A 50010-nucleotide genomic window follows, 5' to 3' on the forward strand; every position below is an offset into this window, starting at 1 on the left:
ATATTGACCTGCGCGGAATAGTAGCGTCTGTTTCTTGGGAGAGCCGGCGCTCCCAGCCAATCTCCCCACCTGTGGGGGAGATGCCCGGCAGGGCAGAGGGGGGCTGACACGGCCCGACCTCTCCCATTTCCCGCCTCACGCCCCGACCGCAACCGCCTCCCGCACATGCATCACCCGGATCTCCTTCGCCACCATCTCCTGCAACCGCCAGAGATTGCGGTCGCGGATGCCGAATTCGGCGAGATGCACGACGGTATTGTAGAGATATTCGGCACACGAGCCGCGATGCCCGCAGGCGCGCGCCAGAACCTTTGCGACCTCGTCGAGCGGCAGCAGCGGCCGGACGATGCGCTTGCTGGTGCCGCCGACCCAGAAGGTCAGCGCCCGTACGGTCTCGCCGGCCTGGGTGCGGACCGGCAGCCAGCGGAACGAGGTGAGGCTGTCGCGATGGCTGACCTCGCGGCGCAGTGCTTTTTCGATCTGGACGCGCTTGTCGTCGTCGGCCACCCGGTAGATCACCCCGTCGCAGCGGCCGCCGCGCGACAGCATCATCATCAGCCCCGGCTGTGCCGGCGAGCCGCGGCCGCGCTCGATTCTCAGCGAAAAGGAACGATGCCAGCCGAACGCTGCGGCCCGCTGGCAGGCGATGCTATCGAAGCCCGGCTTCCAGATCAGCGAGCCATAGGCAAACACCCAAAGCGGATCCTCGCCGATCTCAGCCGCCAGACGATCGGCGATCTCTATGAAATCGTCGTCGGTCAGCGGCTCCCACGTGGCCGGCTGCCCGGGATCGAGCTCCTCGCGAAAGCAAAGGTCGACCAGATCCTGCGTCAGCGACAATGTGGATGGTTTCGGCATGGCTTCGAACGGCTTTTCGGGCAGGACGACGAAAACGGGAAGGGTCGAGAGTGCAAGCCGAACCGGCCCGAGTCAACCATTTTGCTGCGTTGCGGCTACGCGCCGGGTGCGTCAAGCTGGAGAACCGCCGACGTCGCCGCGATGCGAAAAGTCGGCCTGGTGCCACGAAATGGTCACGGAACATTTCCAGCATGAACCTTTCTTGAAGGGCTGGCAGCCAAGGAGCGATGATCATGGACATGACCACCGAAGCCCCCCGGAAGAGGATGCGGGTAAAACACAAGTGGCTCGACCTCAACGGCATCAAGGTGTTTTACCGGGAGGCGGGCAGGGCCGGTGCACCCGTGCTTCTGCTGCCGCATGGCTATCCGTGCTCGTCCTATGAATTCCGCGAATTGATGCCCCGGCTTGCCGATCGCTGGCATCTGGTCGCGCCGGATTTTCCGGGCTCGGGCTATACCGACACGCCCTCCGGCTTTGCCTATGACTTCGATGGTTTCACCGGCTTCCTGGACGAGTTCACGCAAACGCTCGGTCTCGACCGGTTCGCGCTCTACCTCCATGATTTCGGGTCGCAGATCGGTCTGCGCCTGGCGATCCGGCACCCGGAGAAGATCGCCGCGCTGATCATCCAGAACGGCGATATCTATGAGGACGCGCTTGGTCCCAAATATGCCGCCCTGCAGGAATTCTGGCGCAACCCGACCGAGGAAGGCCGCCGCAAGATCGCCGGCGCCGTCAACGAGGAGGGTTTCAGGGAGGAGTTCCTCAACGAAGTGCGGCCGGAGATCGCCGAACGCATCTCGCCCGACCTCTGGAAACTGCATTGGGCCCTGATGGATGAGCAGCGGCGGCAGATCGCGGTCGATGTCATCGCCGGGCTGCGCGAGAACGTCGCCTGGTTTCCGCGTTATCAGCAATATCTGCGCGATCGCCAGCCGCCGACCCTGATCGTCTGGGGTCCCCAGGACGGCTACATGCCGGAAAAATCCGCCCGCGCGTTCCTGCGCGACCTGCCGAGGGCGGAACTTCATCTTCTCGATGGTGGTCATTGGCTGCTGGAAACCAATCTCGACGAGGTCGCCCCGCTCATCCGCGACTTCCTTGGCCGGGTACATTCCGGTTGAGGGCCGGGGGAGAGTTTTTGATGCGTTGGCTTTTTATCGCGGTGCTGATGATCCTGGTCGGTTGTGTCCTCAGCATCATCTGGATGAACGATTCCGGTGTCGGCCGGATGGAAGTCACGCAGCCCCAGGCGCAAAACCCGCTGGCCCCGCCTCCGGGCACCCCTTGAAGCCTTGGGGCACGCCTTGAAGCCGCCCTTCAGGCTTTCACTGCGACGATGAAGAACCGCGGGAAGCGCAACAGCACCCGCCCGTCGGCCATCGGCGGGTAGGCCTTGGCGATGCGGGCGGTATAGTCGGCCGCAAAGGCTTCGGCATGAGCAGGGCCGGCGGCGTCGAGATAGGGGCGGAGCCCGGTCGCCTTGACCCATTCGACGATCGCATGCGCATCGCCAAGCGGATGGTAATAGACCGTGTGCCAGACGTCGACGCGGGCGGATTTCGGCACCAGCCGGTCGAAATAGGCGGCCGGCTGATGCAGGACCGGGCGGCGCACCCTGCCGCCTTCGAAAGCGGCCTTCCACGGGCCGGCGGCACCGGTCTCTTCCATCAGCGTATGGCTCGGCTCGGAGAGGTTGTCCGGCATCTGTACCGCCAGCACGCCGCCGGGCGCCAGGTGGTCCATCAGCCGGGCGAGCACGGAAATATGGTCCGGCACCCATTGGAACACGGCGTTGGCATAAAGCAGGTCGGCCGGCTCTTCCGGCACCCAGGTCTTCAGATCGGCCTTGGTGAATTGCGTGTCGGGCAGGCGCTTGCGCGCCGCCGTCAGCATGTTGTCGTCGCTGTCGAGGCCGGTGACATTGGCGGCCCCGAAACGTGCCGCGATCAGCTCCGTCGAATTGCCCGGGCCGCAGCCGAGGTCATAGGCCCGGAACGCCGAGCCAAGCGGCACCTGCGCCAGAAGATCGCGCGCCGGCCGAGTCCGCTCGTCCTCGAATTTCACATATTGCTCCGCAGACCATGCCATTTCCGTCTTCCTTCGATCGTGTCTGGCTGGAACATGCCACTCCCGCACCCCGGTCTCCATGGGCAAAATTATCAATTTTTGTGATGATCCATTTCATATTATCGCTTGACCTCGGTGGCGGGGCCGGACTTCACTCACCCCGCAATTTTGAAGCGCATCATGCGAGTGACACCCAGAATGACCAAGGAGACCGCCATGCCCGTCAATACAGCCCCGCGTACCAACACCTGGACGTTCGTGGACGGCGAATGGCTGGAGGGCAATCCGAAGCTGATCGGACCGACCTCGCATGCCATGTGGCTCGGCTCCACCGTGTTCGACGGCGCCCGCTGGTTCGACGGCATTGCCCCGGATATCGACCAGCATTGCCAGCGCGTCAACCGCTCGGCCAGGAACATGGGCATGCAGCCGGTGATGCAGCCCGAGGAGATCGAGGCGCTCGCCTGGGAGGGCGTCAAGAAGTTCGACGGCAAGACGGCGATCTACATCAAGCCGATGTACTGGTCGGAACACGGCATGCCCTACAGCGTCGTCACCGCCGATCCGGAATCGACCCGTTTCGCGCTCTGCCTATTCGAGGCGCCGATGCAGACCGCCAAACCCTCGTCGCTCACCGTCTCACCCTATCGCCGCCCGAACCCGGAAGTGGCGATGACCGGCGCCAAGACCGGCAGCCTTTATCCCAATAGCGGCCGCATGATCATGGAAGCGCGCAACCGCGGCTTCGACAATGCGCTGGCACGCGACATGAACGGCAATGTCGCCGAAACCGCGTCCTCGAACATCTTCATGGTCAAGGACGGGGTGATCATGACCCCGGTCGCCAACGGCACCTTCCTTGCCGGCATCACCCGCTCGCGCGTCATCAACCTCCTGCGCCTCGGCGGTTTCGACGTGCGCGAGATGACGCTGACGGTCGAGGATTTCATGGATGCCGACGAGATCTTCACCTCCGGCAACTATTCCAAGATCGTGCCGGTCAACCGTTTCGAGGAACGCCAGCTCCAGGAAGGCCCGGTCGCCCGCAAGGCGCTGGAACTCTACATGGACTGGGCCCGCTCCCCCGGCGACGAGGCCTGAAACCTCCAGGCGGCGGCGTGTGAGGCAGGCGATAAGTTAGAATTCGTCGTCTTCGACGTCGTCCGCGCCGGTAAGGCTTTTGCCACCATAAAGAATACGAGCAATCGTGACGGTATTCTCATCCACGCGAAAGGCGATGGTTGCCTTTCGGCGATACCCCACGAGCCTCAAGCCCGGCTCTACGTCGTTGCGGAGGGTTCCCCGTTTGGGGAAAGTGCTGAAGCCATTGCAATGGTCAATGATCCTGCGGATATAAGCACGCGCGAAATCATCTCCGGTCTTGCCTGACAGGTAATCGAACAGATCGGCCAGATCCAGACGCGCTTCGAGGGAGAGGATGACTGAATATTTCATGCACCGATCGATCTTCGATCCCTGGTCTGCATGTATTCTTCAAGTTCTTTTCTCGTCTCTTCAATCGTGCGCCCCCTGCTGGGATCGGCATCATGCGCTCTCAGCGCCGGCACGACCTCGTCCCGCAGCCAGCTTTCTATTCCCGCATCATGATCCGCCAGATACCGCAATCCTTCGGCGACCACCTCGCTCTCGTTAGCAAATTCGCCGGACGCGACTTTCTTCTGGACGAGTTCGGCCATGTCTTCCGGCAGGGAGATGGTAATCGATCGGTTCGGGCGCATCTGTCGGTTCCTGTTCGCGGGCAAGCCTATCACAATCGGGCAAGGGACGCCATTTTCGCTGTCACACCTTGTCAGGCCATTCCTGGGCGCCATGCTGGACGAAAAGCACCTCCACCTGGTTTTCCGTCACACGATAGGCGACGACGTAAGGCGTGCTGACGATCACCAGCTCGCGCGTGCCGCTGATTTCACCGAGGCGCCCGATAAATGGATTGTCCGATAGCAGCCGAACGGTCTTCGAGTGGATCTCGTGCACGACGCGGGCTGCCGCGCGCGGGTTACGCTCGCCGATATAATCTCCGATGCTTGCTAATTCTCGTAGATAGCGCCGGGTGAAAACGATCCGCACGGGAAGCTTAAGCCGGCCCGTACTTGGTCAACACGGCAGCGATTTCCGCCTCCGTCGCGAAACTGCCGTTGTCTGCGTCGGCAAGCCCTGCCTCCACCCCAGCGATCCACTTTTCCTGCCAGGCGAGCGAGCGACCGTGAGCCAGCGCGTCTTCGATGATCTGCCCGCGCGTCAGCCTGGAGCGGGCCGCGAGCTGGTCGACACGGCGGCTGAGGTCCTCGGAGATTTCGGCGTCGTTCTTCATGAGATAAGTCTGCCATATTCCACGTGCGGCCGCCAGTCTGGCCGGTCGTATGTCCTCCCCTCACACAAGCCGGACCGCGGCCGTGCCGATGATGATCATCGAGACGGCGATCATCAGGGGTTTGACCGGCAGGTAGCGGACGATGAAGGCGCCGATCGGGGCGGCCAGGATGCCGCCGAGGATGAGGCCGAGGGCAGAAGATAGTTCCGACCAGCCGAGCGCCATGATGAAGGTTGCGGAAATCAGGGTGGTGACGGCGAATTCGGTGAGGTTGGTGGAGCCGATCACCTTCTTCGCGTCGTGGCCGCGGCCGAGCAGCGAACTGGTGACGATCGGCCCCCATCCGCCGCCGCCCATCGCATCGAGCAGTCCGCCAGCGCCGCCGACATAAGGCACGATCCAGTCGCGCACGTCGCGCGGAAACTTCGGCTGAAAGGCCTTGTAGAGGATGAACAGGCCGATGGCGATCAGGTAGACCGAGACGAAGGGCTCGATCGCCTTGCCGTCGATATTCGACAGAACATAGGCGCCGATCGCCCCGCCGATCATACCTGCCGGCGCAAGCCTTGCCACCAGCCGCCAATCGACGTTGCGGTTATAGAGATGCGACAGTCCCGAGGCGGCGGTGGTGAAACACTCCGTCACGTGGGTCATGGCGCTTGCAGCCGCAGGCGCGACGCCGATGGCAAGCAGACTGGTCGTCGTCAGCACCCCGAAAGCCATGCCGAGCGCCCCGTCGACAACCTGTGCGAAGAAGCCTATGGCAACGAAGATCAGGAAATCAGACGTCAGGAAGTCGAGCGACATGCAGCCTCCTCTTTGCCACGGGCGTTCGCTTTCAATCCGCAGGCGTGAAGAAAGGTTCCCGTTTTACCCGCGCGGGAAGGTCGCCAGACGAGCGGAAAAGTTGTCGGCCCATCGTCGTGGTCGCGCATCTGCGCCGCCTGATCCGGTGAGACTACTTCACCGTCAGCTTGTCTGCGGAGATTTGGCCGCCGATCTCGGCCTTGCGGGTCTTCTTGTCGAAGGCGCAGATCGTGCTGATCGTCACGTTGGCGCCGACCGCCTTGCCGGAGACGATGGCGAGCCCGTAGCTCTGGCTGCCGAAGGGATCGACCAGTGCCTTGCCGTTCTCGATCAGCCCCTTGGCGGCGGTCACGCACCCCTTGGCCACCTCCGAGCGGAAGTTGGACCAGGCGTCGTCCGAGGCGGCGTGCGTAACGGTGACGCCGGATGCGAGGAGGACGGCGGCAAGAGCAAAAGTGGTCTTCATCAAACGGGCTCCGAATCGTGATCTGGCCCGTTTCTTGTATCTCGAAATTTCAGCAAGTTCTTGACCCGATTGGCTTGATTTTTGGCAAAGTTACCGTTGCCTCTTGGGCCTTGCGCTCCTATGTTCCCGCACGACGCTTTACCCAGGTATCTGCCGAACCCAGGTAGCTATCGAACAAGGAGTAGACCAATGGCTTTCGAACTTCCCGAACTCCCCTACGACTACGAAGCCCTTTCGCCCTTCATGTCGAAAGAGACGCTCGAATTCCACCACGACAAGCATCACAAGGCTTATGTCGACAACGGCAACAAGCTCGCTGCCGAAGCCGGCATGGCTGATCTGTCGCTCGAGGAGGTCGTCAAGAAGTCCTTCGGCACCAACCAGGGCCTCTTCAACAACGCTGCCCAGCACTACAACCACGTCCATTTCTGGAAGTGGATGAAGAAGGGCGGCGGCGGCACCAAGCTGCCGGGCAAGCTCGAGGCGGCGGTCGCCTCCGATCTCGGCGGCTACGACAAGTTCAAGGCTGACCTGATCGCCGCCGGCACGACCCAGTTCGGCTCCGGCTGGGCCTGGCTTTCCGTAAAAGACGGCAAGCTCGTCATCTCCAAGACCCCGAACGGCGAAAACCCGCTGGTTCACGGTGCAGAGCCGATCCTCGGCGTCGACGTCTGGGAACATTCCTATTACATCGACTACCGCAACGCCCGCCCGAAATACCTCGAAGCCTTCGTCGACAGCCTGATCAACTGGGACTACGTCCTCGAGCGCTACGAAGCCGCCACGAAGTAATCGCGCGGCTTAATCGTCGGTCTTTTCGAGAACACCCGGTGTCGCAAGGCGCCGGGTGTTTTTTGTTTTTGAACTCCGTCATCGGGACGGAAAGCAGCAGGGGAGCAGGTTATGGATGAGCAATCGATAGAGATGGTCCTTGCGGAACTCGCCGCCCGCGAGCCGATCTTCGATGACCGTAAATTCGGCACCAGCCGGGAGGCACTGGAGGCGATGACCGAAGAGACGTTCTGGGAGATAGGCGCGAGCGGCAGGGTCTACGGCCGGGATTTCGTCATCGCTACTCTTCTTGAGCGATACCGTACACAGGAACAGCATAACTGGCCTTGCCGGGATTTCACCATCAGCCGCTTCGCCGACGATCTCTATCATCTGTCGTATACCCTGGAGGAGCCCGACCGCCTCAGCCGGCGCTCCACGTTCTGGAGGAACACTGCGACCGGCTGGAAGATCGTCTTTCACCAGGGAACGGTGATCGCTTGAAGGACGGGTTTCCGGATGGCGATGACTTTGGTCTGCTCCCACTTGGATTTTTTATTGGAAAGACCCAGAATGGCTTCTTGCAACAATTTTGGAGGCTGAATTGCCGGATGTCAGCTTGAAGAATGTCAAGGCGGGCCTTTCCGGCTTTGCCGATCAGGCGGATGCTGGCGAATTCGTAACAATGACCCAGCATGAAAAGCCGGCGGCGGTGATCGTCAGCCTCGAAGCCGCTGAGGTCGCCGGGAAAGCTGTGCCGGAGGATGGCTCCAATCTCGTCCGGTATCTCCGGAATTTTCACCTTGATGCCGACATCGATGACGATGTCTTTACCAGAAATTCCTCCCCGAGCCGTGAGCCCGATCTTTAACGGGTTTCCTTGTTGATACGAATGCCAGGGCGTCACACGCCTGTCACAGCCACCTATTACCTCCGCGAAATGCCCCACGAAAAACCGCTCCTCCGCTTCGGCGTGATTGCCGATCCGCAATATGCCGACCTACCGCCATGGCTGGAGATGGACCGTTATTACGCCAACAGTCTCGACAAGCTGCGCCAGGCGATCGATGTGCTGAACGGCGAGGATCTCTCCTTCGTGGTGACGCTTGGCGATCTCATCGACCGCGGCTGGGAGAGCTACGATCCGGTGCTTTCCGTCTATCGGGGCCTGCGCCACGAAAGCTTTCTGATGCCGGGCAATCACGATTTCTTCGTCGCGCCGGAGCAGCTCGATGATGTCCACAAACGGCTCGGCATGCCGGCCGCCTGGCACGACTTTGCCCGAAGCGGCGTCCGCTTCGTGGTGATCGACGGCAACGAGATCAGTCTGTTTTCCACCCCGGAAGGCCATCCGCGCCACACGCTTGCGCAGCAGCGGCTGGAAACGTTGCTGGCCGAGGGCGCGATCAACGCCAAGGAATGGAACGGCGGCATTAGCGACGAGCAGTTCGCCTGGCTGGAGGCGGTGCTTGCGCGCGCCAGTGCGGCGGACGAGAAGGTCGTGGTCATGGGCCACTATCCGCTCTACCCCGAAAACGAGCACAATCTCTGGGGTTGCGAGCGGCTGACCGATCTCTTCGCCCGCTCCGGCAACGTCATCGCCTATTTGAACGGCCATAACCACGTCGGCAATCTCGGCCGTGCCGGAAACACCTGGTACGTCAACTTCAAGGGCATGGTCGATACGCAGGCGGAAAACACCTTTGCCGTCGTCGAGATCTTTGCCGACCGCATCGAGATCATCGGCCACGGCCGCGAGGAAAGCCGCACCCTCGCTCTCTAGGCTCAGCCGCGCGCCGCCCAGGAAAGCCCGCGCCGCAGGATGCTGCGCATCTGCGGATGCTCGAACTCGGCCGCTACATGGCCAAGCGCCGAATAGAAGATCCGTCCCTTGCCGAAATGGCGCTTGAAGACGACGGGCATCGTCACGTTGCGCACCGCCTCGTCATATTCGCCGGTAAAGGTCGTCGTCGCGAGGATTTCGACCGACGGGTCGTAATGCAGGTAATACTGCTCCGACCGGTAGTCGAAATCCGCAATGCCCTGCATCACCGGGTCGTTGGGGCGAGTGACGTTGACGCGGTAGTCGATGATATTGCCGGGATGCGCCACCCAGGTGACCCCGGCAAGATAACGGAAGGCAGCACTCTCCTTGAAGGAGGTTGCAAGCGCCCCGTGGTGACCGCCAAGCCCAAGCCCGCCGCGCACCGCCTCGACGAGCGCATTGGCATCCACCCTTTCCAGCTTTTCGCCGGTAATGATCGGCACCAGCAGGTCGGCAGCGGCGATATTCTGGGAACCGAAGATGCCGAGATCGCCCGTAATCTCGACCGAAAACCCGTCCTCGCGAAGGATGTCGCCGGTAATGCCTGCGCATTCCTCCGGTTCATGGATCTTCAATCCGCCCCAGACGATGATGGCCTTGCGCATTCGATGTCTCCCATGCCCTGCTGATTCCTGACGAAGCGGGCGCACCATAGGGATAAAGCCGCCGGCTGTCAGGGGAGGGCGAAGGTCACGGGGCGGTCACATCGGCGGACTGCTCCAGCCCTGAACCCACAGCGACCGCAGTTTTTCGCCTTCGCCACGGAAGAAATCTTCCGCCAGTTCGCAATGCTCCACCCGGTCGGCGCGAAAATTGCGGATCGCCTGCCTCAGTTCGCACCAGGCGACGATATTGGCTGTCTGTGAATAATAGATCAGTGCCACCGGCCGGATCGTCCGTTCCGTGGCACGGCCATATTCGTCGCGGTAGTCGAGCGCCAGCTTCTGTTCGTCGCGGATCGCCCGGCGCACCATCGCCAGGTCAAGCGCGTCCGGCACCGGCGCGACCGAGCCCCAGGCATGCAGCGCATTGGCGGAAAACGTGCCGGCAAGCGGCGCCGGCACTACGGCGGCGATCTTGCGGTTCACCTGCTTGGCCGCCTGCCGCAGTTCCGTGTCGCCGGTCCGTTCCAGCAGCGCGAGCGCCAGCACGATCGCCTCCGTCTCCTCGATCGACAGCATCAGCGGCGGCAGCGTGAAACCGGGGCGCAGGATATAACCGATGCCGCGCCCGCCTTCGATCGGCACCCGCATCGCCTGAAGCGCCGCGATATCCCGGTAGATCGAGCGCACGGTGACTTCCAGCTGAACGGCGATCTCCGCCGCCGTCACCGGCTTTCTGGCAAGCCGGAGGATCTGGATGATCTCGAACAGGCGCGAGGCCTTGCGCATGTCGGGTTTCCTTGTGGGCAGACGATCGCTACTGACAACACGCTGTCAGTTGAGCTGCCGTATAGGAGCGCATATCCGATTGAAAAACAAGGCTTCGGCATTCGAAGCCGATGATCCAAGGCTCTGGAAACTGACATGACTTACACCGAAAACCTCTGGCTCTTTTTTACGCTTCTGTTCGGCATCATCGTCGTGCCGGGCATGGACATGATCTTCGTGCTCGCCAATTCGCTGACCCGCGGACGCACCGCGGGCATGGCTGCCACCGCCGGCATCATCGCCGGCGGGCTGGTGCACTCGCTTTATGGCGCGGTCGGCGTCGGCCTGCTCGCAAGCCTGATGCCGGTCCTGTTCAAGCCGCTTTTGATCGTCGGCGCGCTCTACATGGCCTGGATCGGAGTGAGCCTGATCCGCAGTTCGATCACCGTCGATCATGTCGGCCCGGCGGACACGCGGTCGAACTGGGAAGCGTTCCGGCGCGGCGCGGTCACCTGCCTCATCAATCCCAAGGCCTATCTGTTCATGCTCGCCGTCTATCCGCAGTTCTTGCGGCCGGATTTCGGCCCGCTTGCCCCACAGGCGACAATCATGGCGGCGATGACAGCCACGACCCAGTTCGCGATCTATGGCGGTCTCGCCGCCGCCGCCGGCCACGCGCGAAAATTCCTGGTCGGCAACGGCAATGCGACGATCTGGGTGGGACGGATCGCCGGCCTGCTGCTGCTTGCCGTGTCCATGCTGACGCTCTGGGAAGGGGTGATGGCCTGAAGGGCAGGCGACGGCCGTCCGGGCAACAGACACAGTTCCTTCATATTCCGTGCCCGACGGGCAACAGGCGGGCCGCTCGCGGCGTCATGACAGGAACGTTACTTTTTTCAAACGCATAAGCCGGCAATCATGATCCTCGCAAAACTGCGCCGGCGTGACCGGCTCAATGAGGAGAAGAATGGATGAAGTTTAAACTGATTGCCGCCGCCGCGGCCGTACTCTGTCTTGGATTTACGGCTGTGACCGCGCAGGAAACCCCAATTGCCAAGCGCCAGGCGCTGATGAAGGGTATTGGCGGCGCAGCCGGCGCTCTGGGTGGCATCGCCAAGGGCGAAAAACCCTATGACCAGGCAGCGGTCCGCACGGCGCTGACCACGATCAGCACCAATATCAAGGCTTTCCCCGATCAGTTCCCGGCAGGTTCCGAGACGGGCGACAAGACCAAGGCGGCACCGGCCATCTGGGAAAAGAACGCCGAATTCCGTGGGAACGCACAGAAGCTCGGCTCCGATGCGGAGGCTGTTCTGGCGTCCATGCCGGCAGATCAGGCCGCTGTCGGCAAGGCGCTGCAGACRCTCGGCGGCACCTGCAACACCTGCCATCAGAATTTTCGCCTGAAGTGATCGCGGCCCTTAGCATCGGGACGGCCGCAGTTTTCTGCGGCCGTCCTTGCATTGCAAAGTAACGCCAGAGGATGAAGGCAATGGCATCGATATGGTCAAGAATCTTGGCGGCTGGCGTCGTGGTGATCGCCGCCGGCACAGCCATGGCCTGGGCGCCGACCAAGCCCGATCCCTATCCAGATTCCTATTGGGCAGGTCTCGGCGCCCCCGATCTTGCCAAGGGGGAGCAGCTTTTCTGGGCCGGCGGCTGCGCGAGCTGTCATGCCGCGACCGGCGCCACCGGCGATGCACTCAAGGTTCTCTCCGGGGGCAGGGCGCTGCCGAGCCCGTTCGGCACGTTTCATATTCCCAATATCTCGCCCGACCCGAAAGCCGGCATCGGCAACTGGACGCTGGCGCAGTTCGGCAATGCCACCACCCGCGGCGTTGGGCCTGACGGCGAACACCTTTTTCCGTCTTTCCCCTACGGTTCCTATTCCAGGCTTTCGGCCAAGGATGTCAACGATCTCTTCGGGTACCTGAAGACCCTGCCGGCGAGCCCCAATGTCGCCCCGCCGCACGAGCTGCCGTTCCCCTACAATATCCGCCTGGCGGTCGGCGGCTGGAAATTGCTCTATTTCAACGACCAGCCGCGGGTTGAGCTCGCGTCGCTCGATGACAAGGTCAAGCGCGGCCAGTTCCTGGTCGAAGGGCCCGGCCATTGCGGCGAATGTCATACGCCGCGCGACGCGACGGGCGGTTTTTTCCCCGACCGCTGGCTTGCCGGCGGTCCCAATCCGGAAGGCAAGGGAACCATCCCCAACATCACGCCGGGCTCGAAGGATATCGGTTCCTGGAGCGAGAGCGACATCGCCGGTTATCTCGAAACCGGTTTTACCCCCGATTTCGACACCGTCGGCGGCTCGATGGTCGAGGTACAGCAGAACATCGCCCATCTGCCAAAAAGCGATCTGGAAGCGATTGCGGCCTACCTGAAGGCGGTGCCGGCGAGGTAGGTGGATTGCTTGCAAAATCTGCTAGCATGCATTAAAGTGCTAGCATGAACAGCAAGCAGCGCAAGACGCTTGTCGCCATATTTCGGGATTCGGTGTCGCCGTCCATCGATTGGAGCGACGTCGAAAATCTTTTGATCGCGGTTGGATGCCATCTGCTCGAGGGCAGTGGATCGCGAGTTCGTTTTGAAAAAGACGGATTGGTCGTGTTTTTCCATCGACCCCACCCGGATAAGGAAGCGAAGCGATATCAGATCAAGGATGCGCGGCTTTTTCTGTCTCAGTTAGGAATAGAGCCATGAATGTCTTGGAATATAAGGGATACTCGGCCCGCATCGAATTCGATGCCGAAGACGAGATTTTTGTCGGGCACATCGCCGGCATCGCCGATGTCGTCGGCTTTCACGCCGATTCCGTCGTCGATCTCAAGACCGCCTTCCACGAGGCGGTCGACGATTATCTGGAAACCTGTGAACGACTTGGAAAATCTCCGCACAAGCCCTATTCCGGCCGGGTGATGTTTCGCATCGACCCCGACGTTCACGCCCGTGCCGCAAAAGCAGCGGAACTGGCTGGAAAAAGCCTCAACGAATGGGCAGGCGAAATCCTGGCCAAGGCCGCCGGATAGGCCTCGGCCGCAGATTTCACGCCAGCGCCTGAGTGTAGCGCATGCCGGTGACCGGGCGCGGCTTGAAATCCATCTGTTCGTAGAAGCGGTGGGCGGCGAAATTGCCGGTGGCGGCGCTGACCGAAAGATAGTCGCAGCCGGCATTTTTGGCGATTTCGCGGGCGCGTGACACGAGATGCTGGCCGATGCCGTGGCCGCGATGGCCGTCGCGCACGAAGAGATGGTGCAGGTCCATGCCGCGGGTGCCTTCTTGCGCCCGGTAGAGTGGCACGAGGATAGCGTAGCCGATCAGATCCGAGCCGGTATCGGCAACAAGCGCGCTGATCCAGGGCATGGCGCCGAACAGGTCACGCTCGAGTTTTTCGGGGGTGATGGCGGCGGGGTCGTTGTGATGCGCGGCAARCAGCGCGATCATTTCGTTGAGTTCCGGCAGGTCGCGCGATTTCGCGTTGCGGATCGTCACGACCGGCGGGCGGGGCAGGGTGATATCGGTATCTTCCGTCATTTCCGGCATCCTTTTTCGGTCTTCTTGCCGTCAGGTGCCGTTTGAAACAACAAAGCCGCCTGACGGCGGCTTGTTGACATGGTGATCTGTCGAGCCGCCCTTTAAAGGAAGGCCCAAAAATACGAGCAGGCGGTGGTCGTGCGCGTGTTGATCATGGCGTCTAGATGCTCCCGATCTCAAATCTTGTCAAGCGCCATCCGCGAAACGGCTGGCGGCCGCCACGATCGCCTCCGCCATGCCCTGATCGGCGGTAGAATGGCCGGCATTCTCGATCATCACCAGCTCGCTTCCCGGCCAGGCTTTTGCCAGATTGAAGGCAGTCGCCGGCGGCCCCTGCAGGTCGAGCCGGCCCTGGATCAGCACGCCCGCTATCCCGGCAAGCCGATAAGCCTCGCGCAATAGCTGGCCATCCTCCAGCCAGGCACGGTTCTCGAAATAATGGACGCAGAGCCGCGCCCGGGCGAGCACGAAAGCCGGATCCTGCCAGCGGGCCGGCAGTCCGGCCTGCGGTTCCGCCGAGATCGAGCCTGCCTCCCAATGATGCCAATCGAAAGCGGCCTTCTGGCGGATAGCCGGGTCCGGGTCGTTGAGAAGCGCATGGTAGGAGGAAACAGGATGGCGGTCGCGCAAGGGCTCCGGAATGGCCGCGACGAACTTTTCCCAGGCCTCCGGCAGGAAGATCGACAGCCCGTCATAGAGCCAGCCGATCTCGGTAAAGCGCGTTGTTGTGACGCCGGCGAGGATGATCGCGCGGACGTGTTCGGGAAACGCCTGCGCATAGGCCAACGCCAGCGTCGCGCCCCAGGAGGAGCCGAATACCAGCCAGCATCCCACCTGCAGGTGCTTCCGCAAAGCCTCGATATCGCCGATCAGATGCTGTGTCGTGTTGTCGGCGAGATCGTTTCTGAAATCCCCGGCATTCGGCGTGCTGTTCCCGCAGCCGCGCTGATCGAACTGGATGATGCGCCACACCGCCTGATCGAAATGCCGCCTGGCGCTTTCCGACATGCCAGACCCCGGCCCACCATGCAGCAACAGCACCGGCTTGCCGCCTGGATTGCCGGAAAGGGCAAAGAAGATCCGGTTGCCGTCGGGCCTGTCGAGGAAGCCGGTCTGGTATGGGGCGAGGGCGGGGAAGAGGGTGGGCGGCGTGGTTGGCATCTGTTCGGTCATCTGCATTCCTTCCCGTTGCGTCTCCACCCCGCCCGTCCAATGCGCGGTTCCGATAGGCGCCTTCCTGCTTGCCGATTGCTCGTGATGGAGTATATTACATCAGGCATCACGAGGCCTCGAATGGCGAAAGCGACATTGGTTCAGAGGACGCGTAGCTATCTGCGGGAAGGCGTGTTCGTTGAAGTCGTGATCTGGCAGGTGCCGGCTTCGCTACGCGGAAGCGCTCATGAATTCAAGTACAGCATGGCGCTGGTGGCCGGAGGCGAGTGCGTGTTGCGATATGACAATGAAGCTGGAAAAGGCGATCACAGGCATTTCGGTACGCTGGAAACAGCCTATTTTTTCAAGGATATCGACCAGCTTCTGGCCGATTTCACTGCCGACGTGAGAGGATGGCTGCGTGACAACCCTTAAGGTGAAGATCGAAACGCTCGAACAGTCCATGGCGTCGGTTTCTGAAGCCGTAAAGGCGTCCAAAGTCGGTGAGCGCAGGCCCGCGACGAGTGTATTGTCATTTCCTTCCTGGGAGATGCTCCATCGTGTTCTGGCGCCGAAACGGCTGGAAATCGTGCAGGCGATGACGGGCCAGGGGCCTTTGAGCATTCGGGAGGTGGCCCGCAGGGTCGACCGGGATTTCAAGGGTGTGCACAGCGACGTGGACATGTTGCTGGTCAGTGGCGTGATCGATAAGGCCGAGGGCGGGGGGATCGTCTTTCCCTATGATCGTATCCACCTGGAATTCGACATCGAGGCTGCCGCTTAAGGCAAGCCGTCGCCGCCCGTCAATGCTCCCCCTCGCACAGCCCGTGGTCGGATAGCGCCCGGATCACATAACAGTCCTCGATCGAATGGCCGTCGCAGTGCGAGATGATCCGTTCGAGTTCGTGCTCCAGCTTCTTGAGCTTCTCGATCTTTTCGCGCACGGCGACCAGATGATCGGCGGCGATCCTGTCGGCGTTGACGCAAGGGAGGTCGGGGTGCTGGCTGAGCGCGATCAGTTCGCGGATCGCCGGGATGTCGAGCCCGAGGTCGCGGGCGTGTCGGATGAAGGCGAGCCGTTCGAGGTCGTTTCGCTCATAACGTCGCTGGTTGCCCTCCGAACGTTCCGCCGCTTCGATAAGACCCATCTGCTCGTAATAGCGGATGGTCGGCACCTTGACGCCGGTGCGTTTCGAAAGGTCGCCGATCGACAGCATGGCTGAAAATTCCTCTTGTAGCTCTAGTCACTAGAGGAATTATCTAGTCAGTCATCGGCATGAAGGCAAGCGGGGGACATGGCGCCGGTCGCCCAACGTAAAACGGCCACAGCCCTGGCTGACAAGGCTGCGGCCGCTGAAGGCTTTGTAACCTTACATGGAGAGCAGCGGATCGTCCTCGGTGCCGTTCTGCTGCTGCTGTTGTTGTTTCTGCGCGTTGCCCTGCGCCAGGGCCGCTGGATTGCCGCCCATGTCCATCGTCGCTTCCTGTTTCTGGCCGTTGACGCCCATGGCTTCGAGGATCGCCTTTCGGATATCCGCCTCGACCGCCTCGCGGTCTTTCGCCGACATGATCTTGAGATCGTGTTCAGTAATATCCTTGTCCTTGAGATATTGTTCGCGGATGCGCTCGGCGAAGGTCTTCTTGGCGAGACCCAGGAATTCGTCCTCGTCTTTCGTCGAGGGCGCTTCGCCAAGCCAGGTATCGCCGGGGTTCTGGTCGATGTCGACACCCTGGCTTTCCATCGTCCAGAGGCTGTCGGCCAGTTTCGCGCCGAACACCGTGTCGCTGCCGGTCATGCCGCCCGATACGGACTGCCGCGGCGCCGCGTAGTCATTGGCGCTGCCGCCCGAAGCATTCTTGTCGCCGCTGTTCTTGCCAAGGATACCGTAAAGAGATGCGTAATATGGGTTGGTGCTGCCAATTGTCGTCATCGCGACTCTCCTCGTGTGAGACCACTAGCGGCTTAGGTCCCGAAACCTGCGCGGAGCTTTCGGATTCCACTTGTGTCGGCTGTGCATGGAAAGATAGGGTACCCCCCTATATTACGTGGAGACGCTCGTGGCGCATACCATTCGGGAACAGGCAAAGCTTCTGGCGCGGGTGCGCCGGTTGAAGGGGCAGATGGAGGCGGTCGAGCGGGCGCTCGAGGCCGAGGCGCCTTGCGGCGAGGTGCTGCAACTGCTCGCCTCGATCCGCGGCGCGCTCGCCGGGCTGACCGGCGAGGTCATGGAAGATCACCTCCATGAGCATGTGCTGCATGCCGACAATGAAAAACAGAGGGCGCAGGCGGTGGACGAACTCGCCGAGGCGCTCCGCACCTATATCCGCTGATCGAGACGAAGGAGAAGACAATGGCCCATTCCATCGAGGAGCTGGAGCACGAGCACGTGTTTCTGGGCGCCGACCATGAGCGCAACGAGCGCAAGGTCTGGCTGGTGATCGCGCTGACCGCGACGATGATGGTGGCGGAAATCGTCGCCGGCTCGGTCTTCGGTTCGATGGCGCTGACGGCCGACGGCTGGCACATGTCCACTCATGCCGGCGCCATGCTGATTGCGGCGCTCGCTTATCTCTATGCCCGCCGCCAGGCCCGCAATCCGCGCTACACGTTCGGCACCGGCAAGCTTGGCGATCTCGCCGGCTTCGCCAGCGCCATCGTGCTCGCCCTGATCGCGCTGTTGATCGCCTGGGAGAGTTTTGCCCGCCTCGCCAATCCGGTTGCGATCGATTTCGACCAGGCGATCTTCGTGGCCGTAGCCGGGCTGGCGGTCAACCTGCTCAGCGCCTGGCTGCTGCGGGAGGATCATCATCCCCATGACGGCGGCCATGCCCATGACGGCGGTCATCATCATGGCGGCCATCACGGACACCACGGTCATCATGGCGCCCATGCGCACGGGGCTGCCAAGGATCACAATCTGCGCGCCGCCTACCTGCATGTTCTTGCCGATGCGCTGACCTCGGTGCTGGCGATCGTCGCGCTCGCTCTCGGCCGGTCCTACGGCTGGTCCTGGCTGGACCCGGTCATGGGTGTGGTCGGCGGCCTGGTGATCGCGCGCTGGTCTTGGGGGCTGATCCGGGTGACCGCGACGATATTGCTGGATGCGCAGCCGGATGACCAGGAACTGGCAGGCAAAATCCGCCGGAGCGTCGAGACGGAGGAGGACAGGATTTCCGACCTGCATGTCTGGCAGGTAGGGCCGGGGCACCATGCGGCAATCGTCGCGCTGGTCACGCCAAACCCCCAGGCGCCGTCCTTCTACAAGGATAAGCTCCGGAACATCCGGGATCTGTCGCATGTGACGGTGGAGGTCACGCCGGCTCAAGCAGCGTAGAAGGGCATTTTAGAATTCGACGAATTCCTGGTAACGGCCTTCGACCCAGTCCTGCTGGGCGGCCCGCACCTGCATGTCGACGTTTGCGGAACCCGCATCGTCGATTTCCATGACCCAGAGCGCGTTGGCAAGCGAAGGCGACAGCAACGTGCTGCTTCCCGTCAGGGCATTCGGAGAACGCTGGGCGGCGACAGTCTCGCGCTGGGGCGCTTCTTCGACTTTCCGGTCCATCTCTTGTGCCCGGTTGGGATAATAATAGCCGTTGAGGCCGCTATCGATCTTCATGGCGAAACGCCCGTGTTCAGAATGGTTAACAAATAGTTAACGCACGAAGCTTGCGCGAGGCTTGCGTCTGATGTTTCGGTTTGACGGCAGGGGCTTGACAAAAAAATGACAATGAACGGCTGTTCGGCGCGTTCCGCATCCGTTCTGGTTGCTGATAAACCTGTCGGATATCGCTCTGCGGGTCCCTAGCCGCTCAAGGTAAAGCCGCTCTGGCGGGCGAAATCCGAGCCACGCCCGGGACGTGAAAGATGACAGCATGGCAGACGATCGGAATGACGATGCCTGCCATCGGACGTTCAGCCTTCCATGACGCGGGCCATTTCGGCGAGCTTGCGCACGGTGTTGAGATTGCGCGACGTACCTGGTTTCAGCGCCGGCAGCTTCAGCTTCGATTTGCCCGAGCCGATCGGATAATGGACATAAATCTCGCGCCCGGCGACGACAGCCTCCTCGCCATCCGGCGCGACCATCTTGTCGAGTGCGTCGTTCGAGGCGTTTTCGGGCAGGAAATGCACGAGCAGGAAATTCGGCTTGGCCTCGGGGAAGGGCGCGTTTTCGGCAATCGCCTCCAGCTCTCCGGTGGAGCGCACCATCACGCCCGGCTTCCTGCCGAACTTCCGACCCAGCGCCTCGTCGAGCTTGTCGGCCACCTTTGCCTCCGCCTCATCTGACCGGAACAGCACATTGCCGCTCTGGATATAGGTCTTGACGTCGGCGAAGCCGAGATTTTCGCAGATCGCCTTGAGTTCCGTCATTTGAAGCACGGTTCCGGCGACATTCACTGCGCGAAGCAGGGCAATGTAGACAGTCATTTCTCACCTCACCAAGGGCAACCCGTTAGCGCGTTCCGGTGTCGCCGGACTTGCATTGAAGGGCATCGCGCATCCGCCCCCCTCTGGCCTGCCGGCCATCTCCCCCACGGGTGGGGAGATCACAAGCGGCGCGACCATCGCTTCCAAACAAGCGTCGTGCAGCGCGCAGGATGAGACGCTGAGTGTAGAGCGGTGAGCTAGCGCCCAGCCAATCTCCCCACCTGTGGGGGAGATGGCCGGCAGGCCAGAGGGGGGCGGACACGGCATACCCTCTCCGTTAGAATCGCCCTTACATCTTCCCCGCCACCTTGATCGCAAACGCATATTCGAACGCTATCTCCTCCAGCCGCTGGAAGCGACCCGACTTGCCGCCATGGCCGGCTGCCATGTTGGTCTTCAAAAGGATCGGCGCGGTTCCGGTCGAGAACTCGCGGACCTTGGCAACCCATTTGGTCGGCTCCCAGTAGGTAACGCGCGGGTCGGTCAGACCGGAAATGGCGAGGATCGGCGGATAGGGTTTCGCCTCGACATTGTCGTAAGGCGAGTAGGCGGCGATCCACTGGTATTCTTCGAGGCTGTCGATCGGGTTGCCCCATTCCGGCCATTCCGGCGGGGTGAGCGGCAGCGTATCGTCGAGCATGGTGTTGAGCACGTCGACGAAGGGAACGGCGGCGATGATGCCGGCGAATTTTTCCGGTGCCATGTTGGCGATGCCGCCCATCAGCATGCCGCCGGCCGAACCGCCTTCAGCGATGATGTTCGCGTAGGACGTGAACTTCTCTTGATTCAGATAATCAGCAGCGGCGATGAAGTCTTTGAACGTGTTCTGCTTGTGCTCCATCTTGCCGGTCTCGTACCAGGCAAAACCCTTGTCCTTGCCGCCGCGAATATGGGCGATGGCATAAACGAAGCCGCGATCGGCGAGCGACAGGTTGTTGGTCGAGAACCCGGCCGGAATGGTGATTCCGTAGGCGCCGTAGCCATAAAGCAGGCAGGGCGCCGAACCGTCGAGCGGCGTATCTTTCCGGTAGAGCAGCGAGACCGGCACCAGTTCGCCGTCATGCGCCGGCGCCATCACACGGCGGGTGACGTAGTCGTCGGGATTGTGGCCCGACGGCACTTCCTGGGTCTTCAGGAGAACCCGCTCGCGGGCGGTCATGTCGTAGTCGTAAAGCTGGCTCGGCGTCGTCATCGACGAATAGGAAAAGCGGATGACGTCGCTGTCGTATTCGGCAGCACCTTGTAGGCCGAGCGAATAGGCCTCTTCCGCAAAGGCGATCGCATGTTCCTCGCCGGTCGTCCGGTCGCGGATGATGATCTGCGGCAGCCCGTCCTTGCGCTGCAGCCACAGAAGATAACGGGCGAACGCCATGTGGCTGATGATCAGCCGGCCGGGCTCGTGCGGCACGACCTCGGTCCAGTTCTCTTTGCCCGGCGCGGTAACCGGCGTTTGGCAGATCTTGAAATCCTTGGCGTCGCCGTCATTAGTGAGGATGTAGAAGACGTCGCCGCCCTCGGTCATCGAATATTCGATGCCTTCCTCCCGCTCGGCGACCAGCGACGGTTCGGCCGTCAGATCCTTGGTCGAGAGCAGCCGGTATTCCGATGTCTCGTGGTCGTGGATGTCGATATAGATGAAGTCGTCGAGCAGCGATCCGCCGACGCCCATGAAGAAACCCGGATCCTCCTCCTCGTAGACCAGTCTGTCTTCCGATTGCGGCTGGCCGACGATGTGATGGAAGACTTTCGAGGGCCGGTGGTTCTCGTCCTGCAGCGTATAGAAGAAGCTCTTGCCGTCAGGCGCCCAGACCCCGCCGCCGCCGGTATTTTCGACCACGTCGGCAAGGTCTTCGCCCGTGGCAAGGTCGCGGATGCGCAGGGTGAAATATTCCGACCCCTTGTCGTCGTAACCCCAGATGCCGCGGGAATGGTCGCTCGTGTGGTCGATGCCGGAAAGCCGGAAATAGTCCTTGCCCACCGCTTCCTTGTCGCCGTCGAGCAGGAGGTGTTTTTCGCCGCCGTCGCGCGGGGTGCGGAAATAGTGCGGCTGTTCGCCGCCGGTCACGAACAGCGTGCCGTAGGCGAACGGCCCGTCCTTCATCGGCACGGAGCTGTCGTCTTCCTTGATGCGGCCGCGCATCTCGGCAAACAGCTTCTTCTGCAGCTCGGCCGTGTCGCCCATGGCCGCTTCCATATAGGCGTTCTCGGCCTCCAGATGTCTGCGGATTTCCGGATCGAGGAGCGACGGATCCTTGAACATCGCCTGCCAGTTGTCGGCCCGGAACCAGGCGTAGTCGTCGGTGCGGGTAATCCCGTGGCGGGTATCGGAAACCGGCTTCCTGGGCGCAACGGGAGCGGCGGGAAGATCGGTGAAGGGCGATATGCGGGAGGTGGCCAAGGAAGCACTCCGATTGTGATGCGAGGAGTGCCAGAGATAGGGGGCGCTTGGGCGCTAGGCAAGCGGGGTAAGGGTGGCGTGCTTACTTCTTCTTGGGCTTCTGGTTCGGCAGAACACCATCTCGCCAGCTTTGCCAGAAGACGAAAGCAACGACGAGTGCCAAACCAACCGCTGGCATCAGAAGCAGGATGAGTTGCTCGCGTGTCATTTGCTGAGTCCTCTTAAGATCCAACTACCCGCAAAATGTAATGCTGCACCGAATAAAAAGCAAACTGCCATGGTTCCGCCGATGGAGACCAAATCCCTTGATATCGCGGAAAGCTCGTACATTGCGCGAACAATCGGCGTGAATACGCCGATCAGAATGGCGCCGATCCCGATATTGTTCAGGAAGGTTGCGCGCAGTTTGATCTGTTCCTTCTTGGCATCCGAAAGCGCACCGTCCGTCATCCGGCCTCAATACCTCCACCCGATCACATCATCCTATTTCCCGTTCTGGTAGGTGGTCAATTGCGTGACCGTCTCATAGTTTCCGGCCGTCCGAGTCATATTGGATAGGAAATGACATGATAAAACCCTGGTCAGTCGCAGCATTGGCTCTTCTTTCCGCCCTGCCGGCGCATGCTCTCGATGCCCATATCGTCCGGCAGCTCGATGCGCTCGCCCCGGATGAACGGCGCGAACAGCGCTGCGATATCGAGGCGATGGATCGCATCAAAAAGGACAACAAGGGCGAGTTCAAACCGGATAAGGTGATCGCCTATACCTTTTCCCAGCCGGTCGAAGATGGCAACGCCATCCGGGCGCCGGGTGCTGTCTTCCGCAGTGCCGGCGACTGGTATCGGCTCAAATACAAGTGCGAGACCGGCGACAAGGGTCTGGAAGTGATGTCCTTCGACTACAAGATCGGTTCGAAAGTCCCGCGCGAAGAGTGGGAAAAGTATTACCTCTACGAGTGACATCATCCCGGCAGGTGCGGCACCGTCTTCCGGTCGGGGAAAAGCTCGTTCAGCACCGTCATCATGATGAGGGAAAGCGGCAGGGCGAGCATCGCCCCGACCGCACCCCACATCCAGGTCCAGAACAGGATGGCGATGAAGACGATGAAAGGGTTGATTTCCCACTGCCGGCCCATGATCGCCGGGAAGAGCAGGTTCTCCATCGCCAGGTGGACGGTGAAGAAGATTGCCGCCGGGATCAGGCCGAGGAAAAAAGCGTCATGGGTGAGAATGCCGGCGATCGCCACCGAAACAGTCATCAGCGTGATGCCGATGAACGGGATGAAGCTTGAGACGAAGGCGAACAGGCCCCACAGCACCGGCATCGAAAGCCCGCCGAAATAGGCGATCAGCGCCATCACCACCCCGAGCCCCAGATAGAGGAGGCTGGCGGTCGCGAAATAATAACCGAGCACCTCGTCGATCGAATTGAGCACCCGGATCGCCATCAGCCGCTGCCGGCGTGTGGGGAAGGCAAGAATGATCGTGCGCCGCAACCGCACCCGGCCATAGAGGAAAAGCAGCAGGGCCGCAAAGAAGATCATTCCCTGGACGATCGCAGGGGTCAGGTTGGCGGTGACGATGCCAAGGATATTGCCGGAATTCTCGATCAGCGACTGCATCGACATCGGCCCGGTCTCGAATGTCGCGGGCGAAACGTTGATCCAGTGCTGGCTTTCGAGGAACGGCTTGACGCGGTTGATGGTCCGCTCGATGAAATTAGGGCCTTCCTGGATCAGCTTCGCGACCGGTTCGGCAAGCGAATTGATGATCAGGAACAGGGCCGCGAAGACCAGCGTCGAGAGAATGAAGGCAATGCCGAAACGGGGCACGCCCGCCTTGCCGAGGCGATCTGCGACCAGCCCGAGGATCAGGCCGACGACGATGGCGAGCGTCACGGGGATCAGGATCAGCGACATGTAATGGACAAGCGAGAAGAACACGATCGCGAAAATGCCGATCACCGCCCATGCCATCGCCACGTCGAGCGCCTCGCGCCCAAGCGGCAGGTTCTCGGCGGCCTCGATATCTTCCGGACGTAGGACCGCCTCCTTGCGTTGCGCCGACATGTCCGTCAGGTGTTTCTTCAGCTTGCCATTGCCGCGCGCACTCATGATTGTCATGTCCAGAGGTCCCCGTGATCGCTCTCAACGCGAAAGCGGCGCTCCGGTTCCGGAACGCCGCTTGTCCGCAAACGGGGGTGGCTGCGCTCAGGCGGCGAGCGTCAGGCCGATGCCCCACGGGTCTTTCAGCGACCAGCCTTCAGCGGTTTTGGTGGCGGCGATCTCCTGGGCATCGAGCGCCGTCAGCGCCCTGTCGAGCGCCGCCTTGTCGTTGAACCGGACGGTGTAGTCCGAGAGCCCGGTCATATTGCCTTCGCGGGCCTGCGCACCGCGGCTGTTCCAGATATTGGCGGCGATATGGTGGTGGTAGTCGCCGGTTGCAAAGAAGCTCGCGCCCGGATACCGCGCCATCACCTTCAGGCCCAGCACGTCGCGATAGAAGGCGTCGGCCTGCGGAATATCGCCGACCTGCAGATGGATGTGACCAACGGCGGTGCCATCGGCCATGCCGTCAAAGGCCTGCTTCGGAGCGCTGTTGTAAAGTTCCTGCAGGTTCAGGCGTTCGGTCGCCATGGCGATCGTACCGTCCGGCTGATAGGTCCATTCCTGCGGGGTTCGGTCGCGGTAGATCTCGATTCCGTTGCCTTCAGGGTCGGATAGATAGATCGCCTCGCTGACGAGGTGATCGGAGGCACCCTCCAGCCGGATATTGTTGTCGGCGGAATGTGCCAGCCAGTGGGCTAGCTCCTGCCGGTTTGGCACCAGGAAAGCAGTGTGGAACAGGCCGGCGGCGTTGCGCGGCGCACGGGCGACGTTTTTGCCGGTCGAAAGCGTCAGGAGCGGTTGGCCGCTGACGCCCAGCACTTCGCCGCTCGGGTTCTTTTCGATGACCTGCAGGCCGATAATGTTCTGGTAGAAGCCGGAAACCAGGGCCAGGTCGCTGACGACCAGATGCGCGCCGCGGACATGGGCCGGGCGGGTCAGGGCGAAGGGTTGCATGACGTCGGACATATCGAAATCCTTTCGGGCATGGGGCGGGTGAACGCCTCGTTGCAACCTATATGGCCCATGCCCATCGTTCACGATAGAGCGCAAACTGGCGATGGATCGTCTCCAAATTATGGACAATGAGCGGGTTTGACCTCGGTCAAGGCGGTTTGGACCGTATGAAGCTACAATGGGCGAAAAACATGAAGGAGATCGCATGTACAAGAAGATCGTCGTTGCGGTGGATGTTTCCGCTCTGGAAAAGGGCGAGCGCATTCTGCGCACGGCAACGAACCTGCTCGACACGGGCGGCATGATCCTGATCGTCAACGTGGTCGAGGATATGCCCGCTTATCTTGTCTCCGAGCTGACCGTCGATCTGACAGTTGCGGCCCGTCAGGATGCCGAACGGCTGCTCGTCGAGCTTCGCGAAAAAGCCGGCATCGAGGCCGATATCGAAATCCGCCAGGGCGCGCCGGCGCGCGAAATCCTGGCCGCTTCGGAAGAGCAGGGCGCAGACCTGATCATCGTCGCCTCGCATATCCCCGACCTGTCGAACTACCTGATCGGTGCCACGGCCGACCGCGTCGTGCGCCACGCCACATGCTCGGTCCTCGTCGACCGCTGAGAAGGAACGGATCCATGGATACGTCAAGATATGGCAGCGTTCTAAGGGCGAGGAAGGCGGAGCTGGAAGGCCGCCTGAGCCGCATCGAACAGGATTTCGTCACGCCCCGCAATCCTGATGACGACGACCGCGCCGTCGAACGCAACAATGACGAGGTGCTGGAAGAACTCGGCGAAACCGGCGAACGGGAGCTTGCGGCAATCGATGCGGCACTTCACCGCATCGCCGCCGGCACGTTCGGCATCTGCGCCAGATGCGGCCAGCGGATCGCCGAGCAGCGACTGGATGCCGTGCCGCACACGCCCCTTTGCCAGGCCTGCGCCGCCGAGGTGTCGGAGGAAGTTTAACGCGGGAAACGGAATGTGAATCCTCCCTCTCTTGCCTTCCGCCGCGGTCATGCTCATTCTTAAGATCGAGGCAGGCGGAAGGTCGGATGAACGAGTTTTTCAATTTCGGGCGGAAATACGATTTCCACGAGATCGTCGCGGATGGCATCATCCACGGCGTCGGTATCGTGTTCGCGCTGGTCGGCGCCACCGCCCTGATCTTCTATGCGACCGTCTGGTCGAGCCATGGCGAGATCGCCGCCGCCTGGATCTACGGCCTCGGACTGATCATCTGCCTGTCGATCTCGTTCACCTACAATATCTGGCCTCGCTCGCGCACCAAATGGGTGCTGCGGCGGCTGGACCATTCGGCGATCTTCATCCTGATCGCCGCGACCTATACGCCGTTCCTGCAACGCGGCGCGCACGACCCCTGGATATTCGCCATGCTTCTGGCAATCTGGGCGACCGCGATCTTCGGTATCACGCTGAAATGTCTGTTTCCCGGCCGTTTCGACAAGCTGACGATCCTGCTCTATCTCGCCATGGGCTGGAGCGGCGTGATGGTGGCGGGGCCGATCTCGCAATATCTCCCGGCGGTCACCGTCTGGCTGATCGTCATCGGCGGCTTCATCTATTCGCTGGGCGTGATCTTCCACGTCTGGGAACGGCTGCGGTTCCAGAACGCCATCTGGCACGGCTTCGTCGTCGCCGCGGCCGCCGTCCACTACGGCGCGGTCATGACCTGCTTCAGCCTCTCCGGCGGTTTTTGATCCGAGATTCGGTTTGTCGCGGGCAACCGATTAGCTTCAGGCTCGCCCCTCCCTCATTAATTCCAATGAAGTTATCAAAGGAGTAGGCCAGCCAATCTGGACTCGCCGTTCCATCGTCTGATATAATGGACAAACGAGTATCATGATGGACGAAATCTAATGACCGAACCCCTTGTCCGCGACGCCACCGAAGCCGATCTCCCTGTGATCATGGAGATCTACAACGACGCGGTCGCCAACACGACGGCGATCTGGAACGAGGTCCTCGTCGACCTCCAGAACCGCAAGGAATGGTTCGCCGCTCGCAAGGCGCGCGGCTTTCCGGTGCTCGTGGCGGATGTCGGCGGCAAGGTCGCCGGTTACGCTTCCTATGGCGACTGGCGCGCCTTCGATGGTTTCCGCCACACGGTCGAGCATTCCGTCTATGTGCACCGCGATTTCCGCGGCGCCGGCATCGGCCGGCTGCTGATGCGGGACCTGATCACCCGCGCCGCCGAAAACGGCATCCACGTCATGGTCGCCTGCATCGAGGCCGGAAACACCGCCTCGATCGGCCTGCACAAAAAACTCGGCTTCCGCACCGCCGGCACGTTTTCCGAAGTCGGCACCAAGTTCGGCCGCTGGCTGGATCTGACCTGCATGGAGATGAGGGTCACGGGGTGAGATGGTGCAGCGTTGCTCCCTATGATAGTTTTGGTGTCGGAGGATCAACGCATGGAAGATGATGATCCGTTCGAAGCCTGGCTCAACCGCGCAGGGCCACCGGAAGAGAGAGCGAAGCGTTTGGCGGCGTTGGACGCCGCGCTTGCTCGTGGTCTTGCCGATGCAGAGGCAGGTCGGGTTAAGGCGGTTGAAGAAGTCCTCGTCTATTTCGAAGCCAAATATCGGAAGTTGTCGGAAGAACGTGCCAAGAGCGGCCAGACGGAGACGGACTGACTAACTCCGCTGCAGCGCCAGATGCGCGCCGAGCCCGACTAGCAGCGCCCCTCCGGCCCGCTGCATCAGCCGTTGTGCCCCGCTCGACCGTTTCAGCCGGGTGATGACAGCGCCGGCGAGGAAGACGCAGACGATATCGGCGGACGAGAACATCAGGTTGACGATCGTGCCGAGGATCGCGAACTGCAGCCAGATGGGGAAGGCGGCCGAGGCGTCGATGAACTGCGGCAGGAAGGCGAGGAAGAAGATCGCCGTCTTCGGGTTCAGCACTTCCACCGTAATGCTTTCGAAAAACGCCCGCCGGCCGGATTTCTCCGCGATCTCCGGAAGTTCGGCATCGCCCGCCGCCTTGGCGCGGAACAGCGAGATGCCGAGCCAGACGAGATAGGCCGCTCCGCCGAGCTTCACCACCATGTACAGGATCGGAACGGCATGAAAGAGCACCGAAAGCCCCGCGGCGGCGGTGAACACATGCGCGTAACCGCCGATATGGATGCCGAGCGAGGCCATCAGCCCCGACCACCGCCCGCGCGCCAGCGTCTGGGCCGCGGCATAAAGCATGGCCGGCCCGGGAATATAGGCGAACACCGCCGTGGTGGCGAGGAAGGCGAGAAACAGCTCGATCGAAGGCATATCTTGTTCCTTGAATGAACCCGCATCATTGCAACAGGCGGTGCCCGCCCGCAAGTGCAGCCGATCGGGCAGCGCAGCTTGAGAATACTTCGATCCGCACCGAAGCATCAGCCCTGCGTCTTCACCTAGAACATCCGCATCGAAATGCGAACAGGCCAGCTGACATCATGCCGAACACACCGAATATGACCAGGGAACTGGCGCTGCTTCTGGCGCTCTCCACGCTCTGGGGCGCCTCCTATACGTTCATCAAGATCGGCGTCTGGACCATCCCGCCGGTGACCCTGATCGCACTGCGTACGCTGATTGCCGGAACGATGCTGCTTGCCGTGATCCGCGGCCGCGGCCTGAAACTGCCGCGCGACGGCGGCACTTGGGCCCGCTTCCTGTTCCAGGCCTGCCTGAACAGCGCCATTCCCTTCACGCTGATCGCCTGGGCGGAACAATCGACCGATGCCGGGCTTGCGGCGATCCTCAATTCCACCACGCCGATCTTCGCCTTCCTGATCACCGCATTGATCACCCGCCACGAGCCGGTGACGGTGCGAAAACTATTCGGCGTCGGCGCGGGGCTGGTCGGCATCTGCATGGTGATCGGCGTCGAAGCGCTGTCGGGCCTCGGGGAGAGGCTGGTGCCGCAGCTGGCGATCGTGCTGGCGACGGTGTGTTATGCCGGCGCGGCGATCTTCGGCAAGAACTTCAAGGGCCTCGACCCGATCATGCCGGCGGCGGGCTCGCTCGTCTGCGGCGCCGCGCTGCTGGTCCCGGCGAGCCTGATCGTCGACAAGCCCTGGACGCTTGAGCCCTCTATGGACTCGATCCTGTCGCTGGTGGCGCTCTCGGTGTTTTCGACGGCGCTCGCCTTCGTCATCTATTTCAGGCTGATGCAGACGCTCGGCTCGGTCGGCGCGACGTCGCAGGCCTATCTGCGGGTCCCCGTCGGGGTGGCGATCGGCGTCGTTTTCCTCGGCGAAAGCCTGCATCCGGGCGCATGGGCCGGCCTCGTCTGCGTCGTCGCAGGAGTTGCCGCCATGACCTTGCCGGCACGTCGAAAGCTCGCTTCCGTCTGATCTTCGCTGGCGGTCAATCCTCCGTTGGCTCTGCCGGTCCCTGTCGTGAAAGATGGGCCTCGACGGCGAGGTTCAGTTCCCGCAGCAGGCCTGCAAGCTGCGCCTTCTTTTCCGGATCGAAGCCCGCGATCGCCGCTGCCTCGCTTGCCATGTCCTGCCGGAACGCGGCCTCCGCTCTGCCGATACCCTCGTCGGTCAACTGCACGGAAAGGCTTCGGCCGTCTCTGTCGGACGGGACGCGCTTGATCAGGCCGGCCTTTTCCAGCCGGCCCAGCCGGTGGGTGAGGCTGCCGGAGGCGATCATCAGCGACCGGTAGAGTTCCGTCGGCGTCAGCCGATGGGGCGGCCCGGAGCGCAGCAGCGTGCCCACGACATCGAACTCTCCTCGGTCCAGCTTGAACGATGCGAATGTCGCCTCGATCGATGGTGTGACCAGCCGCGACAGGCGGTAGACGCGGCCGAGAATTTCCATCGGGCCCGTGTCGAGATCCGGCAATTGTTTAGCCCACTGGGCCCGCGCCCGGTCGATGTGATCCTGCGTTTTTCGTGTCTGCGCCATTCCGATTCTCCGTCTCGACAAAACTATCTTGACATGAAGATAAATCGGGAGCAAATATCTTCACATGAAGATAAATAGTGAGGAGCCGACCATGCCTTCGATCGCCGCAAGGAAGTCCTTTGAAATTCCGCTGATCGTGCAGATGCTTGCCTGTTCCTTCCTGTGGGGAGGTGCTTTCATTCTCCTGAAGCTGGCCGGCACCGCGCTCTCTCCGCTCGCCCTGACGGCGGTGAGGGGGCTGATGGGCGGCAGCCTGATCGCCATCTGGATGATCGTCTCCGGCCACAACATTCTCCCGCGCGGGCGGGAAATGCGTGACTGGGTCGTCCTCGGTTTCCTGCAGGGCGTCGTCCCGAACAGCCTGACGGCCTATGCGCTGACGGAAATTTCGGCGGGCCTGACATCGATGATCCAGGCCTCCACCCCGCTCGTCGTCGCGGTTCTGGCGCAGGCGCTGTTTGCGAGCGAGCGGCTGACGCCGAAAGTGGCGCTCGGGCTTGCTATCGGCTTCGGCGGTATGGTCCTGCTGATCGGTCCGGCAGCGCTCGGTGCCGACAATGTCAGCCTTCGCGGCGTCGGCGCCGTGGCCATCGTCGCGGTCAGCTACGCGCTCGGCAATCTTTATGTGCGCGGTATCCCCGGTGCTCAGCCGGTCCGGCTGGCGCTGGGACAGCAGCTGTTTTCCGGCCTGCCGACCTTCTCGGTGATGATCTATCTCGGCGGTCTTTCGGCCTTTGCTCCGGCGCTCGACAACCTGCCGCTGCTTCTCGTCCTCGGCGTGTTCGGAACGGCCCTGCCGATCGTTCTCTACATGAACATCCTCAAGAAGGCAGGTCCGACCATCGGTTCGATGAACGGTTATTTCCTGCCGCCCTGGACGATTATCCTCGGTTTTGTCCTGCTGGGCGAACCCGTCAGCCTGAGAGAGATCATCGCCACCGCGATCGTGCTTGCCGGTGTCGCGATCGTGTCGCTGAAGACGGAAATTCTGTTGATCGCCTGCCGCCGGCTGGCTGCCATTCTTCGCCCGCGGCGCACCGGCAAGATCGCCTGAGCTGGAAGGTCGACGAAAGGCCCGGGATCCCGCAGCCCCTGGCTTAAATGTGGAATATGTCCTGTCGCGAAACTCTGACTTTCGCGACAGGAATTTCCTGAAAATCAGCGGCTCGTTTTTGCCGCAGAAGTCAGGAATTACGCAGCACGATAGCTACAGCCTCACCTTGCGGGAAGCTGATAACCTCCTCTGGTAAAGGCCAGTCCGCTAAAGCTTCCGGCTCGTCCTCGTCCTCGCCATCGATAGCGACGGTCCTGAGCCGTGAAGCGAGTTGGTCTAGCGTCGTCCTCGCCTGGTCCGACAACTCGGTTGAAACGGGGGAGAGGTCCTTTGATAGACCCCAGTAATCCCACGGTTTCAGTTCCAGTTTACGCAGGGCTGCGACTTCCCGAAGCAGGCTTCCCGCGACAAACCATTCCCCGCCGAGGCCGAGGCTCGACACGCCAAAACGGGAGGCAATCTCCGGTTCGTCTTTGATCCGAAACCATGCCTCGCCCGCCGTTAGAAAGCGGGCGCGCGGCACGTCTAAGGTGTCGAAGGAAACTCCCCCGACGGCTGCAAACTCCAAATCGAGCCGTTTCCAGCGCCCGCCGTCATGCCATTCGCAAAGCCAATCCGGGGTGCCGAGTTCGCGAAATCTACTAACCGCCAGTATAGCGAAATCCCGGCATACGCCGCCAACCTTAGGCTGTGCGCCGCCGCCTTCGAGCAAATTGCGCTCTACAACGATTGACAGAATCTCGGCCACGGAACGAAGCTCAAGATCGGCGGCCTGTTCGGGTGTGAAACCTCGTTCTTCGGATTCGGCCCCGCGAGGATGTTGCATGAATGAGCTAATCCACCGGGCAATTGAGTTTGGCTCGACGCCGCCGCGCATCAATGTTTCGCGATACGGCCCAGGTTCCGAGTAGATGCTTTGGGTGACGTAGAAGGATTTGCGCATTGCTGTCTCTTTCCTGTTGAGATTGAGACACGACAAGGAGGGCAAATTTTCGAAAATTGTCAACTGGCGCTTGTCACGATCAAGGGCTGACGGGATCCTGGGCCGTTTCTATTGTCCGGGCAGCACCGCTGCGACAAACGCTTCCAGGCTCCGGCGCACATGCGCGTCGACCGGCCCCGCAGGATCGAATCCCCACCAGAGAAGACAGCCCTGCCACTGAGAGGCCATCAGCATGCCGATATCGTCCGGCGTACCCGGCGTCGCCGCAAAACAGGCGGTGATCGCGGCGGACAGAACCTCGCCCCAGGCGCTGCCGCGGGCGCGCAGGCAAGAATCGCGAAAATCCTCGCGCAGCATCACCAGGCCCTCGGCGTAAGTCTCGATACCGCCATAGTCTCCGGACAGCGTAACGAGAATGTCCACGGCACCTTGAGGCGTTTTCGGCGCGGCGGCGATCGCCGCTTGGGTCCTTGCGTCGAGATTGTCCCAGGCAAACAGCAGGGCGGCGCGGGCAAGTTCTTCCTTGTTCCTGAAGCGCTGCACCAGCGTCGAGCCGGAAAGGCCGCAGGCTGTGGCGAGCGAGGCGAAGGTCAGCGCCTCCGGGCCTTTGTCGTGCATCACCTTCAGCGCTGCCGTCAGCACCTCGCTGTCTGGCATGGTTTTTGGTCGCGCCATCTTGCCTCTCGAATTATAAACGAATAAACGTTTATATATTGTCTCGATTTGGAAAGCCAGTTCTAACCGTACCGAACCGGAAGGGAAGGAGCCGTCATGTCGCACGTGTACAAAAAGCCGCTGAAGGGGAAAATCGCGCTGGTGGCAGGCGCCACGCGGGGTGCCGGGCGGGGTATCGCGGTCGAGCTCGGGGCGGCTGGCGCAACCGTTTATGTCACCGGCCGGACCACCCGGGAGAAGCAGTCGGAATACGGGCGGCCGGAGACGATCGAGGATACCGCCGAGCTGGTAACGCAGGCCGGAGGCACGGGCATCGCGGTGCCGCTCGATCACCTCGTCCCGGAGGATGTCGCAGCGCTCGTCGAGCGCATCCGCCGGGAGCAGGGCCGGCTGGATATCCTCGTCAACGACATCTGGGGCGGCGAGCATCTGTTCGAATGGGACAGGCCGGTCTGGGAGCACGACCTCGAAAAGGGCCTGCGCATGCTGCGGCTGGCGATCGACACCCACCTGATCACCGCCCATCATGCGCTGAAGCTGATGATCGAGACGCCGGGTGGCCTGCTGGTCGAGGTCACCGATGGCACGGCGGAATACAATGCCGAGCATTATCGCCTCTCGCCCTTCTACGACCTCGCCAAAACCGCGGTGACGCGCATGGCCTGGGCGCACGGCAAGGATCTCGAAAAGGTCGGCAGCACCTCGGTGTCGATCACGCCAGGCTGGCTGCGCTCCGAAATGATGCTGGATATCTACCAGGTGACCGAGGAGACCTGGCGGGATGCTCTCGTCGCCCAGCCGCATTTCTGCATTTCCGAAACCCCGCGCTTCATCGGCCGGGCGGTGGCAGCGCTTGCCGCCGATCCGGACCGGGCACGCTGGAACGGCCAGTCGCTGTCGAGCGGCGGCCTTGCCAGGGTCTATGAGTTCGACGATGTCGACGGCTCGCGACCGGATTGCTGGCGCTACCTGAAAGAGGTGCAGGAGCCCGGCAAACCGGCCGACGCCACCGGTTATCGCTGATCAGCCGCCCATCGCCGCCTTGCCCACCGCCATTCGCTCGGCCTCGTCGCGCAGGTCGAGCGTGATTTGGGTGCCGTCGCGTATGCCGCGTTTCAGCGCGTCCTTTCGCTCTGGCCCGACCCGAATCTCTCGCCTGTCGAAAAGCGCCTGCAGCCGGCTGCGCGATAGCTGAAGTTCCGCCGCCAGCAGCCGGTCGAGCCGCAGGCCGGTCGGGTAGGGCAGGGCGAGCGTGATTGTGATCCGCCGCCACTCCGCATCGTGGCGAAGCACCGCCTTGCGCATCTCGATGTCGTCGCTTTCCTCGATGCATCCAGCCTTGGCCTTCAGCGCCTGTGCGTCGAATTCGATGCGGGCGACGAAGTCCGGCGTGCTCGCCTGCATCGCGTCGAGCAGGGCGGGATCGATCGCCCGGATGGTCTGCCGCACGAAGATCGGCCGGTTCCAGGTGCCGTCGCAGGCGATGCATCGGTAGATGAGCCAGGCATCGAGCCTTTTGCCGTTGGCGTTGAGGCGGATGCGGCCGCTGGAGCGGAATGGTCTCGATAACCCGCAGCCGCTGCAGGCAAGGATTGGCCGGGGTGGAGTTTTAGGGGTTGCAGTCCATTCGAGATGGAGGATGTCGCACATGCCGTTTTGATCTTCCGGTCAGGAAGTTCATGCGGGAAACGGCACTCAAGAAGCCCTCTTCGGGCGCGCACGGTGTGGCGAAGGTCCGGACTGTGGGGAGCAAGCGTCGGAGGTCTTAGTCGGACGGTTCAGGGCAGCTTCAGGCCGCACTGGCACGATCAATGCCAAACCGGTCTCAAGCCGCCACCCCGATGAACAGTGTTCCCACGCGAGCAAGCGTCATCGCTCTTCCACGCATGGGAGGGTGAACCTGTCGAGACCGGGGATTACTTAGGCAAACTGAACCTCAAAGGCCGACGCTCTTCGACTGAAAGGCATAAACGTGCGAAAATCGAAGTCAAGAATTTTTGGACGTCGCGCCGCGCCCGTTGTGACCTATATGCCGTCCTGACCTATATGAAGCGAAACAGTCGTTCAGCGAGGATCGAACCATGGACATCAAGCGCAGCGGATCGCAGCCTTCGAAGGCACCGCCACAATATTTCACCGGCACCGTCCGGCTCGATCCGATCGTCGAAGCGCCGGAGCCGGCCCGGGTCCGCGCCCTTTCGGTCACCTTCGAGCCGGGTGCGCGCACCGACTGGCACACCCACCCGCTCGGACAGACGCTGTTCGTCACGGCCGGCGCGGGTCTCGCCCAGGTCTGGGGCGAGCCGGTCCGGGCCATCCGGCCCGGCGACGTGATCTGGTTCCCGCCCGGCGAAAAACACTGGCACGGTGCATCCCCGACCACCGCCATGACCCATATCGCCATCCAGGAAGCGCTGAACGGCAGCACCGCGGAATGGCTGGGCGCGGTGACGGACGATGAATATGCGGGCGAGGTCGCGAAGGACTGAGTCGAACTGGCTTGGCGTCGTTTGACGCTCGAAAAGACCGCACGCGTCATTGAACCGAAACCTCTGGCGCGCAAAGATGAGGGCATGATTGCGAACCGGAACCAGAAGGAGCCGCCATGTCCGACGTCACCCGCATCTCCAACCAATACCTGACCGTCGACATCTCCTCGCTCGGCTCCGAGATGCAGGCGCTGGCAGCCGCCGATGGCCGCTCGTTTCTCTGGAATGGTGATGCCGCCTTCTGGAACGGCCGCTCGCCGGTTCTCTTTCCGATGGTCGGCAAGGCGCCGGAAAACCGGATCAGCGTCGACGGCAAGCCTTACGAGATGGGCCAGCACGGTTTTGCCCGCCGCCGCGAATTTACGCTTGCCTCGTCGAGCGAAACCATGTGTCGTTACGAGCTCGCCGCCTCCGACGCGACACGCGCCGTCTATCCGTTCGAATTCCTGCTGGCGGTCGAGCATTCGCTGGATGGCCGGACGCTGACGGTCGCGGCCGAAGTCGAAAACCGCGATCAAAAGCCGATGCCCTTCGGCCTCGGGTTCCACCCGGCCTTCGCCTGGCCGATCCCCGGCGCGGCGGGCAGGGCCCACACCATCACCCTCGACAATGGCGCCGAACCGGCTTTGACGCGGCTGGAAGGCGGGCTGGTGAAGCCGGAAAAGCTGCCGTCGCCGTTCAAGGCCGGCAGCCTCACTCTCGACCATGCGATGTTCGAGGCGGATGCGATGATCTTTCCGGAAGGGGCGGGCGAGGGGCTGACCTATGCCGCCGAGGGCGGCCCCGCCCTCAAGTTTTCCTTCGAGAACCTGCCGAACCTGGCGCTCTGGCAGAAACCCGGAGCCCCCTTCATCTGCATCGAACCCTGGCACGGCACCGCGGCCGAACTCGGCGGTTCGGACGACTTGGCGAAACGCCCCTACGGCGTGGTTCTCCAGCCGGGCGAAAAGGCCCGCTTCGCGTTCATGGTGGAACTGCCGGTCTAGCGCACAGGGTATCGCTGCCCCTCACCCTAACCCTTGCCGGGGTTGAGCCACTCGTCTCAACCCGTCCTTCGGACCCCCGCAGGCGGGGAGAGGGAACGTGCCTTATTCATCGCCTGTTATTGGGGCACGCCAGCGCGACTTGCGTCCTTCTCCCCGTCAAGACGGGGAGAAGGTGCCGGCAGGCGGATGAGGGGCGTGCTAGGGCGCCTTCGCCGATCCGGGCTTCCCGGCGCCGCAGGATTCGGTCTATGATTGCCGCCGGCATTCCTGGGTGCAACTGCCGCCCGGGATCGTCGTCCACGACAAGGACCCGGCCTGACGTCAGGCGGTCCCGCGATTGCTGTTGGAGGAGAGCATGACCGCGTCGCTTCGCATAAACCACCTGTCCATCATGGTTCGTGATCTCACCCGCAGCGCCGAGTTCTATCATCGGGTCCTGCGCCTGCCGGAAATCGAGTGCAAGGCCCGCAAGCCGAACATCCGCTGGTTCGGCATCGGCGACGACCAGTCGATCCACCTGATCGAAGGCGATTTCGGCCAAACCTACGTCACCATGTCGACCCATCTCTGCATCGCCGTGACCGACCTCGACGCCACGGTCGCCCACATCGCCGCAACCGGCACGAAATACGGCGATCTGGCCAGAAACGAGGGCAGAATCTACAGCCGCGCCGACGGCGTTCGGTCGATCTACCTGCAGGATCCGGACGGCTATTGGCTCGAGATCAGCGAAGATTACTGAGAATTAAAAAAAGCGCCGGCGGATCGCCGACGCTTCGGGTGTTTTGCTTCACTTCATCGCCTCGAAATCCATTGCATGGCCGTTGATGCAGTAGCGCAGGCCGGTCGGCGGCGGGCCGTCGGGGAAGACGTGGCCGAGATGGCCGCCGCAATTGCTGCAGCGGACTTCGGTGCGCACCATGCCGTGCGACACGTCGCGGATTTCGGTGATCGCCTCCGGATTCACCGCCTCGAAATAGCTCGGCCAGCCGCAGCCGGAATCGAACTTGGTATCGGAGACGAACAGCGGCTCGTGGCAGGCGGCGCAGCTGTAGAGGCCCTTTTCATGGCTGTTCCAGAAGGGCCCGGTAAAGGCACGTTCGGTGCCGGCCTGGCGCAGGATGCGGTACTGCTCGGGCGTCAAGAGTTCGCGCCACTCCGCATCGGTCTTCTGGACTTTCGGGGTGATGACATCGGACATCGCAAGGTTCCTTTCGTTTTCCCCATAGATAGGCATCGAGGCGGCGAAGGAAAAGTCCGCGATTGGAGAGCGGATGTCGGCATTGTGAGGCTGACGCATTCTATTGAGACATCATCGGCGAGGCCCAGTATGTGGACCTGCGTAAGCAATGTGAATGTTTCGACTTCTAGGATCAAGAATGGCGACCCGACCATCAGCGTGAGTGACGAAGTACCCAGATTCTACGCGAGCGCGTCTAAAGGCGACGCAGTATGATCTGTCTTTCTCTCTGTAATCGGCACAGGTAGCTTCAAGTGAGGTTAGAACGGCCGCATTGATCCGGGACGTGCGCTTGAGCATTTCAAAGTCGAGCGGACTTTCGGACCAGTCGGAATAGCCGTCGTTCTGGCCCCTAAGACTTTTCAACTTTCTCAGATAATCCAATCCCAATATTTTGACTATAACGTCCAGGTTTTCCGCCAGCTCCAACGAATGTAAGCCAGCTGCTTTGTGCTCGGGGACCTTGATGTAAATGCCCAACCCAAAGTCGTGCGCCGTTCGGATGCCGTCCGGACGTATCGTTTCAACATCCACTTTGGGAGGACGATTCATGTAGGCAGAGTCGGTGTACCAGCCCTTCGCGAGAGTGAAGAGCGCTAATCCGGCCAACGCAAAGTATGCTCTTTTCGGTATGCCTATGGCTGTGCCCCCCTCATCGTTGTAGAGCCATCGGCCTTCGCCGCTCGATATACGATCTCCTTCGGCAGACGCAGGATGCGATTTGGGCTATTCCACCAACTGCCACCATCATCGAAAAAAGTCTCTGCAAGAGCTGGAAGTAGTTCATCAATATTGTCATCTGGGCTTCCCCAGGTATAGCTTTTGGCTTCCATCGCAACCAGCTTCACCGCTCCTGACTTCGAGAAATCGAACGGCCCCCAAACTGTTGGCCGATCAGCTGTATTGACGATGAAGCCCACGGCTTTGTTCGGCCAACGCCCCTGACAGATGCGCAAAACATCGACCTGCTGCACATCCATCAACACGTCTTCGGCAAGCGGGCATAAGAGCGTCGGAATGAGGAAGGCTCGACCATCTGAGGCCTTGAAGGCCAAAGTCCTGCCATGCGACTGCTGACATCCTCCACTGTTGATCGTGGAGACCCAGCGACGGGATTGGGAATGCTGGGTTCGTACGGAGGAGACGAGTATCTGTCCATCAACATGAAGAGACGCTGTCAGTTCATATTGCGTAGTATACGTGCAAAACGGACTTAGTGACCCAGGCGGGGCGGTGATCAAAACCCAGACTACAGCTATCCCGAACAAAGCGAGGATGACGATTTCGGCGAGCCTCATCATTGATCAACTGTCTGAACGGGCCGGAAGATAAGCATCGGGTTATGAAGGAAGCGGAATGTTATTGATAGCTATACAGGTTTCTGCCGGTCAGGCATCGTCTGAGATGCGTTATTGGTAAAGAAGTGCTAACAAGGCTACTACCATTACCTTCAATGGTGGCTGCTATTCAGGTCCCACTCCTCAAGGACATTCCCTTCGCGTTGGCTATTCGGCATCACGAACCTATGGCATCGAGGATGGTCTTATGTCCCTGTTAACGCATTGTTGCCCTAGCATCACGGGCCGTGATGCCGGTTTCCCCATGGCCTGCCTCGCGTGTCACATCTTCGAAAGCGAACGCGATGTTCCAATCTGTCGTCGCACATTGACGAAGGCATTTTTCACCACAATAAGGTCAAACCCAAAAAAATGTGGTACGCGCCACGCGAATAACAGCAGGAAAGTGGCAGTGACTGAACCGACCGTAGCAGATGCAACAGGCCGCATTTATGAATCGCTCCAGGCGAACAACGCCGACATCGACGTGCATATCGCGGCTCTCAAGGCGGCGATGGCCCGGGCGGGTTTGAAGGAAGCCGTATTCGACCCGGCTAAGCTCGTGCAGAACAACCGTTCCGGCAGAAAACTGATGCAGGCCTACTTTCGGCAGCGCGGCGTGACGGTGAAATTCTCGGCTGAGTGAAGCCTGAGGCATGACGCCGAACCGTTGCCTAAGCATAGGCCAGGCACCAGCCGGGAGCGCGAACCCAACATAGCTCGGCCGGCCGCAGAATTAGCAGTTTTGCGACGCCAGCAATGACGATCATGCCGCAAAGCCGCCGCCGCCAAGCATCGCCAGCCCTTGCTCAAATTCCCGAAAACTCGCGTTTCTGTGTGTTTCGTCCGGTTCTGCTTGAGGCGGGGACATGTTTCCCATAGAAAATCTCCTGCCTCCGAACGGTCGGGGGTATGGGATTTCTGAAGCGTGGAGATGACATGGCTGCCAATGCGCCGGCGTTGACGTTCTTCGCACTCTTCCTTCCCTTCCTCGCTTCGGTTCTGGCGCCCTTCCTCACCCGCCGTCTGGGCGATAGGGCCGCCTGGGTTCTGGCAGCGGCCCCGGCACTCGCGTTTGCGCATTTCTGCACCTTCCTGCCTGAAATCGCCGCCGGCGAAGTGGTGACCGGGGGCTATGCCTGGGCGCCGAGCTTCAACCTCTCCTTTTCCTGGTTCCTCGATGGCCTGTCGCTCACCTTCGCGCTTCTGATCACCGGCATCGGCACCCTGATCGTCGTTTATTCCGGCGGCTACATGAAGGGTCATGAGGGGCAGGGGCGCTTCATGGCCTTCATCCTCGCCTTCATGGGCGCCATGCTCGGCCTAGTCGTCTCCGACAGCTTTCTGATGCTGTTCGTCTATTGGGAACTGACCTCGATCACCTCGTTCCTGCTGATCGGCTTCGATCACGAGCGGGAGGCGGCGCGGCGTGCAGCACTTCAGGCGCTGGTGGTCACCGGCGGCGGCGGGCTCTGCCTGCTCGCCGGCCTGGTCTTCCTCTGGAACATCACCGGCGTCACCCAGCTTTCGCTGCTCGTGCATCTCGGCGAAGGGCTGCGCCAGAGCCCGTTCTATCTCGCAACCCTGCTGCTGGTGCTCGCCGGCGCCTTCACCAAGTCGGCGCAGTTTCCGTTCCATTTCTGGCTGCCGAACGCCATGGAAGCGCCGACGCCGGTCTCGGCCTATCTGCATTCGGCAACCATGGTGAAGGCTGGCGTCTACCTGCTGATGCGGTTGAACCCGGTCATGGGGCAAACGCCCGCCTGGATGATCCTGCTGCCCTTCTTCGGCGGTATCACGCTGATTGCCGGCACGTTTTTGGCCATTCGCCAGACGGACCTGAAGCTGATGCTCGCCTACACGACCATGGCCTCACTCGGTCTCCTGGTCATGCTGACCGGCTTCGGCTCGGCGCATGCGGTCGAGGCGGCGGTGCTCTATCTCGTCGCCCATTCGCTGTTCAAGGGCGCGCTGTTCATGGTCGCCGGCACGGTGGATCATGAGGCCGGCAGCCGCGACGTCACCAAGCTCGGGGGCCTGCGCGCCGCCATGCCGGTCACCTTCGGCGCGGCCCTGCTGGCGGCGCTCTCGATGGGCGGCCTGCCGCTGTTTTTCGGTTTCCTCGCCAAGGAGGAGATCTATGCGGCGCTTGCCGCCGGCAATCCGCGCGCCGTGTTTTTCACCGGCCTCGCCGTCATCGGCAATGCGCTGATGTTCGCTATCGGCTTCGCCGTGGCGCTGAAACCCTTCCTCGGCCCCGATGTCGAGACGCCGAAACATGCCCATGAAGGACCAATGACGCTCTGGCTCGGCCCGGTAGTTCTCTCGGTGCTCGGCCTGGCGGCCGCACTCTTTTCCGGCGTGGCGCATCGTTACATCTCCTCGCCAATGGCAAGCGCGATCACCGCCCAGAAGATCGTCATCGACATTTCGACCATGCCGCATCTCGGCGTGCCCCTGCTTCTGTCGGTGGTCACCGTATTGCTCGGCGCGCTCGCCTTCTGGCGGCTGACGGACCTGCGGGCCTTCATGGTGCGGGCGGTGGAAAGCCTTGGCCCCGGCCCGGACCGCGGTTTCGACCATTTCGTCTCCGGCCTGGTGCGGCTTTCGGGCGTCGTCACCCGCCTCGTCCAGCCGGGCCGGCTGGAAATCTACATCACCGCCACCTTCATCCTGCTGGCCGTGACGCTGCTCGTCCCGCCCTTCCTGTTCGGCGAACTGCCCGCCATGCCCGCCTGGCCGGAGCAATTGCTGGTCCAGGAAGCCGCGTTCTTTGCAATCGCGGTGATCGGCCTTATCGCCGCGCTGCGTGCAAAGGATCGGCTGACGGCGATCGTTTCGCTCGGCATCCAGGGTTTTGCCGTCGCCGTCATCTTCCTGCTGTTCGGCGCGCCGGACCTGTCGTTCACCCAGTTCATGGTCGAGACCCTGTCGGTCGTCATCCTGGCGCTGGTAATGACGCGGCTGCGGCTCTCGCCCCGCGACCACCGGCCTCTGGGGCAATCGCTCTTCGACGGGACGATCGCAGTCGCCTGCGGTCTCGGCTTCACGCTGCTGCTTTTGAAATCGACGCAGGCGCCGTTCGATACCCTGCTCACTGACTTCTTCAACGCCTATTCCAAGACCGTCGCCCACGGCGCCAACGTCGTCAACGTCATCATCGTCGACTTCCGCGGCACCGATACACTGGGCGAGATCGCGGTGGTGATGGTGACCGGGCTGGCGGTGCTGGCGCTGATCCGGGTGAGGGCGGGCAAAAAGGTTGCGGACGACAAAATGGAGACGCGGCGTTGACGGGTGTGGTTTACCCCCCTCTGCCCTGCCGGGCATCTCCCCCTCAAGGGGGGAGATCGGCTGGGAGGTTGCTCATCGCTTCCAGTTTGGTGTTGCCTTCCGCACGACGTTTTTGGATGAGCGGGGATCGTGCCGCTTGTGATCTCCCCACCCGAGGGGGAGATGCCCGGCAGGGCAGAGGGGGGCTCACCGGGTTCGACCTACGAAGGGAACGGAGCTTGTTCAACCTCCAAGAGGTGGTGGCAACCAACGTGCAAGGTGCTCATCCATGAACACCCTCATCCTGCGCACCGTCGCGCCCTTCCTCACCGCGTTGATGCTGCTGTTCTCCGTCTTCGTCCTGTTGCGTGGCCATAACGAACCCGGCGGCGGGTTCATCGGCGGGTTGATTGCGGCTTCGGCGCTGGCGATCTACGGCATCGCCTTCGGCGTGCCGGCGGTGCGCCGCGCGATCCGGTTCCACCCGATGGCGATTGCCGGCGCCGGGCTGTTGCTTGCGACGCTTTCCGGCCTGATCTCGATCGTGTTCGGCGTGCCGTTCATGACCGGGCTCTGGGTCTATCCCGTCGTCTTCGAGGTCGAGGTGCCGCTCGCCACCGTCATGTCCTTCGATATCGGCGTCTATCTGGTGGTCGTCGGGGCGATCACCTCGATCGCGCTGGCGCTCGAACAGGAGCCCGGTTCGGATGCGGAGGGAGGAGACTGATGGAAGCGCTGTTTTCGATCCTGATCGGCCTGTTCTTTGCCGCCGCGATCTACCTTCTGCTGTCGAAGCACACCGTGCGCATCCTGCTCGGCGTGGTGCTGCTCGGCAATGCCGTCAACCTCACGCTCTTCACCACCGGCAGGCTCACCCGCGAAGTGCCGCCGATCATCCCGGCCGGCATGGACACGCTGTCGTCGAACGCCGCCAATCCGCTGCCGCAGGCGCTGATCCTGACGGCGATCGTCATCTCGTTCTCCTTCTTCGCCTTCCTGCTGGTGCTGACCTATCGCGCCTACCAGGAACTCGGCACCGACGATACCGACGAGATGCGGCTGGCCGAACCGCGGGACGAGCAGCTTCCGCCGCTGGGGTATTGAGGGGATGGTGTTGGATTTTTCGCCGGATACTTGTTGTTACGCTATCGGTTCTCTCGCCCGCGGCACCCCCCTCTGCCCTACCGGGCATCTCCCCCTCAAGGGGGGAGATCGGCCAGACGCGGCGCCTCGGCCTTCATCAACGACGATGATCGAACCTTCTCTTATGGGACTGAGGCTGCTTGTGGCAGGTCGGTGCACCCATCCGATCTCCCTCCTTGAGGGGGAGATGCCCGGCAGGGCAGAGGGGGGTATCCCGACTTCGACGATAGCCGTCCGGGAGGGTCAAGCTACCGCGGCGATATTTGCCGACAGCCCACCCGGAGGCATCCACTGATGGCCTCTCCTTCCGTCGACCTCTCCGCAGCCCTCGTCCTCGCCGCTCCGCCGCTTGCCGACTGGCTGGTTGTTCTCCCGGTCGCCCTGATGATCGGCTTCGGTGCTGTCTTGATGATGGTGCGCAAGTCCGTCCGCCTGCATGGCGGCATCGCGATTGCCGGCCTGGCTCTCCTCGTCCTCCTCGACGCCGGCCTGCTCTGGCGCGTCTGGACCCATGGCCCGGTCACCATGGTGATGGGCCGCTGGCTGCCGCCTTTCGGCATTGCGTTCACCGCCGACCTTTTTGGCGCGGTCATGGCGCTCGCCGCGGCGATCGTTGCCCTTGCCGGCGGCATATTCGCATTGCGCGATATCGACGCGAGCGGCCGGCGCTACGGTTTCTACCCGTTCCTGATGCTGCTGATGGCCGGCGTCACGGGCGCCTTCCTGACCGGCGACATCTTCAACCTCTATGTCTGGTTCGAGGTGCTGCTGATCTCGTCCTTCGGCCTTTTGATCCTCGGCTCCGAGCCGGAGCAGATCGACGGCGCGTTGAAATACGCCATCCTCAACCTGATCGGCACGACCCTGTTCCTGATCGCGGTCGGTTATCTCTATGCGGTCTTCGGCACGCTCAACATGGCCGATATCGCCCGCAAGGCGGCGGGCCTGCGCGGCACCGCGCCGCTGACGACGCTGACGGCGCTGTTCATCCTAGCCTTCGCCATGAAGGCCGCCGCCTTTCCGGTCAATTTCTGGCTGCCGGCCTCCTATCACACGCCGCGGGTGGTGGTGTCGGCGCTGTTCGGCGGGCTGCTTACCAAGATCGGCATCTATTCGCTGATCCGCGTCACCATCATGCTCTTTCCCGTCGAGCGCGAGGAATTGAGCCTCGTCGTTGCCATATCGGCGGCGCTCACCATGCTGGTCGGCGCGCTCGGCGCACTGGCGCAGAACGATATCCGCCGGCTCGTGGGTTACGTGGTCATCGCCGGCATCGGCAACATGATGGCGGGCGTGGCGATCGGCACGCCCGCGGCCGTCAGCGGCGCCATCCTCTATGCGCTGCATTCGGTGGTGACGATGACCGCGCTTTATCTGGTGTCGGGAGAAACCGGCCGGCTCGGCGGCACCTGGGCGCTCTCCGGCCTCGGCGGGCTTTACCGGAGGGCGCCGTGGTTTTCGGGCGCCGCCTTCCTGCTGTTTCTGGCCGCTTCCGGCCTGCCGCCGCTGTCGGGCCTGTGGCCCAAGGTGGCGCTGTTGAAAGCCTCGCTCGATATCGGCGCCTGGTGGCTGGCCGCGGCGATCCTCGTCTCCGCCTTCCTCGTCACGCTGGCGCTCGCCCGCGTCTTCCTGCTTGCCTTCTGGCGGCCGCAGCCCGAACCTGTTCCGGAGGCCGCCGCCCCGGCGGATTGGCGCATCGCCCTGCCGCTCGGCTGCCTCACGGCGCTCGTCGTCCTTTTCGGCCTGCTGCCGGAGCCGCTGCTCGATCTGGCCCAGACGGCGGCGGAGGGGCTCGGCGAACCGGCGGCCTATATCCATTCGGTCTTCCCGGGAGGGACAGCACGATGATCACCTATATCCTGTCTCTGGTATTTGCCGTCGTCTGGGTCACTGTAACCGGCAGCGCGACGCTGCAAAACCTGATCTTCGGTTTTGTGCTGTCGACGCTGGCGCTCTGGATCGTCCGCGACGAGATGGGCGCCCGCGGCTATTGGCGGCGGCTCGGCCGCATCCTGTCGCTGCTCGCCCTGTTCCTGAAGGAGCTGGCGCTGTCTGCCTGGAAAGTGGCGGTGCTGGTGATGAGCCCGCGCATGGACCTCAAGCCCGGCATCTTCGCCTTTCCGCTGACCGTCACCCGCGATTTCGAGATCACCCTGCTTGCCAACCTCATCACGCTGACGCCGGGCACGCTGTCGGTCGACGTCTCCGAGGACCGCAAGACGCTGTTCGTCCACGCGATCGACTGTTCCGATATCGAGGCCACGAAACGGGATATCGCCAACGGCTTCGAGCGCAAGATCATGGAGGCGTTCCGATGACGACGGCTGAAATGATCCTCTCCTATGCGGTCTGGCTGGCGCTCGTGGTGCTCTGCGTCTCCTTCCTGCTTACGGTCTGGCGGGTGATCAGGGGGCCGACGCTTCCAGACCGGGTCGTGGCGCTGGATATGCTGACCGGCATCGTCATCGGCTTCATCGCCCTGATCGCCATCCGCACTGGCTTCACGCTCTATATCGATATCGCCATCTCGCTTGGCCTCGTCGGGTTCCTGGCGACCGTCGCCTTCGCGCGCTTTATCCTGTCGCGCGGCGGTCGGGAAACACCGAGGCCGGACATGATGAAGACGTTCACGGCATCGGTGCCCGAACCGCGCCGTAAATCTGCAACAAGGCGCCCGCCCGGCACCGGACCGGCCGTCAGGCGGAAGGCAAAGAAATGATGGATATCCTGCTGGCCACGATAACCGCCCTTCTGATGCTTGGCGGCGCCGGGTTCGCACTGGTGGCGGCAATCGGCCTCAACCGGTTGCCGGATCTCTATACCCGGATGCACGCGGCATCGAAGGCCGGCACGGTTGGCTCCGGGCTGCTGCTGCTGGCGGTCGGCGTCCATGCGGGCGATCTGCCGACATTTGCAAGAGCCCTTGCAGGCTTCTTCTTCTTCGTGCTGACCGCGCCAATTTCGGCGCATCTACTCGCTATGGCAGCACATAAGATCGGATATCCACTTTACGCTGAGTCAGTCCGGGATGAAATGAAGGATTACGATAAGCGAATATAATCCCGTCGAGGACGAGTTATAACCCTGTCTTGACTGAGCAAATGCTCATCTATTCATCAGTAAAGCTGACGTGGGAGCGATATAGGCCGCAGAAAGGCTGGTAACTCGCGAAAATCGCACTTGGAGATAAAGCGAAGCAGTGGTACTTCGTTACAAGTAGAGTGCAGATGTTGTTTCAGATTAGGCGTTCCCTCGTCAATTCGGTGAAGTCGACAAGTTCTTTGGATTGAGGAACGATAAACGTCGATCACGGACCTGGGCAAGCTTTAATCGAACGCAATATCCGGTGCGAACCGTTTTCTTTTCCGCATGGAGCTTAGGGGTAGGCTTCGGTCGCAAGACGGCGGTCGGGCAATGGTTTCGCTCCGAGAAGCTCTACGAACGGGCAGGTGTCGCGGAGGTCGCGGGGCCAGCCAGTCACTTAAACAGGAGACAGGAAATGACAGACATCGCATTGGGCAAAAGCCCCGATCTGCTGGTGGAGTTGACCGCAGATATTGTGGCGGCCTATGTGAGCAACCATGTGGTGCCCGTCAGCGATCTTTCGAACTTGATCGCAGACGTGCATACGGCGTTGAGCAACACCTCTTCGCCGGCACCGGTTGTAGCGGCCATTGAAAAGCCGAAGCCTCCGGTTCCGATCAAGAAATCGATCGAAGACGACTATCTCATCTGCTTGGAGGACGGGCAGAAGTTCAAGTCGCTGAAGCGGCATCTGATGACCCATTACAACATGACGCCGGAAGAATATCGCGAGAAGTGGGGCCTGCCGGCCGACTATCCGATGGTGGCGCCCGCCTATGCGGAAGCTCGTTCCAGGCTCGCCAAGGAAATGGGTCTCGGCCAGCGCCGCAAGCGCGGCAAGGTCTGAGCCGGGCCAACGCCCGGCAAAGACACCGGGAGGATTTGAGACCATCCCGATGAGGACCGATCGCGCCAGCGACCGGCGGGTGATTTCGGCATCAAACACAGATGCGGATAAAGAGCCGGGCGACCGTACGCCCGGTTTTTCCTTTTTAGCGACCTGGCCACGGGCAAGGTGTGAGGAAAAAAATCCCATTATCTTTCCATAACTTGCGGAAATCATCAACGATTTCAGCTGATAATTGCGGAGGGGCGGTTTTCAGCGTCCCCGCTTTTGCTCTAGGGTGTATGAATTAATTCCTATTTATTGAGGAGTTGTCATGCCTTTCGAGCGATATTCCGAGCCTTCCGCCCCGCCGTCCTCGGCGCGATTTTCCCCGCCAGTGCCAATGGATGCGACTGCCGGTACGCCGCGGCTTCCCGCCAGCCTGCCGCTCAGGAGCGTCTGCCGCATCGTCCGTCAGATGGTCTGCGAACTGGTCCAGCTCTTCGGCGACCGGGTGATGCTGCGCCGCGACCGGCGCCGGCTATCCTGCCATGTGCGCCAGATCGCCATGTATGTCTGCCATGTAGCGCTCCAGATTTCGATGAGCGACATCGGCGAAGCGTTCGGCCGCGACCGCACCACCGTCGGCCATGCCTGCCACGTGGTGGAAGATCGCCGCGACGACCTGGCCTTCGACGAGTTCATCTCGGCGGTCGAACGCATCGTCACCACCGTTTTCGGCCTGTCGGAGGTGGTAGCCCATGACTGATGCGATCGGAAAGCCCGTGCCCGGCAAGGCGGATATTCCAGACCTCAAACGGCATCTCCTGCGCCTGATCCGCCAGCTTGCCCGCGGCGAATGCACGATCGAGACCGGGGAGGGTGCCGAAGTCCGCCTCACCGGAGCCGAGGAGCGGCTTTATCCGCAGGCGGTAATCGCCAGAGCCCGTTCGCTCGGGCTGGTGCAGCTTTCCGAAAGCGGCCGTATCACCGCAAGTGTCGAGGCGTCCAGCTTCCTGCGCCGGGCGCTGGTGACGGGCGAGGAGGCCTTTGTCGAGCAGCACGGCGAGATCGTCGTGACCTCCGCCGAGATCGACGGCGCCCGCCAGCCGGTGCGCCGCAACCTGGCCGAATCACCACTCGGCACGATCGCCCGGATGAAGGACCGCGACGGAAAACCCTTCCTGCCAGCCGAAGCGTTGGAGGCGGGAGAACGACTGCTCGCCGATTTTACCCGGGGGCAGCTCCAGCCGCGCGTCACCGCCTCCTGGGAGCCGCGGCTCGCCACCCGCGCCAAGGGCTCCGCCGGTGGCCAGGCCGACATCGCCGACAGCGCGATATCCGCCCGCAACCGTTTTTCGAGAGCGGTGGACGCGATGGGACCGGAACTTTCCGGCGTCGCGATGGATGTCTGCTGCTTTGCCAAGGGGCTGGAGACGGTGGAACGCGAACGCCAATGGCCGGCGCGCTCGGCCAAACTCATGCTGCGCACCGCGCTGCTGGCGCTCGCCCGCCATTATGCCCCGCCGGCTCTGCCAAAACGCCGCCAGAGCCATCATTGGGGCGCGGAAGATTTCCGGCCGGCCTTGTGACGGAGAAGACTTGTGAGGCTGACGCTGCAATGCCGCTCGTGAGCGGCTCCAGAAGTACCAGCCTAACGCGCTGCCCGGTTCGCTGCATAAGCGGCGCGGGCGGCGTCGATCCTCGGGGAATTCGCATGGGTCCAATCGGCCAGTGCCTGCACTGGCTCCCAAAAATCCCGGCCGAGGTCCGTCAGGGCATACTCCACCTGCGGAGGCGTCGTCGGGGTGACTGTCCGCGTCACGAAACCATTCTCCTCAAGATCGCGAAGAGTGGAAGCCAGCATCTTCTGGCTGATCTCGCCGATCTCCCGCTTCAGTGCATTGAAGCGAAGAGGGCCGCTCCCCAGAACGCGCACGACCAGAAGCGTCCACTTGTCGCTGATCCGGGCCAGCATGCGGCTGATGGGCTCGCAGGACCTGGTATCCTCGCGGTTACCTGGTATCCGAAAAGTGCTGTCTTGATGAGGCATTCGATCCTCGGATAGATGGTTACGGACAGAAACCAACATACATGAGGATACTATGGTTCCGAAGCCCAAAATCGCGATCGTCATCGGCTCCACCCGCCCAACCCGCTTTGCCGACAGGCCTGCACAGTGGATGTTGAAGCAGGCGCAGGCGCGTGACGACATCGAGGTCGAACTGGTCGATCTGCGCGACCATCCGCTGCCGTTCTTTGACGAGATGGCCTCGAACATGTGGATGCCGAGCCAAAACCCGCAAGCTGTGCGCTGGCAGGAAACCGTCGGCCGCTTCGACGGCTACATCTTCGTGGTCGCGGAGTACAATCATTCGCTCACCGGCGTGCTCAAGAACGCCCTCGATCAGGCTTACAAGGAATGGAACCGGAAACCCTTTACCGCCATCGGTTACGGCGGCACGGGTGCGTCGCGCGCGGTGGAACACCTGCGCGGCATCGGGGTCGAGCTGCAGATGGTATCGACCCACGCCGCCGTCCATATCGGTGGCGGAGACTTCATGGCGGTCGCCCCGAGGGGCGGCAACAAGCCGATCGAGGAGATCGAGGCAAATCTGCTGCCTTCGGCCAAAACGGCGCTCGACGAACTGGTCTGGTGGGCAAAGGCCACAATGGCCGCCAAGGCAGCGGAAGCCTGACCCCTTGACGCGAGCGTCCCTGAGCTTCGTTCGAAGCTCAGGGACTTTTCGCTGGTGATCCGATCCGGATTGGATGTCGAAGCTCCCGGCTTCGTCACTCAGATTCCGAGGCCGCCGGCTACATTCACGGTCTCTCCGTTGATGTAGCCCGCATGCGGTCCGGCCAGGAAGCAGATGGTTTCGGCCACTTCCTCGAGCGTTGCGATGCGACGGATCGGATGCATGTCCAGGATGGCGTCACGGTTCGGAAGCTCGCCGGCAACGTC

At 61.9% G+C, this 50010-nt stretch carries 70 protein-coding genes (1 of these 70 only partly in view); 40 read left to right on the forward strand and 30 right to left on the reverse strand.

Features of this window, described 5'->3' with window-relative positions; all coding sequences use genetic code 11:
- Window positions 1-135 precede the first annotated feature (135 nt).
- Complete coding sequence (locus AC1D3C_RS22055) at window positions 136-858, reverse strand: gamma-glutamylcyclotransferase (protein ID WP_477484352.1); 723 nt, start codon at window positions 856-858, stop codon at window positions 136-138.
- Window positions 859-1097: 239 nt separating this feature from the next.
- On the opposite strand from AC1D3C_RS22055, the gene AC1D3C_RS22060 reads away from it, so the two are divergent.
- Window positions 1098-1985: an alpha/beta fold hydrolase gene (locus tag AC1D3C_RS22060; RefSeq protein ID WP_477484476.1), complete on the forward strand. Its 888-nt coding sequence runs from the start codon at window positions 1098-1100 to the stop codon at window positions 1983-1985.
- A 20-nt stretch (window positions 1986-2005) separates the two neighbouring features.
- Window positions 2006-2152, forward strand: coding sequence for a hypothetical protein (locus AC1D3C_RS22065; RefSeq protein WP_477484353.1), 147 nt, complete (start codon window positions 2006-2008; stop codon window positions 2150-2152).
- A gap of 29 nt (window positions 2153-2181) precedes the next feature.
- Here AC1D3C_RS22065 and tam read toward each other — a convergent pair whose 3' ends face one another.
- The gene (tam, locus tag AC1D3C_RS22070) at window positions 2182-2952 is read right to left on the reverse strand and encodes a trans-aconitate 2-methyltransferase (RefSeq protein WP_477484354.1); all 771 of its coding nucleotides are present in this window, start codon (window positions 2950-2952) and stop codon (window positions 2182-2184) included.
- A gap of 195 nt (window positions 2953-3147) precedes the next feature.
- On the opposite strand from tam, the gene AC1D3C_RS22075 reads away from it, so the two are divergent.
- Window positions 3148-4032, forward strand: a complete 885-nt coding sequence (locus tag AC1D3C_RS22075) for a branched-chain amino acid aminotransferase (RefSeq protein ID WP_477484355.1) — start codon at window positions 3148-3150, stop codon at window positions 4030-4032.
- A gap of 36 nt (window positions 4033-4068) precedes the next feature.
- Here the strand turns inward: AC1D3C_RS22075 and AC1D3C_RS22080 are convergent, their stop codons facing one another.
- The 6 genes from AC1D3C_RS22080 to AC1D3C_RS22105 form a co-directional block, all read right to left on the reverse strand.
- A complete protein-coding gene (locus AC1D3C_RS22080; protein ID WP_038540980.1) occupies window positions 4069-4386 on the reverse strand; it encodes a type II toxin-antitoxin system RelE/ParE family toxin in 318 nt (105 codons plus the stop codon).
- Complete coding sequence (locus AC1D3C_RS22085; protein ID WP_477484356.1) at window positions 4383-4628, reverse strand: ribbon-helix-helix domain-containing protein; 246 nt, start codon at window positions 4626-4628, stop codon at window positions 4383-4385. The genes AC1D3C_RS22080 and AC1D3C_RS22085 overlap by 4 nt, the downstream gene beginning before the upstream one ends.
- 103 nt (window positions 4629-4731) lie before the next feature.
- Entirely contained in the window at window positions 4732-5019 is a 288-nt protein-coding gene (locus AC1D3C_RS22090; protein WP_477484357.1) for a type II toxin-antitoxin system RelE/ParE family toxin, read from the reverse strand.
- A gap of 7 nt (window positions 5020-5026) precedes the next feature.
- A complete protein-coding gene (locus AC1D3C_RS22095) occupies window positions 5027-5263 on the reverse strand; it encodes a CopG family ribbon-helix-helix protein (RefSeq protein ID WP_247037771.1) in 237 nt (78 codons plus the stop codon).
- Window positions 5264-5323: 60 nt separating this feature from the next.
- Window positions 5324-6055, reverse strand: a complete 732-nt coding sequence (locus AC1D3C_RS22100) for a sulfite exporter TauE/SafE family protein (protein ID WP_247037800.1) — start codon at window positions 6053-6055, stop codon at window positions 5324-5326.
- 166 nt (window positions 6056-6221) lie between these two features.
- On the reverse strand, window positions 6222-6536 hold the full coding sequence (locus tag AC1D3C_RS22105; protein ID WP_477484358.1) for a hypothetical protein: 315 nt from the start codon (window positions 6534-6536) through the stop codon (window positions 6222-6224).
- A 189-nt stretch (window positions 6537-6725) separates the two neighbouring features.
- Here AC1D3C_RS22105 and AC1D3C_RS22110 point away from each other — a divergent pair, with 189 nt between their 5' ends.
- The 4 genes from AC1D3C_RS22110 to AC1D3C_RS22125 all read left to right on the forward strand — a co-directional run bounded on the left by AC1D3C_RS22110 (window position 6726) and on the right by AC1D3C_RS22125 (window position 9090).
- Window positions 6726-7328 (forward strand): superoxide dismutase, encoded by a 603-nt coding sequence (locus tag AC1D3C_RS22110; protein ID WP_038540989.1) that lies wholly within the window; start codon window positions 6726-6728, stop codon window positions 7326-7328.
- A 111-nt stretch (window positions 7329-7439) separates the two neighbouring features.
- On the forward strand, window positions 7440-7811 hold the full coding sequence (locus AC1D3C_RS22115; protein WP_038540993.1) for a nuclear transport factor 2 family protein: 372 nt from the start codon (window positions 7440-7442) through the stop codon (window positions 7809-7811).
- A gap of 115 nt (window positions 7812-7926) precedes the next feature.
- Window positions 7927-8178, forward strand: coding sequence for a type II toxin-antitoxin system Phd/YefM family antitoxin (locus AC1D3C_RS22120; protein WP_477484359.1), 252 nt, complete (start codon window positions 7927-7929; stop codon window positions 8176-8178).
- Between the two features lie 69 nt (window positions 8179-8247).
- Window positions 8248-9090: a metallophosphoesterase gene (locus tag AC1D3C_RS22125; RefSeq protein WP_247138565.1), complete on the forward strand. Its 843-nt coding sequence runs from the start codon at window positions 8248-8250 to the stop codon at window positions 9088-9090.
- A gap of 2 nt (window positions 9091-9092) precedes the next feature.
- Here AC1D3C_RS22125 and AC1D3C_RS22130 read toward each other — a convergent pair whose 3' ends face one another.
- Both AC1D3C_RS22130 and AC1D3C_RS22135 read right to left on the reverse strand, forming a co-directional pair.
- Window positions 9093-9737, reverse strand: a complete 645-nt coding sequence (locus AC1D3C_RS22130; protein ID WP_477484360.1) for a ThuA domain-containing protein — start codon at window positions 9735-9737, stop codon at window positions 9093-9095.
- Between the two features lie 96 nt (window positions 9738-9833).
- Window positions 9834-10523: a helix-turn-helix transcriptional regulator gene (locus AC1D3C_RS22135; protein ID WP_477484361.1), complete on the reverse strand. Its 690-nt coding sequence runs from the start codon at window positions 10521-10523 to the stop codon at window positions 9834-9836.
- A gap of 135 nt (window positions 10524-10658) precedes the next feature.
- On the opposite strand from AC1D3C_RS22135, the gene AC1D3C_RS22140 reads away from it, so the two are divergent.
- From AC1D3C_RS22140 to AC1D3C_RS22160, 5 genes are all read left to right on the forward strand, one after another.
- Window positions 10659-11291, forward strand: coding sequence for a LysE family translocator (locus AC1D3C_RS22140; RefSeq protein WP_247137475.1), 633 nt, complete (start codon window positions 10659-10661; stop codon window positions 11289-11291).
- Window positions 11292-11473: 182 nt separating this feature from the next.
- Entirely contained in the window at window positions 11474-11914 is a 441-nt protein-coding gene (locus AC1D3C_RS22145) for a c-type cytochrome (protein ID WP_247037755.1), read from the forward strand.
- A gap of 80 nt (window positions 11915-11994) precedes the next feature.
- Window positions 11995-12909, forward strand: coding sequence for a c-type cytochrome (locus AC1D3C_RS22150; protein ID WP_477484362.1), 915 nt, complete (start codon window positions 11995-11997; stop codon window positions 12907-12909).
- A 44-nt stretch (window positions 12910-12953) separates the two neighbouring features.
- Window positions 12954-13208 (forward strand): type II toxin-antitoxin system HicA family toxin, encoded by a 255-nt coding sequence (locus AC1D3C_RS22155; RefSeq protein ID WP_477484363.1) that lies wholly within the window; start codon window positions 12954-12956, stop codon window positions 13206-13208.
- Window positions 13205-13534: a type II toxin-antitoxin system HicB family antitoxin gene (locus AC1D3C_RS22160; protein WP_477484364.1), complete on the forward strand. Its 330-nt coding sequence runs from the start codon at window positions 13205-13207 to the stop codon at window positions 13532-13534. Before AC1D3C_RS22155 ends, AC1D3C_RS22160 begins: the two co-directional genes overlap by 4 nt.
- A 16-nt stretch (window positions 13535-13550) precedes the next feature.
- Here AC1D3C_RS22160 and AC1D3C_RS22165 read toward each other — a convergent pair whose 3' ends face one another.
- Both AC1D3C_RS22165 and pip read right to left on the reverse strand, forming a co-directional pair.
- Window positions 13551-14039 carry an N-acetyltransferase family protein gene (locus AC1D3C_RS22165; protein ID WP_477484365.1) on the reverse strand — a complete coding sequence of 163 codons (489 nt, stop codon included), beginning with the start codon at window positions 14037-14039 and terminating at the stop codon, window positions 13551-13553.
- A gap of 186 nt (window positions 14040-14225) precedes the next feature.
- Complete coding sequence (pip, locus tag AC1D3C_RS22170) at window positions 14226-15212, reverse strand: prolyl aminopeptidase (RefSeq protein ID WP_477484366.1); 987 nt, start codon at window positions 15210-15212, stop codon at window positions 14226-14228.
- An 84-nt stretch (window positions 15213-15296) separates the two neighbouring features.
- Between pip and AC1D3C_RS22175 the strand changes: the two genes are divergently transcribed.
- Together AC1D3C_RS22175 and AC1D3C_RS22180 are read left to right on the forward strand one after the other, a co-directional pair.
- A complete protein-coding gene (locus AC1D3C_RS22175; protein WP_477484367.1) occupies window positions 15297-15626 on the forward strand; it encodes a toxin-antitoxin system TumE family protein in 330 nt (109 codons plus the stop codon).
- On the forward strand, window positions 15613-15975 hold the full coding sequence (locus AC1D3C_RS22180; RefSeq protein ID WP_038541029.1) for an HVO_A0114 family putative DNA-binding protein: 363 nt from the start codon (window positions 15613-15615) through the stop codon (window positions 15973-15975). The genes AC1D3C_RS22175 and AC1D3C_RS22180 overlap by 14 nt, the downstream gene beginning before the upstream one ends.
- Before the next feature lie 19 nt (window positions 15976-15994).
- Here the strand turns inward: AC1D3C_RS22180 and AC1D3C_RS22185 are convergent, their stop codons facing one another.
- Together AC1D3C_RS22185 and AC1D3C_RS22190 are read right to left on the reverse strand one after the other, a co-directional pair.
- Window positions 15995-16408 (reverse strand): MerR family transcriptional regulator, encoded by a 414-nt coding sequence (locus AC1D3C_RS22185; protein WP_038541031.1) that lies wholly within the window; start codon window positions 16406-16408, stop codon window positions 15995-15997.
- Window positions 16409-16561: 153 nt separating this feature from the next.
- Complete coding sequence (locus tag AC1D3C_RS22190) at window positions 16562-17122, reverse strand: hypothetical protein (RefSeq protein WP_477484368.1); 561 nt, start codon at window positions 17120-17122, stop codon at window positions 16562-16564.
- 127 nt (window positions 17123-17249) lie between these two features.
- On the opposite strand from AC1D3C_RS22190, the gene dmeR reads away from it, so the two are divergent.
- Entirely contained in the window at window positions 17250-17522 is a 273-nt protein-coding gene (gene dmeR / locus AC1D3C_RS22195) for a Ni(II)/Co(II)-sensing transcriptional repressor DmeR (protein WP_038541037.1), read from the forward strand.
- A gap of 20 nt (window positions 17523-17542) precedes the next feature.
- The gene (gene dmeF, locus AC1D3C_RS22200; RefSeq protein ID WP_477484369.1) at window positions 17543-18526 is read left to right on the forward strand and encodes a CDF family Co(II)/Ni(II) efflux transporter DmeF; all 984 of its coding nucleotides are present in this window, start codon (window positions 17543-17545) and stop codon (window positions 18524-18526) included.
- A 9-nt stretch (window positions 18527-18535) separates the two neighbouring features.
- Here the strand turns inward: dmeF and AC1D3C_RS22205 are convergent, their stop codons facing one another.
- The 5 genes from AC1D3C_RS22205 to AC1D3C_RS22225 all read right to left on the reverse strand — a co-directional run bounded on the left by AC1D3C_RS22205 (window position 18536) and on the right by AC1D3C_RS22225 (window position 22471).
- Entirely contained in the window at window positions 18536-18811 is a 276-nt protein-coding gene (locus AC1D3C_RS22205; RefSeq protein WP_477484370.1) for a hypothetical protein, read from the reverse strand.
- 296 nt (window positions 18812-19107) lie between these two features.
- Window positions 19108-19623 (reverse strand): DUF1697 domain-containing protein, encoded by a 516-nt coding sequence (locus AC1D3C_RS22210; protein ID WP_477484371.1) that lies wholly within the window; start codon window positions 19621-19623, stop codon window positions 19108-19110.
- A 289-nt stretch (window positions 19624-19912) separates the two neighbouring features.
- A complete protein-coding gene (locus tag AC1D3C_RS22215) occupies window positions 19913-22006 on the reverse strand; it encodes a S9 family peptidase (protein WP_477484477.1) in 2094 nt (697 codons plus the stop codon).
- 97 nt (window positions 22007-22103) lie between these two features.
- Window positions 22104-22229, reverse strand: coding sequence for a hypothetical protein (locus AC1D3C_RS22220; RefSeq protein WP_275452107.1), 126 nt, complete (start codon window positions 22227-22229; stop codon window positions 22104-22106).
- Window positions 22226-22471: a hypothetical protein gene (locus AC1D3C_RS22225; RefSeq protein WP_477484372.1), complete on the reverse strand. Its 246-nt coding sequence runs from the start codon at window positions 22469-22471 to the stop codon at window positions 22226-22228. Before AC1D3C_RS22225 ends, AC1D3C_RS22220 begins: the two co-directional genes overlap by 4 nt.
- 116 nt (window positions 22472-22587) lie before the next feature.
- Here AC1D3C_RS22225 and AC1D3C_RS22230 point away from each other — a divergent pair, with 116 nt between their 5' ends.
- Window positions 22588-22980, forward strand: a complete 393-nt coding sequence (locus tag AC1D3C_RS22230) for a DUF930 domain-containing protein (RefSeq protein ID WP_247137485.1) — start codon at window positions 22588-22590, stop codon at window positions 22978-22980.
- Between the two features lie 2 nt (window positions 22981-22982).
- On the opposite strand, the gene AC1D3C_RS22235 is transcribed toward AC1D3C_RS22230, so the two are convergent.
- Window positions 22983-24089, reverse strand: a complete 1107-nt coding sequence (locus AC1D3C_RS22235; RefSeq protein ID WP_477484478.1) for an AI-2E family transporter — start codon at window positions 24087-24089, stop codon at window positions 22983-22985.
- Between the two features lie 141 nt (window positions 24090-24230).
- Window positions 24231-25094 carry a VOC family protein gene (locus AC1D3C_RS22240; protein ID WP_477484373.1) on the reverse strand — a complete coding sequence of 288 codons (864 nt, stop codon included), beginning with the start codon at window positions 25092-25094 and terminating at the stop codon, window positions 24231-24233.
- A gap of 193 nt (window positions 25095-25287) precedes the next feature.
- Between AC1D3C_RS22240 and AC1D3C_RS22245 the strand changes: the two genes are divergently transcribed.
- The 5 genes from AC1D3C_RS22245 (at window position 25288) to AC1D3C_RS22265 (ending at window position 27733) form a co-directional block, all read left to right on the forward strand.
- Window positions 25288-25698 (forward strand): universal stress protein, encoded by a 411-nt coding sequence (locus tag AC1D3C_RS22245; protein WP_038541064.1) that lies wholly within the window; start codon window positions 25288-25290, stop codon window positions 25696-25698.
- A gap of 14 nt (window positions 25699-25712) precedes the next feature.
- Entirely contained in the window at window positions 25713-26045 is a 333-nt protein-coding gene (locus tag AC1D3C_RS22250) for a TraR/DksA family transcriptional regulator (RefSeq protein ID WP_477484374.1), read from the forward strand.
- A gap of 86 nt (window positions 26046-26131) precedes the next feature.
- The gene (gene trhA / locus AC1D3C_RS22255; RefSeq protein ID WP_046631404.1) at window positions 26132-26797 is read left to right on the forward strand and encodes a PAQR family membrane homeostasis protein TrhA; all 666 of its coding nucleotides are present in this window, start codon (window positions 26132-26134) and stop codon (window positions 26795-26797) included.
- Window positions 26798-26956: 159 nt separating this feature from the next.
- Window positions 26957-27460 (forward strand): N-acetyltransferase family protein, encoded by a 504-nt coding sequence (locus AC1D3C_RS22260; protein WP_477484375.1) that lies wholly within the window; start codon window positions 26957-26959, stop codon window positions 27458-27460.
- Window positions 27461-27511: 51 nt separating this feature from the next.
- The gene (locus AC1D3C_RS22265; protein ID WP_477484376.1) at window positions 27512-27733 is read left to right on the forward strand and encodes a hypothetical protein; all 222 of its coding nucleotides are present in this window, start codon (window positions 27512-27514) and stop codon (window positions 27731-27733) included.
- Here the strand turns inward: AC1D3C_RS22265 and AC1D3C_RS22270 are convergent, their stop codons facing one another.
- Window positions 27734-28366, reverse strand: coding sequence for a LysE family translocator (locus AC1D3C_RS22270; protein WP_477484377.1), 633 nt, complete (start codon window positions 28364-28366; stop codon window positions 27734-27736).
- A 167-nt stretch (window positions 28367-28533) separates the two neighbouring features.
- On the opposite strand from AC1D3C_RS22270, the gene AC1D3C_RS22275 reads away from it, so the two are divergent.
- Entirely contained in the window at window positions 28534-29436 is a 903-nt protein-coding gene (locus AC1D3C_RS22275) for a DMT family transporter (protein WP_477484378.1), read from the forward strand.
- A 13-nt stretch (window positions 29437-29449) separates the two neighbouring features.
- On the opposite strand, the gene AC1D3C_RS22280 is transcribed toward AC1D3C_RS22275, so the two are convergent.
- Window positions 29450-29995 carry a MarR family winged helix-turn-helix transcriptional regulator gene (locus AC1D3C_RS22280; RefSeq protein ID WP_477484379.1) on the reverse strand — a complete coding sequence of 182 codons (546 nt, stop codon included), beginning with the start codon at window positions 29993-29995 and terminating at the stop codon, window positions 29450-29452.
- A 91-nt stretch (window positions 29996-30086) separates the two neighbouring features.
- Between AC1D3C_RS22280 and AC1D3C_RS22285 the strand changes: the two genes are divergently transcribed.
- A complete protein-coding gene (locus AC1D3C_RS22285) occupies window positions 30087-31049 on the forward strand; it encodes a DMT family transporter (RefSeq protein WP_477484380.1) in 963 nt (320 codons plus the stop codon).
- Window positions 31050-31179: 130 nt separating this feature from the next.
- Here AC1D3C_RS22285 and AC1D3C_RS22290 read toward each other — a convergent pair whose 3' ends face one another.
- Window positions 31180-31992 (reverse strand): transglutaminase-like domain-containing protein, encoded by an 813-nt coding sequence (locus tag AC1D3C_RS22290; protein ID WP_477484381.1) that lies wholly within the window; start codon window positions 31990-31992, stop codon window positions 31180-31182.
- Window positions 31993-32100: 108 nt separating this feature from the next.
- Complete coding sequence (locus AC1D3C_RS22295; RefSeq protein ID WP_477484382.1) at window positions 32101-32667, reverse strand: TetR/AcrR family transcriptional regulator; 567 nt, start codon at window positions 32665-32667, stop codon at window positions 32101-32103.
- A 96-nt stretch (window positions 32668-32763) separates the two neighbouring features.
- Between AC1D3C_RS22295 and AC1D3C_RS22300 the strand changes: the two genes are divergently transcribed.
- Window positions 32764-33690 (forward strand): SDR family oxidoreductase, encoded by a 927-nt coding sequence (locus tag AC1D3C_RS22300; RefSeq protein ID WP_477484383.1) that lies wholly within the window; start codon window positions 32764-32766, stop codon window positions 33688-33690.
- Here AC1D3C_RS22300 and AC1D3C_RS22305 read toward each other — a convergent pair whose 3' ends face one another.
- Entirely contained in the window at window positions 33691-34317 is a 627-nt protein-coding gene (locus tag AC1D3C_RS22305; protein ID WP_477484384.1) for a DUF1062 domain-containing protein, read from the reverse strand.
- Window positions 34318-34748: 431 nt separating this feature from the next.
- Here AC1D3C_RS22305 and AC1D3C_RS22310 point away from each other — a divergent pair, with 431 nt between their 5' ends.
- The 3 genes from AC1D3C_RS22310 (at window position 34749) to AC1D3C_RS22320 (ending at window position 36884) form a co-directional block, all read left to right on the forward strand.
- A complete protein-coding gene (locus tag AC1D3C_RS22310) occupies window positions 34749-35156 on the forward strand; it encodes a (R)-mandelonitrile lyase (protein WP_477484385.1) in 408 nt (135 codons plus the stop codon).
- Between the two features lie 116 nt (window positions 35157-35272).
- Window positions 35273-36142, forward strand: coding sequence for an aldose 1-epimerase family protein (locus tag AC1D3C_RS22315; RefSeq protein WP_477484386.1), 870 nt, complete (start codon window positions 35273-35275; stop codon window positions 36140-36142).
- A 355-nt stretch (window positions 36143-36497) separates the two neighbouring features.
- A complete protein-coding gene (locus AC1D3C_RS22320; protein ID WP_477484387.1) occupies window positions 36498-36884 on the forward strand; it encodes a VOC family protein in 387 nt (128 codons plus the stop codon).
- 48 nt (window positions 36885-36932) lie between these two features.
- Here the strand turns inward: AC1D3C_RS22320 and msrB are convergent, their stop codons facing one another.
- Both msrB and AC1D3C_RS22330 read right to left on the reverse strand, forming a co-directional pair.
- A complete protein-coding gene (gene msrB / locus AC1D3C_RS22325) occupies window positions 36933-37343 on the reverse strand; it encodes a peptide-methionine (R)-S-oxide reductase MsrB (RefSeq protein WP_038584863.1) in 411 nt (136 codons plus the stop codon).
- 674 nt (window positions 37344-38017) lie between these two features.
- Window positions 38018-38362, reverse strand: coding sequence for a hypothetical protein (locus tag AC1D3C_RS22330; RefSeq protein ID WP_477484388.1), 345 nt, complete (start codon window positions 38360-38362; stop codon window positions 38018-38020).
- A gap of 769 nt (window positions 38363-39131) precedes the next feature.
- On the opposite strand from AC1D3C_RS22330, the gene AC1D3C_RS22335 reads away from it, so the two are divergent.
- The 11 genes from AC1D3C_RS22335 (at window position 39132) to AC1D3C_RS22385 (ending at window position 48637) form a co-directional block, all read left to right on the forward strand.
- Window positions 39132-39365, forward strand: coding sequence for a hypothetical protein (locus tag AC1D3C_RS22335; protein WP_046631434.1), 234 nt, complete (start codon window positions 39132-39134; stop codon window positions 39363-39365).
- 293 nt (window positions 39366-39658) lie between these two features.
- Window positions 39659-42013 (forward strand): putative monovalent cation/H+ antiporter subunit A, encoded by a 2355-nt coding sequence (locus AC1D3C_RS22340; protein ID WP_477484389.1) that lies wholly within the window; start codon window positions 39659-39661, stop codon window positions 42011-42013.
- A gap of 268 nt (window positions 42014-42281) precedes the next feature.
- Window positions 42282-42719: a Na+/H+ antiporter subunit B gene (locus AC1D3C_RS22345; RefSeq protein WP_247139046.1), complete on the forward strand. Its 438-nt coding sequence runs from the start codon at window positions 42282-42284 to the stop codon at window positions 42717-42719.
- A complete protein-coding gene (locus tag AC1D3C_RS22350) occupies window positions 42719-43096 on the forward strand; it encodes a Na+/H+ antiporter subunit C (protein WP_247039312.1) in 378 nt (125 codons plus the stop codon). Before AC1D3C_RS22345 ends, AC1D3C_RS22350 begins: the two co-directional genes overlap by 1 nt.
- Before the next feature lie 333 nt (window positions 43097-43429).
- On the forward strand, window positions 43430-44983 hold the full coding sequence (locus tag AC1D3C_RS22355; RefSeq protein ID WP_477484390.1) for a Na+/H+ antiporter subunit D: 1554 nt from the start codon (window positions 43430-43432) through the stop codon (window positions 44981-44983).
- Entirely contained in the window at window positions 44980-45453 is a 474-nt protein-coding gene (locus AC1D3C_RS22360) for a Na+/H+ antiporter subunit E (RefSeq protein WP_038541140.1), read from the forward strand. The genes AC1D3C_RS22355 and AC1D3C_RS22360 overlap by 4 nt, the downstream gene beginning before the upstream one ends.
- Window positions 45450-45854 carry a cation:proton antiporter gene (locus AC1D3C_RS22365; protein WP_477484391.1) on the forward strand — a complete coding sequence of 135 codons (405 nt, stop codon included), beginning with the start codon at window positions 45450-45452 and terminating at the stop codon, window positions 45852-45854. The genes AC1D3C_RS22360 and AC1D3C_RS22365 overlap by 4 nt, the downstream gene beginning before the upstream one ends.
- Entirely contained in the window at window positions 45851-46195 is a 345-nt protein-coding gene (gene mnhG, locus AC1D3C_RS22370; protein WP_038541147.1) for a monovalent cation/H(+) antiporter subunit G, read from the forward strand. The genes AC1D3C_RS22365 and mnhG overlap by 4 nt, the downstream gene beginning before the upstream one ends.
- Before the next feature lie 439 nt (window positions 46196-46634).
- The gene (locus AC1D3C_RS22375) at window positions 46635-47066 is read left to right on the forward strand and encodes a Ros/MucR family transcriptional regulator (RefSeq protein ID WP_038541152.1); all 432 of its coding nucleotides are present in this window, start codon (window positions 46635-46637) and stop codon (window positions 47064-47066) included.
- A 313-nt stretch (window positions 47067-47379) separates the two neighbouring features.
- Window positions 47380-47814 (forward strand): helix-turn-helix domain-containing protein, encoded by a 435-nt coding sequence (locus tag AC1D3C_RS22380; protein ID WP_477484392.1) that lies wholly within the window; start codon window positions 47380-47382, stop codon window positions 47812-47814.
- Entirely contained in the window at window positions 47807-48637 is an 831-nt protein-coding gene (locus AC1D3C_RS22385) for a DUF6456 domain-containing protein (RefSeq protein WP_477484393.1), read from the forward strand. Before AC1D3C_RS22380 ends, AC1D3C_RS22385 begins: the two co-directional genes overlap by 8 nt.
- A gap of 62 nt (window positions 48638-48699) precedes the next feature.
- Here AC1D3C_RS22385 and AC1D3C_RS22390 read toward each other — a convergent pair whose 3' ends face one another.
- Window positions 48700-49098 carry a winged helix-turn-helix transcriptional regulator gene (locus AC1D3C_RS22390; RefSeq protein WP_477484394.1) on the reverse strand — a complete coding sequence of 133 codons (399 nt, stop codon included), beginning with the start codon at window positions 49096-49098 and terminating at the stop codon, window positions 48700-48702.
- Between the two features lie 52 nt (window positions 49099-49150).
- On the opposite strand from AC1D3C_RS22390, the gene AC1D3C_RS22395 reads away from it, so the two are divergent.
- Window positions 49151-49744, forward strand: coding sequence for an NADPH-dependent FMN reductase (locus AC1D3C_RS22395; protein WP_477484395.1), 594 nt, complete (start codon window positions 49151-49153; stop codon window positions 49742-49744).
- Window positions 49745-49842: 98 nt separating this feature from the next.
- Here the strand turns inward: AC1D3C_RS22395 and AC1D3C_RS22400 are convergent, their stop codons facing one another.
- Window positions 49843-50010, reverse strand: partial view of an SDR family NAD(P)-dependent oxidoreductase gene (locus tag AC1D3C_RS22400; protein ID WP_038541159.1) — the final stretch only. 594 nt of this gene lie beyond the right edge of the window; only the last 168 of its 762 coding nucleotides appear in the window; the start codon falls outside the window, past its right edge; its stop codon occupies window positions 49843-49845.

The organism is Neorhizobium sp. P1_A6 (assembly GCF_056406795.1).

What these genes read in the sequence shown, in the direction of transcription:
- AC1D3C_RS22055 (WP_477484352.1), bottom strand. Translation starts at nt 858, where the DNA reads ATGCCGAAACCATCCACATTGTCGCTGACGCAGGATCTGGTCGACCTT.
- AC1D3C_RS22060 (WP_477484476.1), top strand. Translation starts at nt 1,098, where the DNA reads ATGACCACCGAAGCCCCCCGGAAGAGGATGCGGGTAAAACACAAGTGG.
- AC1D3C_RS22065 (WP_477484353.1), top strand. Translation starts at nt 2,006, where the DNA reads ATGCGTTGGCTTTTTATCGCGGTGCTGATGATCCTGGTCGGTTGTGTC.
- tam (WP_477484354.1), bottom strand. Translation starts at nt 2,952, where the DNA reads ATGGCATGGTCTGCGGAGCAATATGTGAAATTCGAGGACGAGCGGACT.
- AC1D3C_RS22075 (WP_477484355.1), top strand. Translation starts at nt 3,148, where the DNA reads ATGCCCGTCAATACAGCCCCGCGTACCAACACCTGGACGTTCGTGGAC.
- AC1D3C_RS22080 (WP_038540980.1), bottom strand. Translation starts at nt 4,386, where the DNA reads ATGAAATATTCAGTCATCCTCTCCCTCGAAGCGCGTCTGGATCTGGCC.
- AC1D3C_RS22085 (WP_477484356.1), bottom strand. Translation starts at nt 4,628, where the DNA reads ATGGCCGAACTCGTCCAGAAGAAAGTCGCGTCCGGCGAATTTGCTAAC.
- AC1D3C_RS22095 (WP_247037771.1), bottom strand. Translation starts at nt 5,263, where the DNA reads ATGAAGAACGACGCCGAAATCTCCGAGGACCTCAGCCGCCGTGTCGAC.
- AC1D3C_RS22105 (WP_477484358.1), bottom strand. Translation starts at nt 6,536, where the DNA reads ATGAAGACCACTTTTGCTCTTGCCGCCGTCCTCCTCGCATCCGGCGTC.
- AC1D3C_RS22110 (WP_038540989.1), top strand. Translation starts at nt 6,726, where the DNA reads ATGGCTTTCGAACTTCCCGAACTCCCCTACGACTACGAAGCCCTTTCG.
- AC1D3C_RS22115 (WP_038540993.1), top strand. Translation starts at nt 7,440, where the DNA reads ATGGATGAGCAATCGATAGAGATGGTCCTTGCGGAACTCGCCGCCCGC.
- AC1D3C_RS22125 (WP_247138565.1), top strand. Translation starts at nt 8,248, where the DNA reads ATGCCCCACGAAAAACCGCTCCTCCGCTTCGGCGTGATTGCCGATCCG.
- AC1D3C_RS22130 (WP_477484360.1), bottom strand. Translation starts at nt 9,737, where the DNA reads ATGCGCAAGGCCATCATCGTCTGGGGCGGATTGAAGATCCATGAACCG.
- AC1D3C_RS22135 (WP_477484361.1), bottom strand. Translation starts at nt 10,523, where the DNA reads ATGCGCAAGGCCTCGCGCCTGTTCGAGATCATCCAGATCCTCCGGCTT.
- AC1D3C_RS22140 (WP_247137475.1), top strand. Translation starts at nt 10,659, where the DNA reads ATGACTTACACCGAAAACCTCTGGCTCTTTTTTACGCTTCTGTTCGGC.
- AC1D3C_RS22150 (WP_477484362.1), top strand. Translation starts at nt 11,995, where the DNA reads ATGGCATCGATATGGTCAAGAATCTTGGCGGCTGGCGTCGTGGTGATC.
- AC1D3C_RS22155 (WP_477484363.1), top strand. Translation starts at nt 12,954, where the DNA reads ATGAACAGCAAGCAGCGCAAGACGCTTGTCGCCATATTTCGGGATTCG.
- AC1D3C_RS22160 (WP_477484364.1), top strand. Translation starts at nt 13,205, where the DNA reads ATGAATGTCTTGGAATATAAGGGATACTCGGCCCGCATCGAATTCGAT.
- pip (WP_477484366.1), bottom strand. Translation starts at nt 15,212, where the DNA reads ATGACCGAACAGATGCCAACCACGCCGCCCACCCTCTTCCCCGCCCTC.
- AC1D3C_RS22175 (WP_477484367.1), top strand. Translation starts at nt 15,297, where the DNA reads ATGGAGTATATTACATCAGGCATCACGAGGCCTCGAATGGCGAAAGCG.
- AC1D3C_RS22185 (WP_038541031.1), bottom strand. Translation starts at nt 16,408, where the DNA reads ATGCTGTCGATCGGCGACCTTTCGAAACGCACCGGCGTCAAGGTGCCG.
- AC1D3C_RS22190 (WP_477484368.1), bottom strand. Translation starts at nt 17,122, where the DNA reads ATGACGACAATTGGCAGCACCAACCCATATTACGCATCTCTTTACGGT.
- dmeF (WP_477484369.1), top strand. Translation starts at nt 17,543, where the DNA reads ATGGCCCATTCCATCGAGGAGCTGGAGCACGAGCACGTGTTTCTGGGC.
- AC1D3C_RS22205 (WP_477484370.1), bottom strand. Translation starts at nt 18,811, where the DNA reads ATGAAGATCGATAGCGGCCTCAACGGCTATTATTATCCCAACCGGGCA.
- AC1D3C_RS22210 (WP_477484371.1), bottom strand. Translation starts at nt 19,623, where the DNA reads ATGACTGTCTACATTGCCCTGCTTCGCGCAGTGAATGTCGCCGGAACC.
- AC1D3C_RS22220 (WP_275452107.1), bottom strand. Translation starts at nt 22,229, where the DNA reads ATGACACGCGAGCAACTCATCCTGCTTCTGATGCCAGCGGTTGGTTTG.
- AC1D3C_RS22225 (WP_477484372.1), bottom strand. Translation starts at nt 22,471, where the DNA reads ATGACGGACGGTGCGCTTTCGGATGCCAAGAAGGAACAGATCAAACTG.
- AC1D3C_RS22230 (WP_247137485.1), top strand. Translation starts at nt 22,588, where the DNA reads ATGATAAAACCCTGGTCAGTCGCAGCATTGGCTCTTCTTTCCGCCCTG.
- AC1D3C_RS22235 (WP_477484478.1), bottom strand. Translation starts at nt 24,089, where the DNA reads ATGTCGGCGCAACGCAAGGAGGCGGTCCTACGTCCGGAAGATATCGAG.
- AC1D3C_RS22240 (WP_477484373.1), bottom strand. Translation starts at nt 25,094, where the DNA reads ATGTCCGACGTCATGCAACCCTTCGCCCTGACCCGCCCGGCCCATGTC.
- AC1D3C_RS22245 (WP_038541064.1), top strand. Translation starts at nt 25,288, where the DNA reads ATGTACAAGAAGATCGTCGTTGCGGTGGATGTTTCCGCTCTGGAAAAG.
- AC1D3C_RS22250 (WP_477484374.1), top strand. Translation starts at nt 25,713, where the DNA reads ATGGATACGTCAAGATATGGCAGCGTTCTAAGGGCGAGGAAGGCGGAG.
- trhA (WP_046631404.1), top strand. Translation starts at nt 26,132, where the DNA reads ATGAACGAGTTTTTCAATTTCGGGCGGAAATACGATTTCCACGAGATC.
- AC1D3C_RS22260 (WP_477484375.1), top strand. Translation starts at nt 26,957, where the DNA reads ATGACCGAACCCCTTGTCCGCGACGCCACCGAAGCCGATCTCCCTGTG.
- AC1D3C_RS22265 (WP_477484376.1), top strand. Translation starts at nt 27,512, where the DNA reads ATGGAAGATGATGATCCGTTCGAAGCCTGGCTCAACCGCGCAGGGCCA.
- AC1D3C_RS22270 (WP_477484377.1), bottom strand. Translation starts at nt 28,366, where the DNA reads ATGCCTTCGATCGAGCTGTTTCTCGCCTTCCTCGCCACCACGGCGGTG.
- AC1D3C_RS22275 (WP_477484378.1), top strand. Translation starts at nt 28,534, where the DNA reads ATGCCGAACACACCGAATATGACCAGGGAACTGGCGCTGCTTCTGGCG.
- AC1D3C_RS22280 (WP_477484379.1), bottom strand. Translation starts at nt 29,995, where the DNA reads ATGGCGCAGACACGAAAAACGCAGGATCACATCGACCGGGCGCGGGCC.
- AC1D3C_RS22285 (WP_477484380.1), top strand. Translation starts at nt 30,087, where the DNA reads ATGCCTTCGATCGCCGCAAGGAAGTCCTTTGAAATTCCGCTGATCGTG.
- AC1D3C_RS22290 (WP_477484381.1), bottom strand. Translation starts at nt 31,992, where the DNA reads ATGCGCAAATCCTTCTACGTCACCCAAAGCATCTACTCGGAACCTGGG.
- AC1D3C_RS22295 (WP_477484382.1), bottom strand. Translation starts at nt 32,667, where the DNA reads ATGGCGCGACCAAAAACCATGCCAGACAGCGAGGTGCTGACGGCAGCG.
- AC1D3C_RS22300 (WP_477484383.1), top strand. Translation starts at nt 32,764, where the DNA reads ATGTCGCACGTGTACAAAAAGCCGCTGAAGGGGAAAATCGCGCTGGTG.
- AC1D3C_RS22305 (WP_477484384.1), bottom strand. Translation starts at nt 34,317, where the DNA reads ATGTGCGACATCCTCCATCTCGAATGGACTGCAACCCCTAAAACTCCA.
- AC1D3C_RS22310 (WP_477484385.1), top strand. Translation starts at nt 34,749, where the DNA reads ATGGACATCAAGCGCAGCGGATCGCAGCCTTCGAAGGCACCGCCACAA.
- AC1D3C_RS22315 (WP_477484386.1), top strand. Translation starts at nt 35,273, where the DNA reads ATGTCCGACGTCACCCGCATCTCCAACCAATACCTGACCGTCGACATC.
- AC1D3C_RS22320 (WP_477484387.1), top strand. Translation starts at nt 36,498, where the DNA reads ATGACCGCGTCGCTTCGCATAAACCACCTGTCCATCATGGTTCGTGAT.
- msrB (WP_038584863.1), bottom strand. Translation starts at nt 37,343, where the DNA reads ATGTCCGATGTCATCACCCCGAAAGTCCAGAAGACCGATGCGGAGTGG.
- AC1D3C_RS22330 (WP_477484388.1), bottom strand. Translation starts at nt 38,362, where the DNA reads ATGGATGTGCAGCAGGTCGATGTTTTGCGCATCTGTCAGGGGCGTTGG.
- AC1D3C_RS22340 (WP_477484389.1), top strand. Translation starts at nt 39,659, where the DNA reads ATGGCTGCCAATGCGCCGGCGTTGACGTTCTTCGCACTCTTCCTTCCC.
- AC1D3C_RS22345 (WP_247139046.1), top strand. Translation starts at nt 42,282, where the DNA reads ATGAACACCCTCATCCTGCGCACCGTCGCGCCCTTCCTCACCGCGTTG.
- AC1D3C_RS22350 (WP_247039312.1), top strand. Translation starts at nt 42,719, where the DNA reads ATGGAAGCGCTGTTTTCGATCCTGATCGGCCTGTTCTTTGCCGCCGCG.
- AC1D3C_RS22355 (WP_477484390.1), top strand. Translation starts at nt 43,430, where the DNA reads ATGGCCTCTCCTTCCGTCGACCTCTCCGCAGCCCTCGTCCTCGCCGCT.
- AC1D3C_RS22360 (WP_038541140.1), top strand. Translation starts at nt 44,980, where the DNA reads ATGATCACCTATATCCTGTCTCTGGTATTTGCCGTCGTCTGGGTCACT.
- AC1D3C_RS22365 (WP_477484391.1), top strand. Translation starts at nt 45,450, where the DNA reads ATGACGACGGCTGAAATGATCCTCTCCTATGCGGTCTGGCTGGCGCTC.
- mnhG (WP_038541147.1), top strand. Translation starts at nt 45,851, where the DNA reads ATGATGGATATCCTGCTGGCCACGATAACCGCCCTTCTGATGCTTGGC.
- AC1D3C_RS22375 (WP_038541152.1), top strand. Translation starts at nt 46,635, where the DNA reads ATGACAGACATCGCATTGGGCAAAAGCCCCGATCTGCTGGTGGAGTTG.
- AC1D3C_RS22380 (WP_477484392.1), top strand. Translation starts at nt 47,380, where the DNA reads ATGCCTTTCGAGCGATATTCCGAGCCTTCCGCCCCGCCGTCCTCGGCG.
- AC1D3C_RS22385 (WP_477484393.1), top strand. Translation starts at nt 47,807, where the DNA reads ATGACTGATGCGATCGGAAAGCCCGTGCCCGGCAAGGCGGATATTCCA.
- AC1D3C_RS22390 (WP_477484394.1), bottom strand. Translation starts at nt 49,098, where the DNA reads ATGCCTCATCAAGACAGCACTTTTCGGATACCAGGTAACCGCGAGGAT.
- AC1D3C_RS22395 (WP_477484395.1), top strand. Translation starts at nt 49,151, where the DNA reads ATGGTTCCGAAGCCCAAAATCGCGATCGTCATCGGCTCCACCCGCCCA.